General features: G+C 43.6%; 59 protein-coding genes and 4 tRNA genes (2 of these 63 cut by a window edge). 29 read left to right on the top strand and 34 right to left on the bottom strand.

Going from position 1 to position 54,371, the window contains the following annotated elements:
* The 15 genes from bioA to C7457_RS05950 all read right to left on the bottom strand — a co-directional run.
* A protein-coding gene (bioA, locus tag C7457_RS06020) for an adenosylmethionine--8-amino-7-oxononanoate transaminase (RefSeq protein ID WP_121171077.1) crosses the window boundary here: on the bottom strand, positions 1-1,136 show its 5' portion. 214 nt of this gene lie to the left of the window's left edge; only the first 1,136 of its 1,350 coding nucleotides appear in the window; its start codon is at positions 1,134-1,136; the stop codon falls past the left edge of the window.
* Positions 1,137-1,244: 108 nt separating this feature from the next.
* The gene (locus C7457_RS06015) at positions 1,245-1,871 is read right to left on the bottom strand and encodes a 2-oxoacid:acceptor oxidoreductase family protein (RefSeq protein ID WP_121171075.1); all 627 of its coding nucleotides are present in this window, start codon (positions 1,869-1,871) and stop codon (positions 1,245-1,247) included.
* On the bottom strand, positions 1,868-2,725 hold the full coding sequence (locus C7457_RS06010) for a 2-oxoacid:ferredoxin oxidoreductase subunit beta (RefSeq protein ID WP_121171073.1): 858 nt from the start codon (positions 2,723-2,725) through the stop codon (positions 1,868-1,870). The genes C7457_RS06015 and C7457_RS06010 overlap by 4 nt, the downstream gene beginning before the upstream one ends.
* Positions 2,725-3,876: a 2-oxoacid:acceptor oxidoreductase subunit alpha gene (locus C7457_RS06005; RefSeq protein WP_121171071.1), complete on the bottom strand. Its 1,152-nt coding sequence runs from the start codon at positions 3,874-3,876 to the stop codon at positions 2,725-2,727. The genes C7457_RS06010 and C7457_RS06005 overlap by 1 nt, the downstream gene beginning before the upstream one ends.
* 11 nt (positions 3,877-3,887) lie before the next feature.
* Positions 3,888-4,115, bottom strand: coding sequence for a 4Fe-4S binding protein (locus tag C7457_RS06000; protein WP_121171069.1), 228 nt, complete (start codon positions 4,113-4,115; stop codon positions 3,888-3,890).
* Positions 4,116-4,135: 20 nt separating this feature from the next.
* Positions 4,136-5,038: a succinate--CoA ligase subunit alpha gene (gene sucD, locus C7457_RS05995; protein ID WP_121171067.1), complete on the bottom strand. Its 903-nt coding sequence runs from the start codon at positions 5,036-5,038 to the stop codon at positions 4,136-4,138.
* A gap of 17 nt (positions 5,039-5,055) precedes the next feature.
* Positions 5,056-6,225 (bottom strand): ADP-forming succinate--CoA ligase subunit beta, encoded by a 1,170-nt coding sequence (sucC, locus tag C7457_RS05990; protein WP_121171065.1) that lies wholly within the window; start codon positions 6,223-6,225, stop codon positions 5,056-5,058.
* A gap of 55 nt (positions 6,226-6,280) precedes the next feature.
* On the bottom strand, positions 6,281-8,398 hold the full coding sequence (locus C7457_RS05985; RefSeq protein ID WP_121171063.1) for an HD domain-containing phosphohydrolase: 2,118 nt from the start codon (positions 8,396-8,398) through the stop codon (positions 6,281-6,283).
* Positions 8,395-8,913, bottom strand: coding sequence for a hypothetical protein (locus tag C7457_RS05980; RefSeq protein ID WP_121171061.1), 519 nt, complete (start codon positions 8,911-8,913; stop codon positions 8,395-8,397). The genes C7457_RS05985 and C7457_RS05980 overlap by 4 nt, the downstream gene beginning before the upstream one ends.
* Before the next feature lie 24 nt (positions 8,914-8,937).
* Positions 8,938-10,167, bottom strand: a complete 1,230-nt coding sequence (locus C7457_RS05975) for a (Fe-S)-binding protein (protein ID WP_121171059.1) — start codon at positions 10,165-10,167, stop codon at positions 8,938-8,940.
* A 79-nt stretch (positions 10,168-10,246) separates the two neighbouring features.
* Complete coding sequence (locus C7457_RS05970; protein ID WP_121171057.1) at positions 10,247-10,993, bottom strand: dihydroorotate dehydrogenase electron transfer subunit; 747 nt, start codon at positions 10,991-10,993, stop codon at positions 10,247-10,249.
* The gene (gene rpoZ, locus C7457_RS05965) at positions 10,994-11,203 is read right to left on the bottom strand and encodes a DNA-directed RNA polymerase subunit omega (protein ID WP_121171055.1); all 210 of its coding nucleotides are present in this window, start codon (positions 11,201-11,203) and stop codon (positions 10,994-10,996) included.
* Positions 11,169-11,849: a guanylate kinase gene (gene gmk, locus C7457_RS05960; RefSeq protein WP_121171053.1), complete on the bottom strand. Its 681-nt coding sequence runs from the start codon at positions 11,847-11,849 to the stop codon at positions 11,169-11,171. The genes rpoZ and gmk overlap by 35 nt, the downstream gene beginning before the upstream one ends.
* The gene (locus C7457_RS05955) at positions 11,839-12,711 is read right to left on the bottom strand and encodes a YicC/YloC family endoribonuclease (RefSeq protein ID WP_245939608.1); all 873 of its coding nucleotides are present in this window, start codon (positions 12,709-12,711) and stop codon (positions 11,839-11,841) included. Before C7457_RS05955 ends, gmk begins: the two co-directional genes overlap by 11 nt.
* 5 nt (positions 12,712-12,716) lie before the next feature.
* A complete protein-coding gene (locus C7457_RS05950; RefSeq protein WP_121171049.1) occupies positions 12,717-14,033 on the bottom strand; it encodes a peptidylprolyl isomerase in 1,317 nt (438 codons plus the stop codon).
* 72 nt (positions 14,034-14,105) lie between these two features.
* Here C7457_RS05950 and C7457_RS05945 point away from each other — a divergent pair, with 72 nt between their 5' ends.
* Positions 14,106-15,350, top strand: a complete 1,245-nt coding sequence (locus C7457_RS05945) for a tetratricopeptide repeat protein (RefSeq protein ID WP_121171047.1) — start codon at positions 14,106-14,108, stop codon at positions 15,348-15,350.
* Here the strand turns inward: C7457_RS05945 and hflX are convergent.
* Positions 15,347-16,423 carry a GTPase HflX gene (hflX, locus tag C7457_RS05940; protein WP_121171045.1) on the bottom strand — a complete coding sequence of 359 codons (1,077 nt, stop codon included), beginning with the start codon at positions 16,421-16,423 and terminating at the stop codon, positions 15,347-15,349. The two genes, C7457_RS05945 and hflX, sit on opposite strands and share 4 nt — an antisense overlap.
* A gap of 68 nt (positions 16,424-16,491) precedes the next feature.
* Here hflX and C7457_RS05935 point away from each other — a divergent pair, with 68 nt between their 5' ends.
* The 10 genes from C7457_RS05935 to C7457_RS09025 are packed head-to-tail and all read left to right on the top strand — an operon-like array spanning position 16,492 to position 23,262.
* Positions 16,492-16,818 (top strand): YbaB/EbfC family nucleoid-associated protein, encoded by a 327-nt coding sequence (locus tag C7457_RS05935; protein ID WP_121171043.1) that lies wholly within the window; start codon positions 16,492-16,494, stop codon positions 16,816-16,818.
* Entirely contained in the window at positions 16,815-17,423 is a 609-nt protein-coding gene (gene recR, locus C7457_RS05930) for a recombination mediator RecR (protein ID WP_121171041.1), read from the top strand. The genes C7457_RS05935 and recR overlap by 4 nt, the downstream gene beginning before the upstream one ends.
* Positions 17,423-17,989, top strand: a complete 567-nt coding sequence (locus C7457_RS05925) for a 2-oxoacid:acceptor oxidoreductase subunit gamma family protein (protein ID WP_121171039.1) — start codon at positions 17,423-17,425, stop codon at positions 17,987-17,989. The genes recR and C7457_RS05925 overlap by 1 nt, the downstream gene beginning before the upstream one ends.
* Entirely contained in the window at positions 17,986-18,282 is a 297-nt protein-coding gene (porD, locus tag C7457_RS05920; protein WP_121171037.1) for a pyruvate synthase subunit PorD, read from the top strand. Before C7457_RS05925 ends, porD begins: the two co-directional genes overlap by 4 nt.
* 2 nt (positions 18,283-18,284) lie before the next feature.
* Positions 18,285-19,493 carry a pyruvate ferredoxin oxidoreductase gene (porA, locus tag C7457_RS05915; RefSeq protein WP_121171035.1) on the top strand — a complete coding sequence of 403 codons (1,209 nt, stop codon included), beginning with the start codon at positions 18,285-18,287 and terminating at the stop codon, positions 19,491-19,493.
* An 11-nt stretch (positions 19,494-19,504) separates the two neighbouring features.
* Positions 19,505-20,485 carry a thiamine pyrophosphate-dependent enzyme gene (locus tag C7457_RS05910; protein ID WP_121171033.1) on the top strand — a complete coding sequence of 327 codons (981 nt, stop codon included), beginning with the start codon at positions 19,505-19,507 and terminating at the stop codon, positions 20,483-20,485.
* Entirely contained in the window at positions 20,485-20,958 is a 474-nt protein-coding gene (locus C7457_RS05905) for a roadblock/LC7 domain-containing protein (protein WP_121171032.1), read from the top strand. Before C7457_RS05910 ends, C7457_RS05905 begins: the two co-directional genes overlap by 1 nt.
* 8 nt (positions 20,959-20,966) lie before the next feature.
* On the top strand, positions 20,967-21,548 hold the full coding sequence (locus C7457_RS05900; RefSeq protein WP_121171030.1) for a GTP-binding protein: 582 nt from the start codon (positions 20,967-20,969) through the stop codon (positions 21,546-21,548).
* Complete coding sequence (gene bioB / locus C7457_RS05895) at positions 21,545-22,474, top strand: biotin synthase BioB (protein WP_121171028.1); 930 nt, start codon at positions 21,545-21,547, stop codon at positions 22,472-22,474. The genes C7457_RS05900 and bioB overlap by 4 nt, the downstream gene beginning before the upstream one ends.
* Positions 22,471-23,262: a YdcF family protein gene (locus tag C7457_RS09025; RefSeq protein ID WP_121171383.1), complete on the top strand. Its 792-nt coding sequence runs from the start codon at positions 22,471-22,473 to the stop codon at positions 23,260-23,262. The genes bioB and C7457_RS09025 overlap by 4 nt, the downstream gene beginning before the upstream one ends.
* Here the strand turns inward: C7457_RS09025 and C7457_RS05885 are convergent.
* Positions 23,221-23,297, bottom strand: a tRNA-Arg gene (locus C7457_RS05885). The two genes, C7457_RS09025 and C7457_RS05885, sit on opposite strands and share 42 nt — an antisense overlap.
* A 26-nt stretch (positions 23,298-23,323) precedes the next feature.
* Positions 23,324-23,401: transfer RNA gene (locus tag C7457_RS05880), tRNA-Pro, on the bottom strand.
* A gap of 58 nt (positions 23,402-23,459) precedes the next feature.
* On the opposite strand from C7457_RS05880, the gene C7457_RS05875 reads away from it, so the two are divergent.
* From C7457_RS05875 to C7457_RS05855, 5 genes are read left to right on the top strand one after another with little or no spacing between them, the layout of a single operon-like run.
* Positions 23,460-24,125 carry a PilZ domain-containing protein gene (locus tag C7457_RS05875; protein ID WP_121171025.1) on the top strand — a complete coding sequence of 222 codons (666 nt, stop codon included), beginning with the start codon at positions 23,460-23,462 and terminating at the stop codon, positions 24,123-24,125.
* A gap of 2 nt (positions 24,126-24,127) precedes the next feature.
* A complete protein-coding gene (locus C7457_RS05870) occupies positions 24,128-24,457 on the top strand; it encodes a hypothetical protein (protein WP_121171023.1) in 330 nt (109 codons plus the stop codon).
* Between the two features lie 50 nt (positions 24,458-24,507).
* A complete protein-coding gene (flgK, locus tag C7457_RS05865; RefSeq protein WP_121171021.1) occupies positions 24,508-25,854 on the top strand; it encodes a flagellar hook-associated protein FlgK in 1,347 nt (448 codons plus the stop codon).
* 2 nt (positions 25,855-25,856) lie between these two features.
* Positions 25,857-26,795 (top strand): flagellar hook-associated protein FlgL, encoded by a 939-nt coding sequence (gene flgL, locus C7457_RS05860; RefSeq protein ID WP_121171019.1) that lies wholly within the window; start codon positions 25,857-25,859, stop codon positions 26,793-26,795.
* Positions 26,795-27,577, top strand: a complete 783-nt coding sequence (locus C7457_RS05855) for a hypothetical protein (protein WP_121171017.1) — start codon at positions 26,795-26,797, stop codon at positions 27,575-27,577. The genes flgL and C7457_RS05855 overlap by 1 nt, the downstream gene beginning before the upstream one ends.
* On the opposite strand, the gene C7457_RS05850 is transcribed toward C7457_RS05855, so the two are convergent.
* From C7457_RS05850 to C7457_RS05800, 10 genes are all read right to left on the bottom strand, one after another.
* Positions 27,561-28,367: a thiamine pyrophosphate-dependent enzyme gene (locus tag C7457_RS05850; protein WP_121171015.1), complete on the bottom strand. Its 807-nt coding sequence runs from the start codon at positions 28,365-28,367 to the stop codon at positions 27,561-27,563. The two genes, C7457_RS05855 and C7457_RS05850, sit on opposite strands and share 17 nt — an antisense overlap.
* Positions 28,357-29,979 carry a 2-oxoacid:acceptor oxidoreductase subunit alpha gene (locus tag C7457_RS05845; RefSeq protein WP_121171013.1) on the bottom strand — a complete coding sequence of 541 codons (1,623 nt, stop codon included), beginning with the start codon at positions 29,977-29,979 and terminating at the stop codon, positions 28,357-28,359. Before C7457_RS05845 ends, C7457_RS05850 begins: the two co-directional genes overlap by 11 nt.
* Entirely contained in the window at positions 29,942-30,613 is a 672-nt protein-coding gene (locus tag C7457_RS05840) for a GGDEF domain-containing protein (protein WP_121171011.1), read from the bottom strand. The genes C7457_RS05845 and C7457_RS05840 overlap by 38 nt, the downstream gene beginning before the upstream one ends.
* Positions 30,613-31,194 (bottom strand): FIST C-terminal domain-containing protein, encoded by a 582-nt coding sequence (locus C7457_RS05835; protein ID WP_425480010.1) that lies wholly within the window; start codon positions 31,192-31,194, stop codon positions 30,613-30,615. The genes C7457_RS05840 and C7457_RS05835 overlap by 1 nt, the downstream gene beginning before the upstream one ends.
* Positions 31,191-31,712, bottom strand: a complete 522-nt coding sequence (locus C7457_RS05825; RefSeq protein ID WP_121171007.1) for a hypothetical protein — start codon at positions 31,710-31,712, stop codon at positions 31,191-31,193. Before C7457_RS05825 ends, C7457_RS05835 begins: the two co-directional genes overlap by 4 nt.
* A 69-nt stretch (positions 31,713-31,781) precedes the next feature.
* Positions 31,782-33,746, bottom strand: coding sequence for an acetate--CoA ligase family protein (locus tag C7457_RS05820; protein ID WP_121171005.1), 1,965 nt, complete (start codon positions 33,744-33,746; stop codon positions 31,782-31,784).
* The gene (locus C7457_RS05815) at positions 33,737-34,696 is read right to left on the bottom strand and encodes a magnesium transporter CorA family protein (RefSeq protein WP_121171003.1); all 960 of its coding nucleotides are present in this window, start codon (positions 34,694-34,696) and stop codon (positions 33,737-33,739) included. The genes C7457_RS05820 and C7457_RS05815 overlap by 10 nt, the downstream gene beginning before the upstream one ends.
* The gene (locus C7457_RS05810) at positions 34,696-35,217 is read right to left on the bottom strand and encodes a ferredoxin domain-containing protein (RefSeq protein ID WP_121171001.1); all 522 of its coding nucleotides are present in this window, start codon (positions 35,215-35,217) and stop codon (positions 34,696-34,698) included. Before C7457_RS05810 ends, C7457_RS05815 begins: the two co-directional genes overlap by 1 nt.
* The gene (locus C7457_RS05805) at positions 35,217-35,417 is read right to left on the bottom strand and encodes a hypothetical protein (RefSeq protein ID WP_121170999.1); all 201 of its coding nucleotides are present in this window, start codon (positions 35,415-35,417) and stop codon (positions 35,217-35,219) included. The genes C7457_RS05810 and C7457_RS05805 overlap by 1 nt, the downstream gene beginning before the upstream one ends.
* A 45-nt stretch (positions 35,418-35,462) precedes the next feature.
* Entirely contained in the window at positions 35,463-35,912 is a 450-nt protein-coding gene (locus C7457_RS05800; RefSeq protein ID WP_121170996.1) for a DUF1931 family protein, read from the bottom strand.
* A gap of 106 nt (positions 35,913-36,018) precedes the next feature.
* Here C7457_RS05800 and purL point away from each other — a divergent pair, with 106 nt between their 5' ends.
* From purL to C7457_RS05785, 3 genes are read left to right on the top strand one after another with little or no spacing between them, the layout of a single operon-like run.
* Positions 36,019-38,241, top strand: a complete 2,223-nt coding sequence (gene purL, locus C7457_RS05795) for a phosphoribosylformylglycinamidine synthase subunit PurL (RefSeq protein ID WP_121170994.1) — start codon at positions 36,019-36,021, stop codon at positions 38,239-38,241.
* Positions 38,234-39,424 (top strand): two-component system sensor histidine kinase NtrB, encoded by a 1,191-nt coding sequence (locus C7457_RS05790; protein WP_121170992.1) that lies wholly within the window; start codon positions 38,234-38,236, stop codon positions 39,422-39,424. Before purL ends, C7457_RS05790 begins: the two co-directional genes overlap by 8 nt.
* Entirely contained in the window at positions 39,405-40,745 is a 1,341-nt protein-coding gene (locus C7457_RS05785; RefSeq protein ID WP_121170990.1) for a sigma-54-dependent transcriptional regulator, read from the top strand. Before C7457_RS05790 ends, C7457_RS05785 begins: the two co-directional genes overlap by 20 nt.
* Before the next feature lies 1 nt (position 40,746).
* On the opposite strand, the gene tig is transcribed toward C7457_RS05785, so the two are convergent.
* Together tig and C7457_RS05775 are read right to left on the bottom strand one after the other, a co-directional pair.
* Positions 40,747-42,042, bottom strand: coding sequence for a trigger factor (gene tig, locus C7457_RS05780; protein WP_121170987.1), 1,296 nt, complete (start codon positions 42,040-42,042; stop codon positions 40,747-40,749).
* Positions 42,039-43,253, bottom strand: coding sequence for an argininosuccinate synthase (locus tag C7457_RS05775; RefSeq protein ID WP_121170985.1), 1,215 nt, complete (start codon positions 43,251-43,253; stop codon positions 42,039-42,041). The genes tig and C7457_RS05775 overlap by 4 nt, the downstream gene beginning before the upstream one ends.
* Positions 43,254-43,364: 111 nt before the next feature.
* Between C7457_RS05775 and C7457_RS05770 the strand changes: the two genes are divergently transcribed.
* The 10 genes from C7457_RS05770 (at position 43,365) to C7457_RS05725 (ending at position 50,370) form a co-directional block, all read left to right on the top strand.
* Positions 43,365-43,441 (top strand) — tRNA-Met (locus C7457_RS05770).
* A gap of 18 nt (positions 43,442-43,459) precedes the next feature.
* Complete coding sequence (tilS, locus tag C7457_RS05765) at positions 43,460-44,806, top strand: tRNA lysidine(34) synthetase TilS (RefSeq protein WP_121170983.1); 1,347 nt, start codon at positions 43,460-43,462, stop codon at positions 44,804-44,806.
* Complete coding sequence (gene hpt, locus C7457_RS05760; RefSeq protein WP_121170981.1) at positions 44,760-45,260, top strand: hypoxanthine phosphoribosyltransferase; 501 nt, start codon at positions 44,760-44,762, stop codon at positions 45,258-45,260. Before tilS ends, hpt begins: the two co-directional genes overlap by 47 nt.
* Positions 45,261-45,265: 5 nt before the next feature.
* Positions 45,266-47,149 (top strand): ATP-dependent zinc metalloprotease FtsH, encoded by a 1,884-nt coding sequence (gene ftsH / locus C7457_RS05755; RefSeq protein ID WP_121170979.1) that lies wholly within the window; start codon positions 45,266-45,268, stop codon positions 47,147-47,149.
* Positions 47,150-47,152: 3 nt separating this feature from the next.
* Positions 47,153-47,716, top strand: coding sequence for a GTP cyclohydrolase I FolE (folE, locus tag C7457_RS05750; protein WP_121170977.1), 564 nt, complete (start codon positions 47,153-47,155; stop codon positions 47,714-47,716).
* Entirely contained in the window at positions 47,713-48,528 is an 816-nt protein-coding gene (locus tag C7457_RS05745; RefSeq protein ID WP_121170975.1) for a tetratricopeptide repeat protein, read from the top strand. The genes folE and C7457_RS05745 overlap by 4 nt, the downstream gene beginning before the upstream one ends.
* Complete coding sequence (locus C7457_RS05740; protein ID WP_121170972.1) at positions 48,512-49,222, top strand: hypothetical protein; 711 nt, start codon at positions 48,512-48,514, stop codon at positions 49,220-49,222. The genes C7457_RS05745 and C7457_RS05740 overlap by 17 nt, the downstream gene beginning before the upstream one ends.
* On the top strand, positions 49,209-49,466 hold the full coding sequence (locus tag C7457_RS05735; protein ID WP_121170970.1) for a YgaP family membrane protein: 258 nt from the start codon (positions 49,209-49,211) through the stop codon (positions 49,464-49,466). The genes C7457_RS05740 and C7457_RS05735 overlap by 14 nt, the downstream gene beginning before the upstream one ends.
* 41 nt (positions 49,467-49,507) lie before the next feature.
* A tRNA-Thr gene (locus C7457_RS05730) sits at positions 49,508-49,583 on the top strand.
* Between the two features lie 13 nt (positions 49,584-49,596).
* Positions 49,597-50,370 (top strand): hypothetical protein, encoded by a 774-nt coding sequence (locus C7457_RS05725; protein WP_121170968.1) that lies wholly within the window; start codon positions 49,597-49,599, stop codon positions 50,368-50,370.
* On the opposite strand, the gene yedF is transcribed toward C7457_RS05725, so the two are convergent.
* The 4 genes in view from yedF to leuS are tightly spaced (at most 3 nt apart) and all read right to left on the bottom strand, a layout consistent with a single transcriptional unit that may run on beyond the window.
* On the bottom strand, positions 50,342-50,938 hold the full coding sequence (yedF, locus tag C7457_RS05720; RefSeq protein WP_121170966.1) for a sulfurtransferase-like selenium metabolism protein YedF: 597 nt from the start codon (positions 50,936-50,938) through the stop codon (positions 50,342-50,344). The two genes, C7457_RS05725 and yedF, sit on opposite strands and share 29 nt — an antisense overlap.
* The gene (locus tag C7457_RS05715) at positions 50,935-51,240 is read right to left on the bottom strand and encodes a hypothetical protein (protein WP_121170964.1); all 306 of its coding nucleotides are present in this window, start codon (positions 51,238-51,240) and stop codon (positions 50,935-50,937) included. The genes yedF and C7457_RS05715 overlap by 4 nt, the downstream gene beginning before the upstream one ends.
* Positions 51,215-51,727, bottom strand: coding sequence for an LPS assembly lipoprotein LptE (gene lptE, locus C7457_RS05710; RefSeq protein ID WP_121170962.1), 513 nt, complete (start codon positions 51,725-51,727; stop codon positions 51,215-51,217). Before lptE ends, C7457_RS05715 begins: the two co-directional genes overlap by 26 nt.
* Positions 51,728-51,730: 3 nt before the next feature.
* Positions 51,731-54,371: the 3' portion of a leucine--tRNA ligase gene (leuS, locus tag C7457_RS05705; protein WP_121170960.1), read on the bottom strand. Its footprint extends 104 nt past the window's final position; the window shows 2,641 of its 2,745 coding nt (coding positions 105-2,745); its start codon lies off the right edge, out of view; it ends in the stop codon at positions 51,731-51,733.

Below are 54,371 nucleotides of genomic sequence, written 5' to 3'. Positions count from 1 at the left end.
ATTCCAACCATAAAGCCCTTTCCCCTAATATCGCCTACGTGTTTTAGCTCTGAGAGCTCCTCTTTTAGTCTTTTCCAGAGGTAGTCTATTTTCCCTTTAAGCCCTTCGGGCCACCCCTTTCGTTTAAAGAGCTCTATGTTTTTCAGGGCAACTGCACATCCAAGCTGATTTCCAGTAAACGTGTGGCCGTGGAAGAAGGTCTTTCCGCTTCCGTAATCTCCTCCCCAGAATGCGTCGTAAACCTCGTCAGTTGCGAGGGTTATGGCTAAAGGCATGTAACCTGCAGTTAAACCTTTTGAAATTGCCATTATGTCGGGAGTGACCTTTTCGTGCTGACAGGCAAACCACTTGCCCGTTTTCCCAAAGCCGGTTGCAACTTCATCAAGGATTAAAAGAACTCCATATTTATCGCAGAGCTCCCTTACTCCCCTTAAAAATCCTTCTGGGTGGGCAATTATTCCGGCAGCTGCCTGAACTAGAGGTTCCATAACGACTGCGGCTATCTCGTCTCCTCTTTCTTTGAGAATTTCCTCAAGTTTACTTAGCGAGTAGTTTTTGCACTCTTCAGCTGTACCTTCAAAACGGTAAGGGTGGGGAGCCGGAATTTTAAAAGTTTCAAACATCAATTCTCTAAACATTGAGTGAAAGAGGTCAATCCCTCCTATACTTACCGAACCTATTGTATCCCCGTGGTAGGCCTCTTCAAGCTTTACAAACTTCGTCCTCCTTTTCTCTCCCTTTAACTGCCAGTACTGGTAGGCCATTTTAAGGGCCACTTCCATAGCAGTTGAGCCGTCATCTGAGTAAAAGACGTGGTTTAAACCTTCTGGGGCGATATCTACTACTTCCTTTGCAAGGAGAATTGAAGGGACGTTTGCAAGTCCAAGGAGGGTTGAGTGGGCAATTTTGTTAACCTGTTCTATTATGGCTTCGTTTAGTTCTTTTACGTTATGGCCGTGAACGTTGCACCAAACTGAGCCAACTGCATCAAGGTAACGTTTTCCATCTATATCTATAAGCCAGCACCCTTCTCCCCTTTCAATGACTATCGGTTCGTGTTTAACGTACTCAGCCATTTGAGTAAAGGGGTGCCAGACGTACTTCTTATCCCATTCTTTCAAGACCTTTTTCATCATTACCTCTTGAGAGCGTTAGCTAACTGATAAATTTAAGTGAAAGTACTGAATTTTAAAGGGAAATTTAGTATAGGATGGAGGGGAAGAGGGGAAAGCTCCCCTCTTATCTTAAGCCTTTTGGAGGGCGGCTTTACCTATCTTAACTCCTTCTATAAAGGCGTTCCTGTTGAGGTCAATGAAGCGGGAAGGAACGCTCTTTTCAATTGCCTTTAGGAATGACTCTTCAGAGATTAACGGCTTTCCGTCAAACTGGAGGGTAGTTGCTACCTGGAAAACTCCCAGGGCTACGATGTTCATAACTTGTCTTCTTCCGAGGACTTCAGCAGCAGTCCTTGCAATGGGGGCTGAAACTACTCTGTACATGTTGCAGTCAAGGTCGCACTGGACGAGGTCTTCATCAACGATAACGAGAGCTCCCGGCTTAACGTTTACAAGTATGTCTGCATCAGCCTCACTGCACTCAGGGTCAAGGCGAATAGGTTTTCCCTTTACCATATCGTCGTAGGCTTCTTGGGACTGGATTATTACTGCGTCAAGTTCGGTTGTTTTTGGGAAGTCAATAGGTCTATCTGAAATTACAACGTCTCCAAGTGAAACTCCGCTTCTCATTGCTGCACCGTAGGTGGCTGTTTGAGCAGCCCATAGACCTTCCTCAGCTGCAGCGCTGGCAAGAACGACTGCAGCCAGAATAGAACCTTGACCGGCAGAGCCTATAACTCTAACTTCGTACCTCATTTTTCACCTCCGGATAGCTCCTTTACCTTGTTCCAGTAGAGCTCTGTGTACTCTGGACGGGAATCATCGTGGTACAGAACTCCTCTAGGTATCTTTCCAGCTCTCTTCTCTTCAGGGAGTTTCTCCCACGCCTTAACAGGTATCGTGTTTTCCTTAAACCAGAAGTACATTTCCTCTATGCTCATTCTGTTCTTCCTACCGTAGACGATTGTACAGGGAGAGAGGACCTCAATCAGTGAAAAACCTTTATGTTTAATTCCGTCCATGATTAACTTCTTCAGTTCCATTGCGTGGTAAGCAGTTCCCCTTGCTACGTAGGTAGCACCGGCGGCAATTGCGAGTTTGGCGATATCAAACTGGGGTTCGTAGTTACCGTAGGGGGTTGTTGTTGCGTAAGAGCCAGTTGGAGTTGTAGGTGAAACCTGCCCACCGGTCATACCGTAAATCCAGTTGTTTATGAGGACTACTGTAAGGTCAATGTTCCTCCTGGCTGCGTGGATGAAGTGGTTTCCGCCGATTGCAAGGGCGTCGCCGTCTCCGGTAAAAACGATTGTCGTGAGCTCCGGCCTTGCGAGCTTAAGGCCAGTTGCGAAAGTTGGAGCCCTTCCGTGGGTAGTGTGGAGAGTAAAGCCGTCAAAGTATCCGGGAGTTCTTGAAGAGCACCCGATACCCGAAACCATTGCAACCTTGTCGTTGGGAATTCCCAGCTCGTCAAGTGCCATACAGGTGGCCCTGAAGGCCTGACCAATTCCGCAGCCCGGACACCAAATTGTGGGCATCTTGTTGAGACGGAGGTATTTAAAGTAAGGCTTTTTTTCTATGATTTTCTCCATAGGAATGTTAGGAGTACTCATTACTTACCTCCTTTAGCAATTTCCTCTATCTTTGCGAGGATTTCATGGGGATAGATAATCTTCCCGTTAGCCCTGTTGAGCCTGTAAACGGGAGCTTCCCCCTTGGCACACCTTTCAACCTCAAGGACGTACTGTCCCATGTTGAGCTCGGGAACGAGGATTGCTTTTACGCTCTTTGCGAGTTTATTGAGGGTCTCTTCTGGTGAAGGCCAAATTGTGATTACCCTTAAAAGGCCTACTTTGATTCCCTTTTCCCTTGCAAGGTCAACTGCGGTCTTTGCCGCCCTTGCGGTCGTTCCGAAGGTAACAATTGCAATTTCAGCGTCGTCAAGCTTGTACTCTTCGTTCTTCTCAAGCTCCGGCTGCCTGTTCTTAACCTTCCTAATCAATCTATCAATTAGTTCTTGACACGTCTCCGGGTCGGTTGTGGGAAAACCGGTGTAGTCGTGGTGAAGACCTGTAGCGTGGCCGCGATATCCGGGAGTTCCGTAAGGAGCTATAGCTGGAACGTCGTCCTCTCCAGGCTTATAAGGAAGGTACTCTTCAGGTGGAACGTCGGGCATTTTTCTATCCCAGATTTCCACCTTGTCAGAAGCAAACTGTTCCATATCAACGGTTTCCCTCATGTGGCCGAGAACTTCGTCAAGAAGAAGGACTACCGGGGTTCTGAGCCTCTCTGCCCAGTTGAAAGCCCTTATTGTCTCCTCCATAATTTCCTGAACGTTCCCCGGGTAGAAGACAGGAATGAGCTTATCTCCGTGTGTCCCCCAGAGAGACTGCATGATTTCCTGCTGACCTGGTTGGGTCGGAAGACCGGTTGAGGGACCGCCTCTTTGAACGTTTACAACTACGCAGGGAGCCTCAACCATGAAGGCGTATCCGAGGTTCTCCTGTTTAAGGGAGAATCCAGGTCCGGAAGTTGCCGTCATTGACTTGAGGCCTGCAAAGGAGCCTCCTACCGTTGCTCCCATTGCAGCGATTTCGTCTTCCATCTGGATAAAGACTCCTCCGTACTTAGGTAGGAGCTCCGCCATCTTCTCGGCAATTTCAGAAGAGGGTGTAATCGGGTAGCCTGCGTAGAACCTACAACCTGCAATTATTGCAGCCTCTGCACAGGCATGGTTTCCGTACTTTAACTCTAACTTTGCCATATCCTTCCTCCCTATGCGCTTACTATTTCTTCGTACTCCTCAGGTGTAAAGACGTAGATGCAGAAGTCGGGGCAAATCATCTCACACTGCTTGCACCCTATACACTTTTCGGGGTGGGCAACAGTCATAATTGCTTTAACCTTATCAAGCTTGAGAACCTGTGTGGGACAAACTGCAGCACAGATGTTGCACCCTTTACACCAGTCTTCCTTAACTATAACTATTCCCTTTGCTGCCATCTTTTCCTCCTTACTTTTCTTTAAAGAAGCCCTCTTTCTTTGAGGGCTTTCTCAACCATCTCTCCGATTTCTGCCGGGGTGTTGCACACATATACTCCCGCAGCTTTTAAAGCCTCCATCTTACTCTTTGCGTCTCCTTTACCGCCGGAGATAATTGCTCCTGCGTGTCCCATTCTCCTTCCCGGAGGTGCTGTAACTCCGGCGATGTAGGCTATAACAGGTTTGTCAACACATTCTTTAATGTACTCTGCCGCCTCTTCTTCCATAGTTCCGCCGATTTCACCGATTAGAACTATTGCGTCTGTTTCAGGGTCATTGTTAAACATCTCAACTGCTTCTTTATGGGTAGTTCCTGGAACGGGATCTCCTCCGATTCCTATAACTGTAGATTGGCCGATTCCTCTGCTTGTAAGCTGGTAGGCAGCTTCGTAAGTAAGTGTTCCCGAGCGGGAAACAATGCCGACCCTTCCCTTCTTAAAGATGTGGCCCGGCATTATTCCCATTTTACACTCTTCCGGGGTGATAACGCCTGGACAGTTCGGTCCAACGTATCTGACCTCGGTTCCTTCAAGGGCTCTCTTTACCTTTACCATATCGTTTACGGGGATTCCCTCTGTGATACAGACGATCAGCTTTATTCCTGCATCTGCCGCCTCCATAATTGCGTCTGCGGCAAAGGCAGGGGGAACGAAAATTAGAGAAGCGTTGGCTCCTGTTTCCTTAACGGCTTCCTCTACAGTATTAAAGACTGGAACTTGGTACTTCCCTTCATCATCGGTCCAGGTTAATCCACCTTTACCGGGAGTAACTCCGGCAACTATTTTCGTTCCATAATCAAGACACTGCTTTGCGTGAAAGGAACCCTCTTTACCGGTTAATCCTTGAACTACAACTTTTGTATTTTTATCTATTAAAACGCTCATCTCGTCCTCCCTTATCCTTAAAGTTCACCTTTAGCTGCTTTTACAGCCTTTTGAGCTCCATCTGCCATGTCTTTGGCTGGGATTATGTTGAGGCCGCTTTCCTCAAGCATCTTCCTGCCGATTTCAACGTTCGTTCCCTCTAAGCGGACGATTAAAGGTCTATCAAGCTCAACCTGTTTTGCAGCCTCAATAATTCCTCCGGCGATCCTGTCACACCTTACTATTCCGCCGAAGATGTTTACGAAAATTGCCTTTACCTTTGGGTCTGAAAGGAGGAGCTTAAAAGCAGCAGCAACCCTTTCTACAGTTGCAGTTCCGCCAACGTCAAGGAAGTTTGCAGGCTCTCCTCCAAAGAACTTAATTGTGTCCATAGTTGCCATTGCAAGGCCCGCACCGTTGACCATGCAGCCGATGTTGCCGTTAAGACGAACGTAGTTTAGGTCCCACTTTTTAGCTTCAAGCTCTAGAGGATCTATCTGGGTTGTATCCTCTAGCTCCTGAACATCAGGGTGACGGTAGAGGGCGTTGTCGTCAAAGTCAATTTTTGCGTCAAGACAGATAAAGTTATCCTCCTTTGTCTTTACGAGAGGGTTGATCTCTATGAGAGAAGCATCAAGTTCAAAGTACATTTTTGAAAGAGTTAAAAGGATTTTTACGAATTGATTTATAAGTTTCCTGTCACTTAATCCTATTTTAAAGGCAATTTTCCTTGCCTGGTAAGGGAGTAAACCTATAGCAGGGTCTATATGTTCCTTTATTATGAGTTCTGGATTGGTTTTGGCAATTTCCTCAATTTCCATTCCGCCGGCTGCAGAAACCATGAAAACAGGCCTAGAATTTTCCCTATCAAGGGTTAAGCCTACGTAGAACTCCTTGTCTATGTTAACTCCTTCCTCAACTAGAACGCAGTTAATTGGTAAGCCCTCGGGGTTTTGATAAGTCTTGAGTCGGCTTCCTATCATTTCTGCAGCAATTTTTCCTGCTTCTTCGGGGCTTTTGGCAAGTTTTACCCCTCCTGCCTTTCCCCTTCCTCCAGCATGAACCTGTGCCTTTACTACAACAACGGGGGTTCCAAGCTCTTTTGCGGCACACTCAGCTTCGTGAGCGTTATGGGCAACTATACCCCTTGGAATTGGCAGGCCATACTTTTTGAAGATTTCCTTTGCTTGGTACTCGTGTATTTTCATTTTTGCCTCCCACCTTTGAATTGATAAACATTTTAACAAAATTTTTACAGAATTTTTACATTGATGAGAGACTGCCCTCAAACTCCAGTTCTGTAAGCTCTCTTTGGAGTTTTTCAATATTATCTATTTTAGGTATTTCAACTACTCTGAGATTTATTGATGTTTCCTCTTCAATTTCTTTTATTACTCTTGCGGTTTCCTTAGCTTTTTCTCTAGGGGTAAAGAGTAAGAAGTTATCGCCTGAATACCTGACCATTGTAACGTCAGAGGTTCTTTTCTGGATTTCATTTACTACTTTTTTAAGGATTTCATCCCCCTTCTCCCAGCCCTCCTTTATATTGATCTCTCTTAGTTTAATGATGTCAACGACTATTCCGGAAAGTTCCTTAAACCTGTCTTTTGCTATTTGGTATGCAAGCTCTAAGGCATTTCTATTGAAAACTCCTGTTAGAGAATCCCTCAGGAAGTAGTCAAGCCTTCTTTCCTCAATTTCACTTATTATTTCTCCTTCCAGGTATTCTTCCTCCGGTTCTGGAGGTTCTTCTAGGAGTACAGGAAGGGCAGACCTTACTACCTCCGGGTCGTAAGACTTTCCGGAAAGTTCCCTTATTTCATTTATCGCTTTTTTTCTGTCTAAAGCTTCTCTATATATCCTTTTGCTCGTCATTGCATCGTAGGAGTCTGCTACTGCTATTATTCTTGCAGGTAGTGGTATCTCCTCTCCCTTTAGACCTTCTGGATAGCCACTTCCGTCCCACCTTTCGTGGTGATACTTGATTCCGTCAAGTGCATCTTTGAGGAAGTCAAGGTTCTTAAGGAGTTCGTAACTTAGAATTGGATGGAGTTTTATTATTTCGTACTCTCTGTCTGTCAGTTTTCCAGGCTTTAGAAGGATGCTATCAGGAATTCCTATTTTTCCGATGTCGTGAAGAAGTGCTGCAATGTAAATTTTATTGACCTCATCCTCTGGTAAACCCATTTCTTGAGCTATCCTTTTAGAAAAGAAGGCTACTCTTTCAGAGTGGCCTCTAGTGTAGGAGTCCCTTATTTCTATACCTCTTATGAGACTCTTAATGACTTTATCAAGGAATTCCTTTTCTCTTTTAAGCTGTTTCTGGAGGTTCTCTATAAGGTTTTTTATTTGGACAGAGATTGCAATTGATTTTGTAATATTCTTAATTAAATTTTTATTCTCCTCTGTAAGCTTTTTATCTGTTCTTCTAAAGAAAATTACGTATCCTAAAACGTTAGAGAAAACTGTAAGGGGTATTCCAAATACGTACTTTATGCCGAGTTTTTGCTCTTCTCTTGATAGAATACTTACTTTTGTAGTTTCGACTTCCCTTCCAAGTTCAAGTATATAAGGTTCTATTCCTTCTAATTTATTTAGTTCTTTCATTAACTCCTTGCTTTCCCCTTGAGTTATTAATTTAACCTTGATTCTATTGTTATCAAAATTCTTAATCCCAATTATTACTCCGTCGGTTTTAGTTAATTTTAATACTTTCCTCATTAATTCTATAAATTCGCCGTTAAATCCCTTACCGACTGTAAGAAGTTGTATAAATTGGGAGATTATTTCTGCTCTCTTATCCCTGTCCTTAATACTATCAATCATTCTGTTAATACTTTCCCTTATCTTTCCAAATTCATCCTTTCCTGAGAGGGGGATTTTTTCAAGGGTTCCTTTATAAATTCTGTCAATGTCCCTTTTAATCTTTGAAAGTGGTTCTAAGTATAGTTTCTTAATTGCCACTAAGTAAATGAAAAGGAAGAATCCTGTTAGTACACTTACTGCCGTTGATACATTCTTTGCAATGCTGGAAGCTCTCTTATTTAGCATTTCCTTATCAAGCTCTATTACGACGTTAAGTTTTCCATCTGGAAACAGAAACTCTTTCTTTAGCTCATAAGGTGAATTAGGGGAGCCATCTTTTATTTCTACCCTCTTTATGTAGGGAGCTCTTTCAAGGATTTCTTTGATTTCATCAGCTTTCTTTTTGCTACCTACAGAGACAGCACTTACTTCGGCGTAGTTAAGGGCGTTTTCTAGACTGGACTTTAAGAAGTACTCCTTAGAAAACTCATAAGTTAGAAAGTAACTGCCCAACCCTATTCCGAGAGTTATTAAAAGGGCTAAGAAGGTTAAAACCCAGTATTTGTTACTTTTCATTTACTACCTTGGCACTTTAGGAATTTTATTCCTTCTAACTTCTCTTTTCCAGTTAGGTAGTAAATAACTGCTCCGTCTTTCAGGAGGTCAACTCCGTAGTTCCATCCCTTTAGAATTTCAATTAGCTTTTCCTTTCTCTTAAGTAATCTACTTTTAACGATTAGTACAAATTTCTTTTTTGCTGTTGGCACTTCTCTATTAAACTTTAAAGCAACGGTGCAAATTTTCTTCCAGTTTTCCGATAGGGATTCTACTTTTTTCCCCGTTTCTTCGTCTGTTATTACAATAGTGTACTTACTTAAGTTAATGAATTTTATTAATTCTTTTGTATTTTTAGTTGAATCAATTTTGAATTTAATGCCTCTTTTTTTAAAATATCCAAAAAATCCACTTGCCTTGAAAGGAAGAGAAACTTGTTTATCGGATGTAATTGCGTAGAACGTCTCCTCGTGATGGCACCCCAAGAGAAAGATAGTAATTAACAATACAATAGTTAAATTAAGCTTAAGTTTCATAGTGGTAATATTTTACTTCAAAAACTATTTAATGCACTCTGCAAGAAGATCGCTTATGTGGAGGGATTTAACCTGAGAGTTAATTCTCTCTAGACCTTCAGCTATGTTCATAACACAGCCGGGGCATTCTGTAAGAACAAACTTTGCGTCGGTCTTGTCCGTATTCTTTGCCTTCTTTATCTGAATTTCCTTGGAGATTTCTGGATGTGAAAGCTTAAATGAACCTCCCATTCCGCAACAGTTATCAGCTTCCTCCATGGGAATAAACTCTACGTTTTGGAGAACTTTCAAAACGTCTATAGGGTAGCTTCTTGGAATCTTCTGTCCTCTTACTATGTGGCACGGGTGGTGCCAGGTTACTTTTACCCTCTCTGGGTACTTCCACTTACCAATCTCTTCAATGTTTTCAAAGAGAACCTCTACGAGCTCCCTTACTGGAAACAGGAGTTCCCCGTACTCCTTCTTTAGGACGTGACCGCAGGTTGCACAGGCTGTAACGCAGAAGTCAACTTTTAAGCTTGAGAGTCCTTTTAAGTTTTTCTCTTTCATTTTTTCAAAAGTTTCAAGGTCTCCAGCAAAGAAGGCTGGAGCTCCACAGCAGTACTGCTCCCTTGGTACTATTACAGTGTATCCCAGTATATTTAGGACCTTTACAGTGTTTTCAGCCGTTTCTGTGTAGAAGTTGTTAAACATACACCCTGTAAAGAAGAGGACCTTACCCTTTTCCTTTCCCCTAGCTGGAAAGATTTTGTCTTTACTGTTAAACGGCTTTGACTTGATCTCTGGAAGGAGAACCTTTCCAAGTTTTGGAACTTTAACGGGTAAGAGCCTATTACCGGGACTTCTTGATTTCTTAGTGAAGAGCTTGGTAAAGGGAGAGGCGATTTTCCCAGTAGTTTCAAGTAGCTTCCTGTTTGAGAAGAACTTTATGGCTAATTCCTTTTCGGGGTTTATTCCAACCTTTTTAGCAGCAAGAGCTCTTGCAGATATTATTATCTTTTCATAATCAACCATTACTGGACAAATCTCCGCACACCTTAAGCATGTTGTACACAGGTTAAAGAAGCCTGCAATCTCTTTATCTAGTTCCACCTTTCCCTTATTAACCATATCTGCTAAGAAGATCTTTCCCCTTGCTACGGAGGGCTCTTCGTGGGTAACATTAAAGACGGGGCAGACCTGTCTGCAGGAACCACACCTTACACACTTTTGAAGGAGTTCTTCACTTATTCCGGCTATTTCCCTTTTTTCCATTAACTACTCCTAAAGCGGATAGGTAGTTAAACCTATAACCCTTCAGGTTAACTGGCAAGAATTTGCAAGTGAAAAGAGATTAAAATAAAACCTCTTCTGCAGGGAAAATCGGCCCTTCAACGCAGCACCTTTTATAACCTTTAGTCGTCTTAACTGTACACCCGAGACAGGCTCCAACTCCGCAGGCCATTCTTCTATCAAGTGAGAGGAAGCACTCTACACCGTTCTCCTTAGCTATTTCCTTAACCGCCCTTAGCATGGGGGTTGGTCCGCAAGCTACCCATGTAAAATCTTTAAACAAGTGAAGTCCCTTTGTAACAAATCCTTCCTCTCCAAAGGAGCCGTCTTCAGTGTAGACCTTAAAGTTAATCCCGTACTCTTCAATGAACTCAAGGGCTGAGAGGGTCTTCTTAGACCTCTCCCCGTATAGGAGAAAAACGTTTTTACCCCTTTCTTTAAATTCCTTTGCAGCTAAGAAGAGGCCTCCTATTCCTATTCCACCGGCTATGAAGAGATAGTTATCCTTAGTGTCCGGGATCCAGTTTCCCAGGGGCATTAGTACTTCTATCTCTTCTCCCGGTTCAATCTGGCTTAGTAGTTTCGTTCCCCTTCCGTAAACCCTGTATATGAAGGAGACTTTGTCTTCTTCAACGTTAAAAATGCCTAAAGGCCTTCTCAGAAGGGGGTCAAACTGAAGTTTTGTTCTAACCTGGATCATTGCAAACTGGCCAGGTTTTATCCTCTTAACGGTTTCCCCGTCTGATTTGACCGTTAGTAAGTAGTCGTTCCCTTTAAGGTGTCTGTTTTCAACTACTTTAAGTCCCATTTACTTTTCTCTCTTTGGGCAGATTTTCCCATCTAGGATTTCAAGGAGAGCTATAACAGTTTTCTTGTGTTCCTCTCCTTTCTCATCAACTCCGAATGTGTAGGAGTCGGTTGTGTAGAGGTATCTTGCCCTCTTTGCAGCAACGTGAACTGTCTCGTAGTAGTTCCCGACCTTATTAACTATCGGCTCTAAAGGTATCCTCTTGGCCATTCTTTCCTCCTTTCAGCAGTTTAACTATTTCTTCATCCTTTATGTGGAACTCAAGGTTTTTAAGGAACCTCTTAGTTTTACACTTTTCAGCACTAATGATAGACTTTAACTTATTATAGGCAACTTCTAATACGTCATTTACAACTATGTAATCGTAAAACTTAGCTCTCTTAATCTCTTCCCTTGCTACCTTTAACCTTTTTTCTATGACCTCTTCCGGGTCTGTTCCCCTATTCCTAAGTCTCCTTTCAAGTTCCTCTAAGGATGGGGGAAGTATAAAGATTAAGACTGCTTCAGGGAAGTTTTTCTTAACTTGAAGGGCTCCCTGAGTATCTATGTCAAGGAGGACGTCCTTTCCCTCGTTTAGAGCCTTTAGAACCTGACTTTTGCTCGTCCCGTAGAGGTTTCCATAAACTTCAGCCCACTCAAGGAAGTCCCCTTCTTCTATCCTTTTTAAGAACTCCTCCCTTGAAATGAACCAGTAGTCCTTCCCGTTTACCTCTCCAGGCCTTGGCTTCCTCGTTGTAAATGAAATGGAGAACTCTATGTTCGGAAACTCTTTTAAAAGCATGCGAGTGAGGGTAGTTTTGCCCGTTCCAGAAGGGGCTGAGATTACTATCAAAAGTCCCCTTTCTCTACTCAACATTTTGGACCTGCTCCTTTATCTTTGCAATTTCAGACTTTATCTTTATAACCGGTTCTGTAACGTCAATCTCCTTAACTTTATTCCCGAGAGTGTTTATCTCCCTGTGCATCTCCTGGCAGAGGAAGTCAAGAGTCTTTCCTACAGGTTCGTCTTCAACTTTTAGGAGCTCCCTAAACCTCTTTATGTGGGCCTTTAGCCTTGATACCTCCTCTGATACGTCCTGCCTCTCTGCAAGGAACGCGACTTCAAGCTCAACTCTCTTTGTAAAGTCCTGACTTAACTCCTCACCTTCAAGTAACTTCTTTAGGTTTTCCTTTAACTTTTTAAAGAGCTTCTCCTTTATCTGGGGAAGTTCCCTTTCAATTTGACTCAGAGTTTCCTCAATGTTTTTAAGCCTCTCTTCAAAGTAGACCTTTAGTTTCTCTCCTTCGCTTCTCCTTGCTCTATCAAGTTCCTCTAGGGCTTCCCGGAGTGCTTTAAATAAGGTTTCCTTAAAGGGTTCAGGGTTTAGCTCGTCCTTTATTAGGACTTCTGGAAATGAAAGGACGTCCTTTAAGTTTACTGAAACTTTGGAGTTTGAGAGGGCAGAAAGCCTCCTTGCAACTTCTATAATCTTGATGGCTTCAGCGTAGTTTATCTCAATCGGAACCTGAAATCCGGGGGAAAAGCGGTAGCTTACGTTGAGGTCAACGTCTCCCCTCTTCAAAACCTTTTCTACCTCAGAGTTTATCTGGTTTATTAGAGGGTTAAAGAGCCTTGGGATGTTAAACCTGACTCTTAAATTCTTCCCGTTAACGCTTTTTATTTCAACGGTTATGCGTATTTTCTCATCTTCTGCTACTGCCCTTCCGAAGCCTGTCATACTCTTCACTGGACACTCCTAAAGAGGGATTGGTTAACTTTAATGGTTGCCTTCTGCCTAAGTAGGTTTAGTAGGTTCTGGTAGTCACTATCTCTCTTTACGTTGAGGACAAACTCCTTTAACCTCTTCAGTTTATCCTCTTCAAACTCATTGACTTCAGGCTCGGTAGTTGGAACTAAAACTGCAAATCCCCCTTCAACCGGAAGGATTAACTTCTTTCCTACCTTTGCATTAAGGAGCTCTTCAGGGTTTGTAGTTGGAAGGAGCTTTAACTTCTTAACGAGCTCTGATACGTCAACTTTCCCAGTTTCCTCATTTAACTCTCCTTTAAAAGTTTCTGCCTCCTTTTTTGCCATCTCAAGGGCTTTCTGCTCCCTTAGTGCCCTCTCTATTTCCCCTCTAACTTCGTTAAGGCTTTTATACTGTTCCTCCTTTAATTTAAAGGCCAGCTCCAGGCCATTTTCCTGTGAGCGAAAAGAGAATCCCTTTTCTTTAACTTTCTCTATGAGCTCCTTATCCTTGAGGGGCTGAGGTTTCATTTCCATTAGCTCCTTGAACTTGCCCTCTTTTGCCAATTTGTAGGCCTTTCTCGCCCTTTCCTCTCCTTCTTTAGTCTTTGGAAACTTTAAGACGTAGTAGCTTTCCCTCTCTCCTTTCTTAAAGATTTCCCTGTTGTTTTTGTAAAATTCCTCAATCTCCTTCTGGGAAACTTGCGGCTTAAAGTCCTTGCTCAAGAACAGTTTATACTTGAAGTTCCTCTTTCCAAATACTTTCCTGTAGAGCTCTTTAATCTCAAACTGGCTTACAGATGGAGCCCTATTAACGGCTGTAAGGACTTTCTGAATCAGTAAGTCCTCCCTAACCATATCCTCAAAGGTTTGAGGGGTCATACGTCTTGACTCTAAGAACTTCTTGTAGAGCTCAAGTGAGAACTTTCCATTTTCCTGGAACGCCGGGATTTCCTCAATGTACTTTGCAACAGCCCAGTCGCTAACTTTTAAACCTTCTTCCTCTGCAAGCTGGAGTAGGAGTTTCCTAGTGATAAGTCTGTTCAGTGTTATTTTCTTAATGTCGTCTTCCTTAACGAACTTCCTGAAGTTGTCTCCTAACTTCTTCTTAAGTGAGGTGACGGTGTTCTGGTATTCCCTGTTAAACTCGGTAAGTGTAATTCCTTCACCGTTAACCGTTGCAACTTCGTTACCTGAAGGGCCTGAAACAGACCCTTTTCCCCACACTAAGAAGATGGTTCCTATAAATGAGGCTGCTACAATCCACAGGGGAAAGCTAAAGGCCCTTAAGTTCTTCCTAATTTTTGAAAGCATTAACCCTCCGGTTGAAAATCGGTTGGCCAGATTTATACTTAAAATCAGGAATTATCTCAAGGGAGTTTCTAGGTGAAAAAAGGTTTTCAGGAGAGGAAAGAGGAGCTTAGAGACATTCTCAGGAAAGCTGAAAAATTGATTGAACTTAAAAGCTTTAAGAGGGCAGTTGAAGAGCTGGAGAGGGTTAAATTCAGGGATGTTGACTACTACCTTCTCCTTGCTCAGGCCTATGAGGGTTTAGGTAACCACGAGAAGGCTGAGAGTTACTTAGAGGAGGCCCGCTTCCTTGATACTGAACTCCGTTCTAGGGAGCTCCTTCAAAGGGGTATTACGCTGGCCTCCATGAGGAACTTTAAGGCTGCGGAGAAGGAGCTCCTTGAGAGCTTAAAGCTCAATCCTTTTGAGAAGGAAACCTATTTGGAGCTCTACCGCCTCTACAGGGAAACTAACAACCACAAGAAGATGGTAAAGACCCTTGAGGAGCTCATTACTTTAGAGCCTTACATGGCCTTCCCTTACCTTGAGCTTGCAAAGCACTACTTATTAAGGAGGCGCTTCAGTAAGGCGGCAGATGTTCTAAGGGAGGCCTCTGAGAGGATTGAAAGCCCAGAAATCCACTATGAGCTTGGGAAGGTCTATGCCGAGTGGGGTAAGACCGAGGAGGCCAAAGAGGAGCTCAGGAAGGCCTGCAGGCTTGACTTTAAGAACGTTGAGTACAGGCAGAAGTTGGCAGAAGTTTTGGTAAGTGAGGAGGAGTACGAAGAGGCTCTAGATGTAGTTCTTGGAACTTTGGAGCTCTACCCGGAGGCTGTTTACGTCCTTCAGAGTGCCGGAGCTCTCTACGATATGCTCGGAAATGAAGAGCTTGCAGAGTACTACTACAGGAAGGCTGTTTCGGTCTCTGAAGGTTTTATGAAGGAGGACGCTCAAAAGCTCCTTGCCGAGTTCTTTGTTGAGAAAGGAAGGTACGACCAGGCTGAGGAGATCCTCTGGGACCTCCTTAAGAATACCGATAACTTCTGGGTTCTCATGGATGCCTTCTCTGAGCTTGCAGTTATCCTAATTGAGCAGGAGAGGTATTCAGATATAGTTAGGGCAGGAAAGGAGGTCCTTGAAAACCCTGAGATTAGCGATGAGGAGTTTGGGGAAGTCGGAGAGATAGTTGCAGATGCTCTCTTTGAGGAAGGCAAAGTAGAGGAAGCTTTAGACTTTTACAACCAGGTCCTTGAAGTTTCAACTGACCAGAAACTCATTAAGAGGGTAAAAGAGAAGGTTGATGAGATTAAGGAGATAAAGGAGCTTGAGAAGCTCCTCTAAATCCTCCTTTTTATTTCCTCTTTGAGCTCTTTTAGCCCCCAGCCTTTAGTCGCTGAAACGAAGACGACGGGAGTATCTTCCGGAATTACGCCGGCAATTCTGTGGTAGAGTTCCTTTGCCTCTTGGGGGCTCCTTACGAGCTTATCAACCTTATTTGCCACGAAGATCTTGGGCTTATCCCAGCTCTTTAACTTCTTTAGGGTTTCTTCAACTGAACGGAGCTCTTCCTCAACTTTATCAGAGGATATATCAAAGACTATTAGTAGGAGGTCGGCTTCTCTTACTTCGCTTAAGGTAGCCCTAAAGGAGGCGACCAGCTCGTGGGGAAGGTTCTTTATAAAACCTACAGTGTCGGAGATTAAAACCTGCCTTCCGTCAAGGAAGAGGCTACCAGTTTTTACGTCAAGGGTTGCAAAGGGCATGTCCTTTATAAAGACGTCCTTTTTAGTAAGGGCTTTTACTAGCGTGGACTTTCCAACGTTTGTATAGCCTACAACTGCTATCGTCTTAAAACCTCTCTTCCTTCTGGAACCTCTCATTAAATCCTGTCTCTTTAAGACCTCGTTGAGCTCCTTCCTAAGCTTGTGGATCTTCCTCCTTATAGCCCTGGCTTCAACTTCACTCTTTGTCTCTCCTGGACCTCTCGTTCCAACTCCTCCTCCTAACCTTGAAAGTTCCTTACCGAACCCCCTAAGGTGGGAAAGCTGGTAGTAGCTCTTTGCTAGTTCAACCTGGAGCTTTGCCTCCTTTGTTTTTGCCCTCCTTGCAAATATTTCAAGGATTACCTCTGTCCTGTCTATTACCGGTAGGCCGGTTAGTTCCTCAATATTCCTCTTCTGTGAAGCACTTAGAGGGTGGTAGGCAACAAGGAGAGTTGCCTTTGAAAGGTCTGCCTCTTTAAGTTTTCCCTTCCCTATGTAAGTTGAAGGTGAAAAGGAAGCCCTCTTTTGAACTACCTCACCTACGACCTCTCCTCCCAGTGCTTCCACAAGTCCTTTTAGTTCCTCTAGGTCAATTTCTTCCTTTGGTCTCTTTACAGCTATTACTACAACTTTTTCTTTCTCTAGCTCCATCTCTTCCCCGTTGTGAACTTTTTACAATTTGTTTACAATTTAAGTTACCTATAAAGACTGGAGGTACTATGTTCAGAGGTGGAAATATAAACCAGCTCATGAAAATGGCTAAGCAGCTTCAACAGCAAGCTGCAAAACTGAAAGAGGAGATTGAGAGTAGGGAGTTTGTAGGAACTGCCGGCGGTGGAGCTGTAAAGGTTGTTGCAAAGGGTTCAGGAGAGATAGTCTCGGTTGAAATCTCTCCAGAGCTTTTAAACCCTGAAGAGAAGGAGATGGTTCAGGATTTAATAGTAGTTGCAGCCAATCAGGCCCTCAAAGAGGGTAGGGAGACTTTAGCTAAGGAGATGGAGAGGTTAACGGGTGGCCTTGGAATAGACCTTGGAGGTCTGTTTTGATATATCCTGAGAACCTTGAACTCTTAATTGAGTACCTTTCAGAGGTTCCGGGAATTAGTGAGAGGGCAGCTGAAAGGGTTGTTCTCCTACTTTCAAAACTTCCGGAGGAGAGAAAGAGGGTTGTTATAAATGCCCTGAGGGAGCTTGAAGAGGTTACACCTTGTCCAGAGTGTGGTCTTCCCTCTTCTTCAGGTCAACTTTGTAGGATCTGCACTGATGAGGAAAGGGATAGGAAAGTAGTTTGTGTAGTCGAACAGCCAAGGGATGCCCTTTCAATAGAGAAGTTAGGTGAGTTTAACGGACTTTACCACGTTTTGGGGGGGGTCATCTCCCCTTTAGAAGATGTATCTCCTGAAGACCTTAATATAGAAAAGCTCTTTTCAAGAATTAAGGAAAAGGGTATAGAAAGCGTAATAATTGCCCTTAATCCAACAGTTGAGGGGGAAGCAACTTCAAAGTTTCTCCTTGATAGGCTGTCAAAGATGGGTGTGAAGGTTTACAGGATAGGGTACGGAATCCCCTACGGAGGAACTATTGACGCTTCAGATGAGCTTACGCTCAGGAAAGCCTTTGAGGATAAGAAACTCATATCTGGAGGAGAGTAATGATAGAAATTAGATGGCACGCCCGTGGAGGTCAGGGTGCCGTTACGGCATCAAAGATGTTGGCTTCTGCTGTAATTAAGGAAGGTAAGTATGCCCAAAGTAACCCAGATTACGGAGCTGAGAGGAGTGGAGCTCCGCTGAGGGCCTACAACAGGGTTTCTGAAGAACCTATAACACTTCACTGTATGGTCATCAATCCGGATATAGTTGTAGTAGTTGACCCAACTCTCCTTAAGGCAGTTCCCTTCTTAGAAGGAACTGATGAGAGTGCGACTTTAATTATCAACACTGATAAGACGCCTAGCGAGATAAGGGAGAAGTACGGCATTCAGGGAAGGAAGATCTACACGGTAGATGCCACAAAGATCGCTATGGAGGAGCTTAAGAGACCTCTAATGAACGTTCCCATGCTTGGAGCTCTGGTTAAGGTTCTTGGCAGTATTGTAAAGGTTGAAACGGTTGAGGAGGAAATTAAAAAGACCTTTGGTAAGAAACTCTCTGAAAATGCCCTTAATGCAAACGTAAGGGCTCTATACAGAGCTTACGAGGAGGTACAGTCAGAATGAACGGGAAGAGCTGGAGAGAAATGCCAATAGGTGCAGTAATACCAGAACCTGGTTCAAGTGAGAAGTACAATACTGGAGAGTGGAGGGCCTGGAGGCCTGTATTTGAGGCTGAAAAGTGCGTTAACTGTATGATCTGCTGGGTGTTCTGTCCCGATTCGTGTATCTTAGTTAAAGAAGAAAAGATGGTAGGAGTTGATTACGACCACTGTAAAGGGTGCGGAATCTGTGCCCATGAGTGTCCTACAAATGCCCTTAAGATGAAACCAGAATACCTGTTCCGTGAGGAGGACTAACTATGAGGCCTGAGCTTATAAAAGAGGTTACCTACGTTCCCTATTCGGGAAACATGGCAGCTGCAGAGGCTATGAGGCAGATTAACCCTGACGTTGTAGCTGCCTACCCTATTACTCCCCAAACTGAGCTTATGCAGTTCTTTGCAGATTTCGTTGCAAACGGTCTCGTTGATACGGAGTACATTCCCGTTGAGAGTGAGCACTCTGCTATGTCTGCCTGTGTAGGTGCTGCTGCGGCCGGTAGCAGGGCTATGACGGCTACTGCAGGTCCTGGACTTGCCTACATGTGGGAAGTTCTAGGAATAGCTTCAGGAATGAGGTTGCCGATCGTTATGACGGTTGTTAATAGAGCTCTCTCTGCTCCCATTAACATTCACGGAGACCAGTCGGATATGATGGGAGCAAGGGATCAAGGTTGGATTATGCTCTTTTCAGAGAATGCAGAGGAGCAGTACGACAACTTAGTACAGGCCTTTAAGATTGCCGAGGATGAGAGAACCCGCCTTCCAGTTATGGTAGGAATGGACGGTTTCGTTATCTCCCATGCAATAGAGAGAGTTAGGCTCCTTCCAGATAAGGCAGTTGAGGAATTTGTGGGAGAGCCCAAGGTTATGTTCCCACTTCTTGACGTAGATAACCCTGTAACTCACGGCCCCGTTGCTATGACCGACTCTTACATGGAGTTTAAGCGTCAGCAGAGAGAAGCCATGATGGAGGCCTATAAGGTTATAAGGGAGGTAGGCCAGCAGTTTGAAGAGGCCTTTGGAAGGAAGTATGAACACATTGAGACCTACATGATTGATGATGCAGACTACGTTCTAATTATTATAGGTTCAACTGCTGGAACTGCTAAGTACGTGATTAAGAAGTTAAGAGAAGAGAAAGGAATAAAGGTAGGTTTAATCAAGATAAGAACTTATAGGCCGTTCCCTTACTACGACGTTATGGATGCACTGGAAGCCTCAAACGCTAAGGCTGTTGGTGTTTTTGATAGAGCGGAGACTTTCGGTGCAGTTGGAGGGCCTCTTTACAGTGACGTAGCAACAGCCATGTACTTGAGGGGTAAAACTTACCCTATCGTGAGCTTTATATACGGACTCGGTGGAAGGGATACAAACGTTCACCACATTGAAGAGGCCATTGATAAGGTAATGGCAAAGGCAGCTGGGAAAGAAGTTCCACTTATAAACTACCTTAACCTTAACGAGTAATGGAGGAAATAATGGCTCAAGTAAAACCTTCAGAGATAAAGCTTCCACCTTTAAAGAAGTTAACGAACTACCCTGAAAAGTTGGCTCCCGGTCACAGACTATGTGCAGGTTGTGGAGCTTCAATTATCATCAGACAGATGTACATGGTTGCAAATGCCCTGGGTTACGAGCTTGTCTGGGCAAATGCAACAGGCTGTGTTGAAGTTTGTACGACGATTTACCCCTACACTTCTTGGAAGTCCCCTTGGATACACAACGCTTTTGAGAACGCTGCAGCGACTATTTCAGGAGTGGAAGCAGCTTATAAAGCTTTAAAGAAAAAGGGCAGACTCCCTTCAGATAAGAAAGTTAAGTTTATAGCCCTTGGTGGAGATGGTGGAACCTACGACATAGGTTTTCAGTCCCTTTCTGGGGCCCTAGAGAGAGGGCATGACTTTGTTTACGTTTGCTACGACAACGAAGCTTACATGAACACTGGAATTCAGCGTTCTTCTGCTACTCCAAAGTACGCAAATACTACAACTCAGCCGGTAGGTTCAGAGAGTTTAGGTAAGCCACAGCATAAAAAGTGGCTTCCTGAAGTTGCTGCTGCCCATGGAATTCCTTACGTTGCTCAGGTTTCTCCTTCCCACTGGAAAGACCTTATGGATAAGTTTAAAAAGGCCCTTTTAACAGAAGGTCCTGCTTTCATTAACGCCTTTTCAGTCTGTCCAAGGGGTTGGAGGAGTAAAGAAGAGGAAGGAATAAAGATTTCAAAGCTTGCAGTTGAGACGAACTACTGGCCCCTTTTTGAAGTTGAGAACGGTAAGTGGAGAATAACCCATAAGCCTAAGAATCCTAAGCCTATTGAAGAGTACCTTAAGCTTCAAGGAAGGTTTAAGCATTTGTTTAAACCAGAAAATCAGGATAAAATTAGAGAGCTGCAGGAAGAAGTTAATAGGCGCTGGGAGTGGCTTAACAAGATGGAAGAACTCACTAATAGGGAAGGGTAATGTTAAGTTTAAGACCAGAAGAGAACGAGAGGTTAAAGGAACTCCTTACAAACCTTAATAATGAGAGTAAGGCTAAAATAGTTCTCCTCATTGATAAGTCTGGACAGTTAATAAGCCGGAGTGATTCTCCGGCTTTTTCTTCAGATGATGTGACTTTTGCCTCTTTAACCGCAGGGAACGTTGCTGCTTCAGAGGCCCTTTCAAAGCTCCTAGGAGATAAAAACTTAAGTCACATGTTTACTGAGACTGAGGAAGAAGGAATTTATATGATATTGATTGCTGATAAGTACATATTAGTTTCAATTTTTGATAAGAAGGTCTCTAACTTAGGTATTGTAAGAGTCAAGATAAAGAAGTATTATTCTGAGTTGGAGAGAATCCTGAGGGAGATAGAAAAGAGAGCTGAGGAGGAAAGTTCTATTCCTACGGAAATTGATGTGGAAGATATAGACCTAGATACTCTCTTTGAGTAGGAGCTTAGATGCCGTTTATAAATTTTGCTACTAAAGAAATTAACTGTAAGATAGTCTATTACGGTCCGGGACTGTCGGGAAAGACGACTAATATAAAATGGATTTACGATCACATAAAACCTGAAAATAAGGGTGAAATGATAACTCTTGCTACTGAAACAGAGAGAACTCTCTTCTTTGATTTCGTTCCCATTGAGGTTTCAAACGTTAGAGGATTTAAAGTAAGGTTTCATCTGTATACGACTCCAGGGCAGATTATCTATCAGGCAAGCAGGAAGTTGATTTTAAAGGGGGTTGACGGTATTGTTTTTGTTGCTGATTCTCAAGAAGAGAGACACGATGCAAATTTAGATACTCTTGATGATATGCTTGAAAACTTGAAGGATTATGAAATTAATATTGAAGAAATACCTCTTGTTTTCCAGTACAACAAGAGAGACCTTCCTAACGTTTTGTCTGTTGAAAAGCTGCGGGCAGACCTTAATAGATGGGGCAGACCTGACTTTGAAGCAATTGCTACAAAAGGGGTGGGTGTTCTTGAAACCTTTAAAGAAATAACAAGACAGGTTTTGAAGAAAATAAAGTCGTGAAAGAGGAAATCCTAAAAGTTCTAAGAAGTTCACTAAAAGAGTTTTACCCTTTACTTTTAAAATCTTTTAATTTAAAACTTCAAAACTTTGGAGATTCAATTGAGACCTGTGCAATTTTAAACGCAAAGAGCGGTAAGTGTCCTTCAGACTGTAAATTTTGCGCTCAGTCTTCAAAGTTTAAGATACCTATAAAGACCTATCCTCTTCTAGATGAAAAGGAACTCTACTCTAGAGCGAAAGAGGTTTTTAATCTTGGAATAAGCAGGTTTAGCTTTGTAATAAGCGGTATTTTTCCAACTAAAGAAGATTTAAGGATTTTAGGACGCGTTATTGAGAAATTAAAGGGAGAAAGTAGTAGCTTTAAGATATGTGCTTCCCTTGGCCAAATCGGTAAAGAGGAGTTGAGGTTCTTAAAAGAGTGTGGACTTGACCGTTATCACCACAACCTTGAAACGTCCCGAGAGTTCTATCCCAAAATATCTACGGTTCAGAGGTGGGAGGACAGGTTAAAAACGGTTCTAAGGGCAAAGGAAGTCGGACTTTCGGTTTGTTGTGGCGGGATTTTTGGTTTGGGAGAGGGAGAGGATGATGTCGTTTCTCTAATAGGGACTTTAAAAGACATCAACGTTGACTCTGTTCCTGTAAATTTCCTCCATCCGATTAAAGGGACTCCTCTAGAAAACGCTAATTACCTTACACCTTTAAAGTGTTTAAAGATTTTAGTTGCTTTAAGGTTTGCCCTTCCTAAAGCTCAAATAAGGGTTTGCGGTGGGAGGGAGTTTAACTTAAGGGAGCTCCAGTCTCTAGCCCTACTCGTTGTTGATTCTCTGATGGTAGGCAACTACCTTACAACGAAGGGAAGGAGTCTAAAAGACGATGCTCAGTTAATTAGGGATATGGGATTTAGGAGTACTTTAAGGTTATGATTTTCTTGTTAAAGAAAGTAATTGGGAACTTCCTAGTTATTCTAGGTCTCTTTATAATTTTTTCTGGTTTAATTTTCGTATTAATCGTAAAGAAACGTTATAGAGCTGCGAAGTTTTTTTTCCTTATTCTTTTTACTTCTCTTTACTTTTTCTCTACAGAACTCGGTAGAGATTTCCTACTAAGACCTCTTGAAAGTAAATACTCCTATCCGAACGTTAAAGAGGTTAACTGTTCTTACATTGTTGTCTTAGGTGGAGGGATTACAGAAAATTCCCCAAATGAAGGAGGTAACCCTTCTGTTAGGGAAGATACGTTATATCGGTTGTATGAAGCCTTTAAGGTTTGGAAGGAGAGGGGTTTTCCTATTGTAGTTACGGGAGGTAAGGTTACTTCCGAATTTGCTGAGGCTCCTGCAATGAAGAAAGTGTTAATCAATTTAGGGGTTCCAAGTTCTGAAATTTTAGTTGAGGACAGGAGTAGGACAACTTTTGAGAATGCCCTTTATACGGCAAAATTAATAGGTAGGGAGAAAATATGTCTTGTAACTTCTGTCTATCACATGCCCCGTAGTGTGGCTATTTTTAAATCCTTTGGGTTTAAAGTAATTCCTATTCCTACCGATTATAGGGTGAGAAATGAGGTTTACAGCTTTTTCTCGTTTTTACCCTTTCCGGAATTTATTAAAGACTCAATTACAGGCTTTAGGGAGTGGATCGGTATTGTCTTTTTTGAACTTTTTTCAAAGTGGCGGGCCCGGGAGGATTCGAACCTCCGACCTACGGATTAGAAGTCCGTTGCTCTATCCAGCTGAGCTACGGGCCCTTGGGAATTTTAGGAGGGATGTAAAATGGTCGGGGCAGCCCGATTTGAACGGGCGACCTCGTGCTCCCAAGGCACGCGCTCTAACCAAGCTGAGCTATGCCCCGAACCTGACGCTGAAAAATTTAGGACAATATTTGGAATTTGGCAAGGGGGAGGTAAAAATTGGAAGTAAAGAATAGGATTTTTAACTGGTTAAGCGAGCTTAAGGAAAAGGAAGTACCTGTGGAGGTTATAGGCTTTTACCAAGAGCTCCCAATAAGGGTAAAGACGAAACTCCTTGATTTTGATGAAAATTTCCTTCAGTGGGAATATAACCCTAAGCTTTACCTTACTGCTTCAGACGATGGGAAGTTCTTCTTTTACTTTAACGACCCTCTCTACAAGGAAAAGAGGCTTCTCGGTGCCGATGTTACTTACTATGGAAATTCCTTCATTGAGACCACTTTTCCTAAACCCTTTTCCGATCCTAGGTTTGGCAGACAGATTGTTAGAGTTACTACGTCTGAAAAGCTTCCGGTAAAGTTCTACCTCCTTTCTGAAAGCGGAGAAGAAATTGCTCTCCCGGTTAGGGATATTTCAGAGGAAGGAGTAGGAGTTGTTGGAGAAAAAGGCTTTTTAAAAGTAGGAGAGCCTATAAAATCGAAGTTGATTCTCCCTAGAGGAGAACTCCTTTTAGAGGGTAAAGTAGTTTCTTCAGAGCCGCTGGGAGATAAGAACAGGTTTGGTATAAAGTTTTCAATTAGAGAGAGGGAGAAGAAACTCTTGAGAGATTACGTTATGGCAAGGCAGAAGGAAATTTTAAGTAAAATAAGGGATTTAGTGGAGTAGTTATGGTTAAGGAAACTTTGGAGGAGTTAAAAAGAGTTTGCCAAAGAGAGAGGGAACTCCTAATAAAATTCCCTCAGGGAGATCCAGAGGAGTTCCTATCCCTTCAGGAGGAAAAGAGGAAACTTTTAACGAAACTTTCCCAGTACGATTTAGAGGAGATTAAACCTTTTGAGGAGATTGTTAGGGAGATTAAGGAGATTCAAGAGTCTGTGAAGGCTCTTTTACTTAGCAACATTACCTTTATAGAGGAGCTCTTTAAGGAACTTTTCCCTTCTTCGGGGGAAACTTACACTCCGTCAGGGAAGACTTCTTTCTTTAAGAGAAAAGTTTAAACTTAACAAGGTTATCTCCGATAATGGTTAAAAAGGTTTGAGAGGTGGTGATGTCTCTCTTTGGAGCTCTCTCAATAGCAAGCCAGGCCCTGCTATCAAACAGAATTGCCGTAAACTCTACGACGAAGAACATCAATAACTCCTACACTGAAGGTTACTCCAGGGAAGAACCTGTATTTGCCGATGTTCCCGGATCTGGAGTTTCAGTTGAGGAGCTCCGTAGGGTATTCAGCAGGGCTCTCTTTAAACAGTACGTAAGTGCTAATCAGGAAAGGGAGGCCTATTCTCAGGAAAGCACAATTCTCTCTCAAATAGAGTCTGTATTTAACGATGCAACTGGAAGTGGCTTTAGTGAAGCTTTAAACTATTTCTTCTCCTCCCTTCACGATGTGGCCCTTAACCCTGATGATATTGCAGCAAGGGAGAGTTTCTTAGGGGCTGCACGAACCTTGATAGGAAGAATAAGGCAGAGTTACAGTTCCTTGGAGGAGATAGGGGAAACTTACTACGGAAAACTCCTTAATAGCGTTGACAGGCTTAATCAGCTTTTAAAAGAACTATCTCAAGTTAACAAATTTATTCCTCTATCTAAAGGTTCTCCAACTTACAACCAGTACTTAGATCAGAGGGATAAGCTCATAGAGGAGATAAGCTCTTTTATAGAGACAAAGGTTACTTTTAACGAAGATGGAACTGTTAACCTCTATACCGCCAAAGGTTTTGCCCTCGTTCTGAAGGATAGGGCCTTTAAGGTTTCGGCTGATAGGGACAGTAGTGGAATTCACTTAAAGGTTAACGGTAGTGACATCTCTTCTTCCTTAAAAAAGGGCTCAATAGGTGGAATTCTCTCCGGAATCGGTTTGGTTGAGGAGTGGAAGAGTAGGCTGAATAAGTTTACCTCAGTATTTGCCGAAAAGGTAAACCAGCAGCATAAAGCAGGCTATGACCTTTACGCTAACAAAGGAGGTGATCTTTTTACCTCAGATAACGGTCAGCCTGTAGATGCTTCAAATATCGTTTTGGCCTTTGACGATCCAAAGAAGTTAGCCGCTGCATCCTCTACTTCAAACTTGAATGCCGATAACGAAAACGTTAAAGCCCTTATAGCGCTCGGGCAGGAGAAGTTTTCTGAGCTGAACGATTTGAGCTTTGGGGAGTTCTACGCAAGTGAAATAGTTTCAGCCCTCGGTTCTAAAGTTGCAAGTGTGAAAAATCTTTACGAAAACAGCACCTTGAGGTTTAATGCAGTTAAGGAGAAGGTAAAGGAGCTTTCTGGAGTCAACGTTGATGAAGAAATGATTAAACTTACTAAGTTTCAGAAGGCTTATCAGGCGGCAGCAAGGGTTGTAACGGTTTCCGATGAACTCCTTGAAACAGTCCTTGGAATGGTGAGGTAGTCATGAGGGTTTCAGGCGACCTGATCTATGACATCTTAGTTAAGTATGATAGGCAGAGGAATACTCAGCTTACGAGGAAGACGGAAGAGCTTTCCTCCGGAAAGTCCATACTAGCTCCCTCAGATAGCCCCGTTGACTTTGCACGCTCCTTAAGGTTAAAGCGCTTTTCAGAGAGACTTGATAGGCTGAATAAGAATATAGATATTATCTCCTCTTTCCTAGACTCTGCTGAGTCAACGGTAAACTCTGCAATTAACGTCCTTCAGGAGGCCAGAGTAAAGTTTATACAGCTTTTAAACACCGGTACTATTACTCAGGATGATGCAAAGACCCTTGCCGATTACTTTGAGAGTTTAAAGAATTACGTTATTAAACTTGGAAACGTTAAAGTCGGTGACTCTTACCTGTTTGGGGGAGTTAAAACTCAAACTCCTCCCTTTTCCTCTGATGGAACCTATCAAGGTTCAGCCCAGGAGACGACAGTTCCAATTGCCCCTGGGGTTGAGCAGAATACGAACTTTAACGGCGAGAATTACTTTGCAGTTAATAAGGTTTCAAATAGAGTTCTTGCAGTTGAGGTTCTGGATAAAGTCATTGAGATTATTCAGTCTGGCAATTTAAATGACCTCCATACTCAGGAGATATCGGTTGACCTCGGAGATGGAACTAAGAGTATGAAGCTCCTAGATGCTTTTGATGCTGCCCTATCAAGGATGATGGAGTACCGTTCAATTTTGGGAACTAAGCGAAGGGTTACCTCTGATCTAAAGGTTCAAAATGAATCAATGTCTTTAAGGTTGAGAGAGCTGAACTCAGAGTTAACAGATACAGACTACCCTAAAGCTATAGCAGAGTATGAAAAGGCTAAGACGGCATATCAAGCTCTCCTTGCGGCAATTTCAAACGTTCAGAACATCTCTATACTTAACTTTTTAAAGTAATGGCAATATTTAGCTGCTACGTTGACGTTGAGAGGTTTTTGGGGGAGCCCGTTAAGGAGCTTGCCCTCTTTTTAAGCTGTTTAAGGAGAGAGGATAGGCTCTCTGTAATATCCACAATTGCCCGCTTCTTTCAAGAGGTTGATCACTTAAGTGAGTTTTACAGGTTCAGAAAGGAGAGGAAGGAAGAGTTCCTTTCTTCCCTTCCAATTTCTTCAGGTGAGAGGAATGCTCTTTGGCACCTTATAGAGAACTTCTTCCTGAGGCAGTCTGAAAACTCCTCCGGAAAGCCTATTCCCCAGGATGACCTTATAGCCCTCAGGAAAGGTAGGTTGTTTGAAGAGCTCGTCTACCATCTGGGACCGGTTAGTAAAGAGAAAGTTGAGCTTACGTCTATGCACTGTCAACCTATGGTTAACAGGAAAAGGGTTGAGATTAGGTGCAAAAACAGGGTACTTTCAAATAAGAACCTTGACGTCGTATTCTGGGGAAAAGGTTACGTTGAAGGGTACGAGTGTAAGGGAAACGTCCAGTTCTTCCTTGAGCTTGGTTTAAGGGGTGGTGAGAGGGGGAGGAAGGTAAGGGAGAAGGTTATGTACCTTAATCAGCTTGGACGCTTCCTATCTTTCTTTTTCAGAGAGGTTAGAGTTTACCTTGCCAGCTTTGCTCCAGATGTGGACTTAAAAAGGTGCAGGGAGCTCGCCCTCCAGTACGTTCGTGAATGTGGAAGGAGGGAGCTCCACTTTGAAATCATTACTGTTGAAGACTTTATTCGCTATCTTTAATGTTTACTCTCTCCTCATAAGTTGGCTTTTGAACTTTGTAGAAAATCCCGATGGGAATCCTTACGTCTTCATCGTCCCTGTTGTAGTCCCACTCCCTTGCCTTTTCCATCGCCTTTTCAAAGTCTGTAAAGTCGTGTCCTTCATCTTCAAGCTTGTAGCAGTGTTTCCTGTAAAAGGGAAAAGTGTTAAAGAAGGAGACGCAGGGTTGAAGGACGTCTATGAAAGAGAAACCTCTGTGTTTTACGGCCTCTTTAAAGAGCCATTTAAGGTGCTGGATGTCTCCTGAAAATCCCCTTGCAACAAAAGTTGCTCCTGCTGAGAGCATTAGGGCTACTGGGTTCATGGGGTCTTCTGGCGGGCCCTCAGGCGTTGACTTCCCTTTGAAGCGGGAAGGGGAGGTGGGGGTAAACTGGCCGGTTGTAAGGCTGTAAGACCTGTTATCGTGGACCACTGCAGTTATATCTACGTTCCTCTTTGCTGCGAAGATAAGGTGGGAGATTCCCTCTGCGTAGATATCTCCATCTCCTACAAAGCCGACGCACACGAGTTTACCCTTTATAAGCTTTGCTCCCTCCAAATTACTTAGTGCCCTTCCGTGTATTGAGTAGAAGCTGTTTAGGTTTAGGTAGTCTGCTATTTTCCCGTGGCACCCTATTCCTGAGGCTACTACAAAGTTTTCAACCGGTATTTCGGAGGAGAGCTCCTTAACTGCCTCCTCAAAGGCCTTCAGTATTCCGAAGTTTCCACAGCCGGGACACCACGTATTCTCTGCGTAAGTTTTAAGCTCCATCTCTCCCTCCCAAGAACTCCTTTAGCTCTTCTTTAAATATGGGCCTTGTGTCGTACTTCCTGAACCTACTGTTTGCCTTTATTCCGTAAAGGTTAAGGAGTTTCTCAAACTGTCCCGATATTGAGAGCTCCACAACGGTTAGCTCTTTAGCCTTTCCTATTTCCTCCTTTAGCCTTTCAGAAGGGAAAGGTTCAAGGTAGTTTGGCTTTACGACCTTAAAGCCCAGCTCATCCCCAACTTCACAGCAAACTCCCCAGTTCTCCCCCCAAGTTAGTATGACCCTATCGGAACTTAAGTCTCCTCCTACCGATACAGACTCTTTGTCGTTCCTTACGAACTCTTCAACTGTTCTCCTCTTCCTCTCCCTCTTTTCCTTCATACGGTTAATTTCAACCGGTTCTTCCGTCGTTATTCCGAAGGGGTCGTGTTCGTAGCTGTTGAACTTAACAACTGCTCCCTTGGTTCCGGGAAACGCTAGGGGGGATACTCCATCGTCTGTTATTTCGTACCTCCTGTACTCTCCCTCTCCGTTCCACAGCTTTGGCTCCTCAACTAGCTTTTCCCTCTTTATCTCTTGAGTGAAGAAGCTCTCTGCAACGTTCTTACTTGAAAGAATTATCACGGGAGTTTGAAACTTCCACGCTAGGTTCATTGCCTTCCTTGAGAAGAGGTAGCTCTCCTTTGCATCTGAAGGGGCAAGGACTATCCTGGGGAAGTCTCCGTGGCCTGCAAAGAGGGCAAAGAGCAGGTCTGACTGTTCAGTGTAGGTTGGAACGCCTGTTGAGGGAGCTCCCCTCTGGGCCTCGTATATAACAACTGGAGTTTCGCTCATTCCTGCAAGGCTTAAGGTCTCTGTCATAAGGGCAAAACCTCCACCGGAAGTTCCTGTCATTGCCCTTCCTCCAGCGTAAGCTGCCCCTAGAACCATGTTTATTGCTCCTATTTCGTTCTCAGGTTGAACGACCTTTATTCCAAGTTCCCTTTTGTGAGAAGCTAAGAAGTGAAGAACGGGAGAGGCCGGCGTCATCGGGTAGGCTATGTAGATTTTTAACCCTCCGTCAACTGCCCCAAGGGCAATAGCTTCACTTCCAGATATGTAGTCTCCCTTTATCCCTTCAACTTCAACCAGCTCCTCTATTTCCTCTGCGATCTCGTACGCCTGAAGGAAGATCCTTTCGTTCTCCTGGTAGTCGGGAAGTTCCCTTAGGACGCTCAGCCCTTCTTCGTAAGGAATTTTGAAGGTCTTTAAGAGAGCTCCCAAGATGGCAGAGCTCCTCTTTACTCCTTTTGCCAGTTTCCTAAAGGGGACTTTAACGTTTCCCGGAAGTTCTGAATCAACTATCCACTTTGTATTTTCCTTAGCGTTTTCTCTGTGCTTTTCCAAGCTCTTTGAGTCAAGGGCTACAATGTAGTCAACTTTCTTAACGGGAGCAAATACGTCCTCGTTTGAAAACCTTACTATTGAGAAATTGTGTCCTCCCCTTATCAGTGAAGAGTAGTCGTGGTAGGTAAATACGCTGTAGCCTATGTTTGTTAAAACTCTTGAGAAAAGGTTAGCAGACTCTTTAACTCCTTCACCTGCTTCCCCCCCTATTAGAACTGAGAGCTCCATCTCTCCCTCCTGAAATTTTCTCTCTCCTTAAGAGCTTATCCTTATACATTCTATCATCGGCCAGTTTTATTAAGTATTTCTGGATGTCTGAGATGCTTTTATCTTCCCAATTTGGGAGTTCATCTGGAAATAAGGCAATTCCGTAGCTGAAGGAAACTTGATACTCTTTAAAGTAATCGTTGAACTTTTTCCTTATCCTCTCAAACCTTTCCTTTATGGACTCCTTAGTTATGTCAACTCCTTCAAAGAGAACTACAAACTCATCTCCCCCGAACCGGGCAATAATGTCTGATTTCCTTATCTCCCTTTTAAAGAACTCTGCTATCTCTTTCAGTAGGATATCTCCCTTTTCATGGCCGAAGAGGTCGTTAACCTGTTTGAAGTTGTCAATGTCAATAAAGACTAAGGCAATTTTTTTGCCAAACTCCTCCTCCCTCTGAATTCTTAAGATGGAGGCTTTCAGGAAATCAAAGAAGAAGTACCTGTTGTAAAGGGAAGTTAAAGGGTCTTTAGTGGCTAAGTTGAAGAATTCCTTTGCCTGCTTTTCTTTTAACTGGAGTAAAGAGTTGTACTTCTCAGTTATTTCTTCAAGTAAGTTCCTTAAAAGTTGAAGTAAAACTCTGTCTCTGGTCATCACTTCTCCTTGAGAGCAACAATTAACGACGTCTCGTTGTAAAGCTTTACCTTTTTGAGGCCTCTATCAGGCCCTATCTCCCCGTAGGTGAAAAATCCAAAGAGGTGGGAGTTTAAAGCGGAAGAGTAGATTTCCGGTTCCTTCTCGCTTTTATCGTCCAGGAGGAACTGGCGGGCCGTGCACGAAAAGTTAATTATTAAATCTACAATTCCTATTTTCCTCTTAACTTCCTTAGCAACTCGTTTAGATCCCTCTAGCAAATCCTCTGGGAAAGCAAAACTCAACTTAAACCTCGTTCCCTCTTTTACCTCCCCGTGAACTTCCAGGTATTCATCGGTTAACTTAGCCGGAGTTCTTATAGTGGCGACGTATCCTTCTTTGTCGTCAATGATATAGAGGGGAATAAACCAGAGGATTTTTTCTTTCTCCTCTATGCCCTTGAGGAGTTTTCTAAATAGGAGGGGTGCAGGCTTTTCGTCAATTTCGTAAATCCTTCTGTTTTTTGCTTTTGTGATTGTGTAGGTAACGCCGTAGGGCTTAAATCCTAAAGCTATGCCTATCTGGAATGAAAAGTTCTTCAGGGATAAAAAATTCCGCCCCTATCAATTATTCCGTTTTTTGTAAAGACCTTTGTTTTTTTCCCTGAGGCTAAACCGCCTATTACGTTATTTATTGGTCTGTACTTAAGTCCTTCAGAGAGGTGATTAACGAAGGAATCTACACTTTCATTGGTAGAACCTATAAACAGGTGAATCCAGTTCTTTTTCTCGTTTATGAGTAAAATAATATCGTTTAACGATTTTCTGTCCCCGTAGTCTCGAATTTCTTTTAGTGAAAAGTCCCCTGAGTTTGTAAAGTAGAGTGCACAGGCCGTTACTCCCTGAACTAATGAAGAGTCTTTAAAGGCATCTAGTGCGTTAAAAGCGATGAAATTTTCAGTTTTAAAAGTCCTTTCTACACTTGGAATGACGTACTCTTCAGGGTACTTATCTGATACGGCAAGTATTAGGAAATCTGGTTCCTTTTTTAGCTTTTCCCTAATTTCTTCAAGTGCTAGGATAAGAGTGGGAGAAGTGCTTGATACAACGGATGTCTTCAAAACTCCTCCATAATTAGACGTTTACAATAAACGATATATCCTAAATTTATTTTACTACATCGTGGGAACTTAACTGCCCTTTGATTTCCACAGGCTCTTTACGGCCCTTAAGGGTTCTTTAAATACCGGAACTGAATCACTTTTCAGTATTTCAATTCCCAGTTTTACAGAGTGGCCTCCCATCAGGCACGCAACTACTGGCCTTTTTGAAATTTCCCTAAACCTCACAATTTCGTGAGCTATCTGGGGGATGTCCGTCATTGACTGAGGGGTTACGATTACTAGGGAGAAATCCCAACCTTCATACTTTGATAGGACGTTAAAGGCTTTTCTGTACCTATCTGAAGTTGCATCTCCTATTAAGTCAACAGGATTTATTTTGCTCCAGTTTGGAGGGAGGAAGGCTGAGAGCTCCTCTTTAACAGGTTCAATATCTGCAAGCTCAATTCCGAAAGTTTCTGCGTAATCCGACGCAAGGGTTCCCGGTCCTCCGGCGTTTGTTACTATCAGCAGTCTATTTCCCTCTATTCTTCCGTAAACCCTTAACAGCTGGCATACGTCAAATGCCTCCTCAAGGCACTCTGCAACTATTCCTCCTTTACTCTCAACGCAGTCCTTAAAGAGCTTGTAGTCTCCAGCCAGAGAGCCTGTGTGGGATGATGCAGCCCTCTTTCCAGCCTCTCCCCTTCCTGCCTTTATGAATACTGACGGTTTCCTTTTTAGGAAGTTGAGGAGCTCCCTTCCCAGCTCTACCCCTTCAACGTAGGCAAGTATGACCTTTGTCTCCTCTTTCCTCGTTGCAAGTTCAAAGGTTTCTGTTATCTCAATGTCTGACTGGTTCCCAAGGCTTATAATCTCTGAAAAGCCTATTTTCTCCTCGTTTGCCCTGTCAATTACGGCGGTTATTAGAGCTCCGCTCTGGGATAGGAAGGAGATATCTCCCGGGGGAGGGGTTACTGAGGAGAAAGATGCGTTCAGCCCGAGGGATGGAACTATGAAGCCTAGAGTGTTGGGCCCTAAAATTCTCATTCTGAAATTCTTTGCCTTTTCTACCAGTTCCCTCTCAAGCTCTGCTCTTCCGGCCTCTTTAAAGCCTGCCGTTATAACTACAGAGAGTTTGACTCCTTTCTTTCCACACTCTTCAACCACTTTAAGGGTAACTTCCGGAGGAACTGCTATTAAGGCACACTCAACCGGCGATGGAACGTCAAGTATAGAGGGGTAGCACTTAAAACCTAAAACTTCCTCATACTTTGGGTTTACAGGGAAGACTTTTCCCCTAAACCTTTCAAGGTTCCTTAAAAGGGCGTAGCCCGCTTTCTTGGGGTTCTTTGAAGCTCCTATTACTGCAATAGAGCTCGGCCTAAAGAGGTTTTCCGGAAGTTCTCTAAACTCCTTCCTTTTAGGTAGTGGAGATAAAAATCCTTTAGCGTCTGCGGGAGCTACCCTATCTTCAGAGATAAAGACGGGGTTAAGATCAAGCTCCTCAATTTCGGGTTTTTTCCTGCAGAGCTCTTTAACCTTTTCTAAAAAATCAACGAAGAGTTCTAAGTTCCCTCTAAGTCCCCTAAATCCCCCTATCAGTTTTATAAGTTTTGTTTCCCTTAATTTCTTTAGAGTCTCTTCCCTATCGGCCGAGATAGGTATAAAGACGACGTCCTTAAAGAGCTCAACGAAGATTCCCCCGCTTCCCGCCCCTACAGTGTGGAGGAATGAAGGATCCCTTTTAACTCCAACGAAGGCTTCAATTCCTTTTAGCTCTTCAACTATTAAAAATCCCTCGGCCTGGGGGAACTTCCTTGAGAGCTCCTCAATCTTCCCATTTAATTCTTCCTTTGAGTAGACCTTTAAAACTCCTCCAACTTCGCTCTTATGGTAGATTCTGCTTGAAACTACCTTTAGGTAGGCTGGGAAAATCTCCCACTTTGGAGTTTCTCCCCTCTTTACGAAGAGGTACTTTGGGGTCGGAGCTCCAACCTCTTTAAGGAGTAAGTAGACCTCAGGCTCTGTAATGGGTTTTTTCTTTAAATCCACCTTTTCCTCTTAAAGTAGTAGATGAGGCTTACACTAATGAGGAACATAAATAAGGATATCACAGCTATTCCGTAGCTCTTTTGGGCAAGGGGCAGGTTCTCAACGTTCATTCCGTAGAAGGAGGATATGAACATTAGAGGCTCAAGGACGGCAACGAAAATCGTTAGGGTTTTCATAATTTCGTTAAGCTTAAAGGAGACTAGAGAGGAAAAGACGTTTAAGACGTTCTGGATGAACTCGTGAAGGGTTTCAGCCCTATCGTAGAGGATACTTATCTCGTCAAGTAGGTCTCTAAAGTAGTGGACGTTTTCCGGGCTTGAGAACTTTCCACAGTAGGACATTCCCAGCTTAAATGAATCCCTTATCTGCTTTAAAGCTCTCCTTAGAGTCAATATTTCGTATGAAAGGTCGGAAATGTCCTCAAGGAGCTCTGGGTTTTGCTCCTTAAAGACTTTGGCTTCAATGTCGTCTGCCTGCTCTTCAAGTATATCCGTTACCTGTTTGAACTTTTCCGTTATTATGGATGATATTATCCAGAGGACCTTTTCCGTTCCCTCTTTGAAGGGCTCGTCCTCTAGGGATAGTTCTTTCTTTGCCTCCTCAAATAGCCTCCTGCTGCCTATTGTTACTATAAAGTCCTTTCCCCAGAATATACAGAGCTTCTTCTGCCTGCTTATTCCTCCGTCATAGTATACCAGGAGGAAAAATATGTAACTGTCAAAGTTTTCAATCTTTGAGCGCTCCTCAGTCTTACAGTCCTCAATTGAGAGCTCATTAACTTTAAACTCTTTGCTTAGGAGCTCCTCAGCCTGCTCGTCAATCCTTCTAAGGTGTATCCAGATGGGTCTCTTCTTCAGGAAGGTGGGGTTTTCTATGAGGGCAGAAATGGGAGAGGTTACCGTTGTTAAGGTTTTGCCCGAAGGAACGACGAGCCAGGCTACGTTTTCCATTATAACTTCCTGTCAAAGAAAATGTTCTTTCCACTGATTGAGAGAGGTATTCCGTAACCCAGCTTTACCTTTTCAGGGACAAACCCTCCAAAGATTGCAGCTTTTCCGAAGGAGAACATAACTCTGTTGTCAATGTTGTTATCACTTGCAACTTTTACTGCTGAACCTATTGCAATTCCCAAATCTCCAACTGCGTATGAACAGTAAGCCCCTGCCTTAACTGACCTTTCACAGTCTTCAAAACCGCAGAAACCGCAAAAAGGAACTCCTCTAGGTTTAACTTCCGTTCCTATAAATACCACTAAGAGGGAGTCCCTAATGTTCCTTGCATCCCTTATGAAGAAGGGAATTTCCCTTTCTTTTCCAATCTTTTCCATTAAATCTGCAACCCTTTCCTTTTCCTCACCTTCAAAAATTTTCGTATATATGAGATTTACGCCTTTCCCCTTAGGTGCAGTTATGGCGCTACAGCACATAAGTTCTGCCACGTTCTTTACTGCCCCATAGTAAGGGAAGCTCATCACTCCTCCAGGGCCCTTTCAAGTTCTTTTATGGCTTTTTCAGGGTTAAGTCTGTGGGCTTTAAATACCTCTTCTAAGGGCTCGTCTTTGAAACCTTCACAGTAGACACACTCTTCTATTAGGCTGTAAAGCTTCTCTTTCAGTTGGGGGAACTTCTCCAGACACTCCCTAAGGGTCATCTGAAGGGTGGGCTTTTCCAACTTAACTACTCCTTGTGGTTTTAGGGGCCCAGGGGCCCCAGTTTTTTACATTGTGAGGTCAAGTATTCTTCCAGCCCTTTCAATGTCCTCACTTGAAGGCTTCCTTACGGCTGGGTCAACTTCCTTCATAATCCTAGCAAGGATGTAGAGGAGAGTTCCGACAATTTCAGGGAGTTTCTTCTCAAGCTCTGCCTCAAGTGGGTACTTTAGAGGAGGTTTTGTTGCGAGGAAGTCAAGGATGTCCTGGAGTGGGAGCTCCTCTTCAAGGGCCTTAAACTTCTGGATTGACTCAAGGAAGCCCTTTGTAAGTGGAACGTCACACTCCCAAATTACCTCTCTGCCGTTGAACTTTGCGTTTCTCTCTCCTATGAGGAGGAGGTCGTAGAGTTTCTTCTCTACGATGTCTGTAATTTCCTTGGCCTTGTTCTTATCAATATCAAGGCCTGCCGCTTTCCTCATAAGGGCTTCTAGTTTGGCAAATCCGACTACTGCCATCTTCTCCCTCCTTTGGGTATTTTTTTCTACTGCTTGAAATTTAAGTTTTCCAAAGCCTTATATCAACGCTATAATTTACCTACATTCTGAATTAAGAGGAGAAGCAATGGATAGAAAGGTTATAGAGAGCCACGTAACTTGGGAGGAGTACCAGAGGATAAAGGAGCTCCTTGGAAGGGAGCCAAACCTGGTTGAGCTTGGGATTTTCTCTGCAATGTGGTCTGAACACTGCTCTTATAAGTCTTCAAGGCCTCACTTAAAGAAGTTCCCGACTAAAGCTCCCTGGGTTGTTCAGGGTCCCGGTGAAAATGCCGGAATAATAATGGTTGACGAGGAGAAGGAGATATGTGCAGCCTTCAAGGTTGAGTCCCACAACCACCCCTCCTACATTGAGCCCTTCCACGGGGCTGCAACTGGAGTTGGGGGGATTTTGAGGGACGTCTTTACAATGGGAGCTCGTCCGGTTGCCTGTATGGACTCTCTGAGGTTTGGAGAGCTCCACGATCCGAAGATGCGCTACGTTGCCAAAGGGGTCGTTTCAGGAATAAGCCACTACGGAAACTGCGTTGGAGTTCCAACTGTTGGGGGAGAGGTTTACTTTGATTCCTGTTATCAGACAAACCCCCTCGTAAACGCCTTTGCCCTTGGAATAGTTAGGAAGGATAATATCTTCTACGCCAGGGCTGCAGGGGTTGGAAACCCTGTTATATACGTTGGAGCCAAGACGGGAAGGGATGGAATCCATGGGGCAACTATGGCCTCAGAGGAGTTTTCCTCTGAGGAGGAGGTTGAAAAGAAGGTAAACGTTCAGGTTGGCGACCCATTTATGGAGAAATTGTTGATAGAGGCCTGCCTTGAGGCTATGGAGAAGGAAGGTATAGTTGCTATTCAGGACATGGGAGCGGCTGGATTAACTTCCTCTTCCGTTGAGATGGCCTCCCGAGGCGGGGTTGGGGTGGAGCTCTGGCTTGATAGGGTTCCTACTAGGGAAGAGGGAATGACTCCCTACGAGATAATGCTTTCAGAGTCCCAGGAGAGGATGCTGGTAGTTTGTGAGAAGGGGAAAGAAGAGGAGATAATGGAGGTCTTCCGCAAGTGGGACCTTGATGCCGTCGTCATAGGGGAGGTTATTTCTGAGCCTGTTTTAAGGCTTTATTGGCACGGTGATAAAGTTGCAGAGCTCCCTATAAAGGCCTTAACAGACGAGGCCCCCGTTTACTACCGCCCCTTTAAAGTTCCTAAGTACATCCTTGAAAATGCCTCTTACGACCAGAGGGAGATTCCCGAGCCTGAAGATTACAACCAGGTGGTTAGGGAACTCCTATCCTCACCGACAATTGCAAGTAAGAGGTGGATTTGGGAGCAGTACGACCACATGGTTCAGATAAACACTGTTGTCTATCCGGGTTCAGACGCTGCCCTTTTAAGGGTTAAGGGTAGTAAGAAGGGAATAGCTATAAGCTCAGACTGTAACTCAAGGTACTGTTACCTGAACCCTTACGAAGGAGGGAAGATAGCAGTTGCCGAGGCAGCGAGGAACGTTGCCTGTACCGGTGCCGTTCCGAGAGCTATAACCGACTGTCTCAACTTTGGAAGTCCAGAGGACCCTGAGATTATGTGGCAGTTTGTAAAGGCTACAGATGGAATGGCCGATGCCTGTAAAGTCCTTGAAACTCCAGTTGTCAGTGGAAACGTTAGCTTCTACAACGAGACGAAAACTGAGGATGGAAAGAGGGCGGTATATCCAACTCCTACAGTAGTGTGCGTTGGCGTTATTGATGACGTTGAGAAGAGGATGACCTCAGATTTTAAAGATGAGGGAGACTACATAATCCTCCTTGGGGAGAATACTGGTAACGTTTCAGGTTCAGAGTATCAGAAGTTGAGAACTGGAGGTATTAAGGGTAGGGGACAGTCGGTAGATTTAAGGTTTGAAAAGACCCTTCAGGAAGCCTTGATAGAGGCTATAAAGGAGGGACTGATAAAACATGCCCACGACGTTAGTGAAGGCGGTATTGCTGTAAACCTCTTTGAGTCTGCTTTTCCACGGGAGCTCGGCTTTACCGTTGAGTTTGACGACGATTTAAGGAGCGACTTCCTCCTCTTCGGGGAGGAGCAGAGCAGAGTTGTTGTTTCAACCTCTCCCGAGAATTTAGAAGAAGTTCTTGATTTCTTCAAAAAGAGAACCGTTCCTGCAAAGGTTATAGGAAGGGTTGGTGGAGAGGAAGGAGTTATTAAGCATAAGGGTAAAGAGCTTGTAAGGTTAAGTATAAAAGAGGCAAAAGAGATTTATGAATCATCTTTAGAGAAGAAGTTATTAGGTGAGTGAGAGCTCTTTAGTCCCTGATAAGTTCTACTTAGTTTACAGGGTCGGGAGGCTGACATTCTCGGTTGGCCTCCTCTTCCTCCTCCTTTCAATTTCCTCCGTCTCAAAGGCCTTTTTTGATAATTATTCATTTGTCGTTCTCAGTATTTACTCTGTAGTTAGCGCTTTTATTTTCTTCTTCTCCAAGAGGCCCCATCTCTTTGAATTCTTACTTGATGAGCTCTTCCTATTCCTATTAGTATTTAAGGGAGCTTTTTCCTACACTTTCTTTTCCCTCTTCCTCTTCTTTCCCGTCTTCTTTTCAGAACTCTTTTTGGGCTTTCCCTACGGGTATACCGTTCTCTTTATCGGAGTTTTCCTTCAATTTCTCTACTTTCAGATAGTCTACGGGGGTTTTGACTTCCTCGTTCTCGTTCAGTTTATCTTAAGTAGCGGAGCTCTGATTTTGATGATGCTCGCTGCCAAGAGGCTTAAAAGCAGGTTTGAAGTTCAGGAAAAGTACATAAGGATGCTTGAGAGGGAAAGGAGAGAGGCCGAGTTCTACAAGAGGCTTTACGAGATAAGTGCAGACCTTGCCCACGAGCTTAAAAATCCCCTTGCTTCAATTAAAGGTTCTGTGGAGCTCATGCTTGAGGGTAAAAGGAGTGATAATTTGCTTAGGATCATAAAACGAGAAACTGAGAGGTTGGATTCAATAATAAAGGATTTCCTGGTTTTGGGTAAGCCTGCTTCTGAAGAAAGGATTCCTATCTCTCTTACTAAAGTAGTAAAGGATGTTATTGCATCTACTTTTCCTAAGGGAAAGGAAATGGATTTTGTTTGTAAGGAAGACCTTATGGTCCTTTCGGATCCTAGAGCTCTGCGCTCAGCAGTTGAGAACTTACTTATTAATGCTCTTCAGTGGTCTAAGACTAAGGTTAGGGTAACTCTTTCCCGTGAGGGAAACTGGGCTGTTTTGACAGTTGAAGATGACGGCCCCGGCGTTCAAGAAGAAGACAGGAGTAGAATTTTTGAGCCTTTCTTTTCAAAGAGGGATGGAGGTTCGGGTCTTGGCCTTGCAATAGTTAAGAAGTTTATCTTTGATATGGGCGGTTTTATTTTAGTTGATAGGAGCCTTCTGGGAGGAGCTAAGTTTAGTATGAAGTTACCAATTTACAGGGAGAGTGATGAGAGTTCTAATACTTGAGGATGAAGTTTCCTTAAGGGAGATACTTAGACTGATACTTGAAGACTTTAACTACCAGGTTGAAGAGACGGAAACTTTAGAGGAAGCAAGAAAGAAGTTAAAGGAAGGTGAGTTTGACCTTGTTCTTGTAGATTTGCGCCTTCCCGACGGTTCGGGGATGGAGGTTGTGAGGGAAATTAAGGAGAAGACCCCTGAAACCGAAGTGATAATAATTACTGCTTTTGCCTCAACTGAGACAGTTAAGGAGGCCTTTGAGCTTGGAGTTTACGACTACGTGGAAAAACCCTTTAATTTAGACGATTTAAAGCTCCTCATAAGGAACGTTTCAGACAAAATATTTCTAAAAAAGAGTTTTTCCTCTAGTGAGGTTCCCGGTCTTATAGGAAGGAGTAAGGTTATTGAGAGGTTAAAGGAAAAGATAAAGAAGATAGCTCCCTACGACGTTAACGTTCTTGTGCTGGGAGAAAGCGGTGTTGGTAAGGAGGTAGTTGCAAAGGCTATTCACAGCTTGAGCCCTCGGAAAGGAGCTCCTTTTGTTGCCATAAACTGTGCTGCCCTTCCTCCAGAACTTCTAGAGAGTGAGCTCTTCGGCTATAGGAGAGGAGCCTTTACAGGAGCAGTCTCCAATAAAAAGGGTCTTATAGAGAAAGCGGATGGAGGAACTCTTTTCCTTGACGAGATTGGAGATATGCCCCTTCCTCTCCAGGCTAAGCTCTTAAGGTTCCTTGAGACAAGACGGTTCATTCCCCTCGGTTCAACTGAGGAGAAAGAGGTAGACGTAAGAGTTATTGCTGCAACCAACAAGAACCTTAAGGAGGAGATAAGGAAGGGGAACTTTAGGGAAGATCTTTACTACAGGTTGGCAACTATAGTGATTGAGATTCCTCCTTTGAGGGAAAGGAGAGAGGATATTCCCCTTCTGGTTGAGTACTTTGCCAGGGAGTTTTCAAGGAAGTACGGAAAGGAGATTAAGAGGATTTCGTCGGGGTTTATCAACTACTTGATGGAGCTCCCCCTTGAGGGGAACGTGAGGGAACTTAAGAATATCGTTGAAAGGGAAGTTATCCTCCTTGAAGATGGGGTTTTAGGTGCTGGGTTTTCTGGAGGTAGGGAGCTCTGTGTCAATAGGGTAGAGATTCCGGAGGAGGGAGTTAATCTGAAGGAGGTACTCAGTAACGTTGAGAGGGATTACCTATTTGCCGCTTTAGAAAAAGCAGGAGGAGTTAAAACGAAAGCAGCTAAACTTCTTGGACTTACTTTAAGGGAGTTTAGGTACAGGCTGAGTAAATACCTCCCCCAGAAAGGGGAGGTAGAAAGGTAAACTACTTTTCCTCTTCCTCTTTAACTTCCTCTACTTCTGCAAGTTCAATTAACCTATCAAGGGCTTTCTGTCTCCTTACGTCCTCTTTAATTAAAGGTAATAGTCCCCTCTCCTGAAGGGACTGCCTTGCCTTAACGTAGTCTCCGCCGAAGAGGTTATTTGCAAGCTTTTGAATTTCCTCTTCAACCTCCTCATCTGTAACTTCAATTCCTTCTAGCTCTGCTACTTTCTCAAGGAGAAGTTTAACCTTTACTGTCTTCTCTGCTGTTGGCCTAACCATCTCAAAGATGGCCTGTGGTGAGAGCTGTTGAACGTTTACTCCCATCTGAGCAAGTCTCATTAGCTGGTTCTCGGCCTGAGCCCTTATTTCAAGGTCAAGCATTGAAGGTGGAACGGGGACGTTTACCTTCTTAAGGAGCTCTTCAATAATCTGGTCTTCTACTTCTTCCTGCTCCCTCGTCTTCTCAGCTATTTCAAGGTCCTCTCTTATCTTCTTCTTCATATCCTCAAGGCTTTCAAAGCCTAACTTCTTTGCAAACTCGTCGTTTACCTCGGGAAGTTCTTTCTCTTTAACTGCTTTCACTTTAAACTTTACCTTAACCTTCTTTCCTGCTACTTCACCGTAAACGTCCTTGTTGTCCTCTGCAGTAAATTCAACTTCACCTTCTTCTCCAGCCTTCTTCTCTAGTACTTCCTTTTCAACCTCAGGCCACAGCTGCTTTTGACCCAGAACTACTGAAACGGAACCTTTATGGGGCTCTTTTTCCCCTTCAACCTCCGTTTCGTACTCAATATCAACCAAGTCCCCTTCCTTTGCCTCTCTCTCTACCTCTTTCCACTGGGCAAGCTGGTTTCTAAGACCTTCTATAACCTTTTCTACGTCCTTATCTCCTAACTCCCTCTTTGTTTTCTTAACCTTAATTCCCGTGTAATCTTCTTTTGAGAGTTCAACTTCAGGTTTGACCTCAAGGACTAGAGAAATCTCAAAGGTGTCGTTCTTGAGATCAAACTTAAAGTCTTCAACTCCCGGCTCTGTAAGGAGTTTTAGCCCTTCCTTTTCAACAACCTCTCCAAGTTTCCTCGGAATGAAGGTTCTAAGGAGAGCGTCCCTGATTTCGTCTTGATAGTACTTCTTTATGATGGGAACGGGGGCTTTTCCGGGTCTAAAGCCGGGAACCTTAGCGTTCTTTCCAATCTCCTTTGCTATTAGGTTAACCTCCTTTCTAAGCTCTTCAGGTTCGGCGGTAATCTTTAGACCGTAGATTACGTCTCCCCTCTTTTCAAGTTCGTATTTCATTTCTCTCCTCCTTTTGCCTTTCTAACTCTTCCCATTACCTTAAGGGGTAAGCTCCATACCTTTGTAAAGGCTGCTCCAGCTTTATGGTCAAAGGTGTCTTTTGGACTGTAGGTAGCAAGGTCTTCAAAGTAAAGGGAGTTAGGAGACTTCCTTCCTACTACCTGTGCGCTTCCTTTATAGAGCTTAAACTTTACCTTTCCGCTGACTAAGGGAGCTATCTGGTTGTTGAACGCGTCAAGTGCTTCCCTTAGAGGAGTAAACCAAAGAGCCTCGTAGACTACTTCAGCGTAAGGGTGTTTTACGTGGCTCTGTTTATAGTGGTATGTAAACCTGTCAAGGACTAGACTTTCAAGCTCGTCGTAAGCCCTCATTAGAAGTAGGGCTGCAGGAGCTTCGTACACTTCCCTTGACTTAATTCCAACTAGCCTGTTTTCAACCATGTCAATTCTGCCAAAGCCATGCCTTCCAGCGATTTCGTTTAAATCCCAGATTAACTTCCAGAGCTCCTCATACCTCTTTCCGTTAATTGCAACTGGAAGGCCCCTTTCAAACTCAACTTCAACGTACTGGGGTTCGTCTGGAGCTTTTTCCGGGCTAACTGTAAGGACGAAGGCATCCTCAGGAGGTTCTACGTAAGGGTCCTCAAGGGGACCAGCTTCAATTGCAACTCCCCAAAGGTTTCTGTCGTAAGAGTAAGGTTTTTCCTTCGTTGCAACTACCGGAATTCCGTGTTTCTTTGCGTACTCAATCTCCTCATCCCTTGATTTAAACTCCCACTCCCTTACCGGAGCTAAAACCTCTATATCAGGGTCAAGGGCCCAAACTGAGGCCTCAAACCTTACCTGGTCGTTCCCCTTCCCGGTTGAACCGTGAGCTACAAAGTCTGCACCCTCTCTATGAGCGATTTCAACGAGTTTTTTGGCTATGAGGGGTCTTGATAGGGCCGAAATTAGAGGGTATTTACCCTCGTAGAGAGCTCCTGCCCTCATTAGGGGAATACAGTACTCCCTTGCAAACTCCTCTTTGATATCATCAACTATTGCCTCAACTGCGCCTGAGGCCTTTGCCTTTTGGGGAATCTCATCAAGCTCCTCTCCCTGTCCTACGTCTGCTGTATAGGTTATTACTTCAAAACCCTTATCAGCCAGCCACCGGACTATTACTGAAGTATCAAGCCCTCCGGAGTAAGCAAGAACTACTCTCTTTCCCACGGTTTCCTCCTTGCCTCTTTTAACTTGCGGAATTTTAGGAAAAATTTACCCGATATACAACGCCCTTTATTGACACTTTGGGAAGGTTGGTCTATATTTCCCTATGCAAGTGGCGACGTGGCTCAGGTGGTTAGAGCGGGCGGCTCATACCCGCCAGGTCGGTGGTTCGACTCCACCCGTCGCCACCAATTTTTTATACTTTCTCCATGATAAAGGAAAAAGTCCTTAAGACTATCCGTAAGTTCAGTCTAGTTCCCCCCGGTTCAAAGGTAATTGTTGCCCTTTCCGGAGGTCCCGATTCTGTAGCTCTCCTTTCAGTTCTCCTTGAACTAAAAAACGAACTTCAAATTGAAGTTGAGGCCGTTCACGTTAACCACATGCTAAGGGGAGAGGAGTCCTTTAGGGATGAGGAGTTCGTTAAGGAACTCTGCAGGCGCTTAAAAGTTCCCCTTACGGTTAAAAGAGTCAACGTTTTGGATGTTTCAAAGGGAAGGAACGTTGAGGCTGTTGCAAGGGAGCTCCGCTACAAAGCTCTTTATCAGGTCTTAAAGGAGAGGAAAGGGGACCTCGTTGCCCTTGGTCATACGGCTTCAGATCTTGTTGAAACCGTTCTTTTGAACTTGACAAAAGGAACGGGATTAAAGGGTTTGAGGGGCTTCCTTCCCAAGAGGGACGTTTTCATTAGACCTCTGTTTGAGGTCAAGAGGAGGGAAGTTGAGGAGTACCTCAAAGAAAGGGGAATTCCTTACGTAGTTGATAGTTCAAACTTAAAAACTGACTTTGAGAGGAACCTAGTTAGGCTGAAGGTTATCCCTCATCTGAGGGAAATTAACCCATCCCTTGAAGAGGCCTTTTTAAGGAGTTCTGAAATTTTGAGGGGAGTTGAGGATTTTGTTTCCTCGGAAGTTGAGAAATTACTAAAGAGGTTCTTTAAGGGTAATACTTTTAGAGTTCCAATTTCCGAGCTAAAGGAACTTCACCCTTACCTTTTAACGGAGCTCCTTTCTGAAGCCTACAGGAGGATTTCTGGAAGAGTTCTTTCTCATAGAAAAGTTAACGAAATAGTTTCATTAATTAAAAAGGAAGGGTTTAAGTCTTTTATTCCTGATAAGGGTTTTACCGTTTATAAGGAACAGGATTACCTTGTTATCTCTCCAGAAGACAAAAGAGGAGATTTTTACTACCAAGTTGAAACCATTCCCTCTGAAGTTAAAACTCCTTTGGGTATATTGAGATTTTCCCTAAACAGGGGAGAACCTGTTGTTTCCGAAGAGGGTTTTAAAAAAGCCGGTATAATTGTGAGAAGCCGGAAGCCGGGAGATAGACTTAAATTTAAGAACTTCTCAAAGAGCCTTAAGAAGTTCCTAATAGAGAAGAGAGTTCCTGCTACTAAGAGGTGGGAGCTCCCGATTGTTGAAGTGGAGGGGGAGATAGTCTATATTCCCAAACTTTATAAGAAAGACCTATCTTTAAGTGGAAACTTCGTAGGGGTTGAGTTTGAATCAGATGGTGGAAGTTCTGATTGCGCCTCAGGAGATAGAAAGGAGAGTTAAGGAGCTAGCAAAGGAAATAGAGGAAGCCCTTCCTTCCCCTTTTGTTGTTATTTCTCTTCTCAAGGGGGCTTTTATCTTTACGGCAGACCTCGTCAGGAACTTCAGGGATGTTGAGCTTGACTTTATGAAAGTTGAGAGTTATCGGGGTAGAGAGAAAGGTAAAACCAAGATGACCCTTGAGCCAAGGGTTCCCCTTGAAGGTAAGAGAGTTTTAATCGTTGACGATATCTTTGATACGGGTGAGAGCTTAGACTTTGCCTTTAGGTGGGTTAAGGCTAAGGGAGCTTTAGATGTGAAAACCTGCGTTTTACTTGATAAGGAGGTAGAGAAGAGGACCTCTTTAAAGCCCGACTTTGTCGGGTTTAGGGTTCCGGATTACTTTGTAGTTGGTTACGGATTAGATTTAGACGAGAAATTCCGTCAACTTCCCTATATAGGATATTTAAAGGAGTAAGAAGGATGGATAAGGTAAAGGAAATCTTTAAGAGTTTGGCCCTTTGGCTAGGTATAGCCTTGATGATTATCCTAGCCTTTAACTTTTTCAATTCTAATCAGGTAAGGACTCCTGTTGAACCTTTCTCAGTATTCGTTCAGCAGGTAGAGAAGGGAGAGGTAAAGAAGGTATTGATTCAAGGCCAAAAGGTCGTTGGAGTTACGAAAGACGGTAAGAGCTTTGAAACTTACCTTCCCCCCGGCTACAACGAGGTGATAAACAAGCTTACGAAGAAGGGAGTTGAGATTGAAGTTAAGCCTGAGGAAGGAAGTCCTTGGTACATAACCGTTTTGGTTTCGTGGCTTCCTATGATTTTTCTCATTCTCCTGTGGCTAAGTATGATGAGGCAGATGAGTGCAGGAAGTTCTAAGGCCCTCTCTTTTGCAAAGAGCAGGGCGAAGATCTTTATAGATAATAAGCCTAAAGTAACCTTTAAAGACGTTGCGGGAATAGACGAGGTTAAGGAAGAGGTTGCAGAGATAGTAGATTTCCTCAAGAACCCTAAGAAGTACCAGCAACTAGGGGGAAGGATTCCTAAAGGGGTTCTCCTTGCGGGAGCTCCAGGAACGGGTAAGACCCTACTTGCAAAGGCTATAGCTGGGGAGGCGAACGTTCCCTTCCTCTCAGTTAGCGGTTCAGAGTTTGTAGAGATGTTCGTTGGTGTAGGTGCAAGTAGGGTTCGTGACCTCTTTGAGCAGGCTAAAAAGCACGCTCCCTGTATAGTCTTTATTGACGAGATTGACGCTGTTGGAAGGAAGAGGGGAGTAGGCGTAAGTGGCGGCCATGATGAAAGGGAACAGACTTTGAACCAGCTTTTAGTTGAGATGGACGGTTTTGAGAGTAGCGACGGAATAATAGTTATTGCAGCGACAAACAGGCCGGATATCCTTGACCCGGCCCTTTTAAGGCCTGGAAGGTTTGACAGGCAGATCTTCGTTCCCCTTCCAGACGTTAGGGGGAGGTTGGAGATACTAAAAATCCATACAAGGAATAAGCCTCTAGCTGAAGATGTTGACCTTGAGGTAATAGCCCGTTCAACTCCAGGTTTTTCTGGAGCTGACCTTGCAAACATAGTAAACGAGGCAGCCCTGATAGCTGCAAGGAAGAACCATGGAAAAATTACTATGGAAGACTTTGAAGAGGCAAAGGATAAGGTTACTATGGGAATTGAGAGAAAGAGTATGGTCCTCTCTGAACAAGAGAAGATCACTACTGCCTATCATGAGGCTGGCCATACCCTAGTTGCGAAGCTCTTACCAAATGCAGATAAGGTTCACAAAGTTACGATAATTCCTAGAGGAAAGGCCCTTGGTCTAACCCAGCAGCTTCCTGAGGAGGATAAGTACACTTACACGAAGGAGTACCTCCTTGACAGAATTGCAGTCCTCTTTGGAGGGAGAGTTGCTGAAGAGATTGCCCTTGGAACTATTTCAACCGGGGCAGGGAACGACATAGAGAGGGCAACCGAGATTGCCAGAAAGATGGTTGCCGAGTGGGGAATGAGCGAGAAAATCGGGCCTATAGCGGTTAAAATAAAGGAGCAATTTGGGGAGCCTGTAGAGGTGGTTAGTGAAGAGCTCCGCCGCCTCATTGATAAAGAGGTAAAGAGAATCCTCAATGAAGCTTATCAGAGGACTAAAGAGCTCCTATCTCAGAATAGGGACAAGCTTGAAAACCTTGCAAGGGCCCTTTTAGAGAGGGAAACCTTAACTGGAGAGGAGATAGATAAGGCGATAAATGGGGAGCTCTCAAAGAGTGACAGCGAACCTCCAAAGCCGGGAAGTAGGGGAGGAAATGAAGAGAGGAAGGAGATGGGAGGTTTCGGATTCAATCCACAGCTGGAGGCTTAGAGGGTGGCTTTTGATAGTGAGAGGATAGAGAAGGCAGTAAGGGAGATTTTAATTGCCATAGGAGAAGATCCTGATAGGGAAGGTTTGAAGGATACTCCTAAGAGAGTTGCCAAATTGTACGAGGAGATCCTTTCGGGCTACAACGACAGTCCTGAAAATCACCTCGTTCTCTTCACTGAAAAGTACGATGAGATGATAATTGTAAAGGACATACCTTTTTACTCAATGTGCGAACACCACATGCTTCCCTTCTTTGGAAAGGCCCACGTTGCATACATCCCAGATAACAGTAAAGTTACCGGACTCTCAAAACTTGCAAGGATAGTTGACGTTTACGCAAAGAGGTTTCAGCTTCAGGAAAGGATGACTGAGCAGATAGCTGATGCTGTAATGGCAAAGCTTAACGCTAAAGGCGTTATGGTTGTAGTGGAGGCTCAGCACCTGTGTATGATTATGAGGGGCGTAAAGAAGCCCGGCTCTTACACTGTTACGAGTGCGGTAAAGGGGATTATGAGGGAAGAACCTACAAGGATGGAAGCCCTTTTCCTCCTAAAGGGGAGGTCATGAGGAGGTTCCTCTTCCTAGCTTTGGTCGTTCCATTTTTGACTTCCTGTTCTTCCCTTTGGGGAAATAAGAAGGAGGTAAAGAGGCCTCCTCAACCGCTGGTGGCTGAAGAGGTTAAAAAGCCCTCTCCTGAAGAAAAGGCAAAAGGTTACTACCAGATTGGAGTAGCCTACCTTCAAATGGGAGAGATTCCCCTTGCACTTAACTACCTCCTTAAGGCAAGGAAGTTATCCCCTAAAGATCCGAAAATTTATAATGCCATAGGCTTTGCATTTCTTAAGAGGGGAGATTATAAGAGGGCTGAGAGTTACTTAAAGAAGGCCCTTTCCCTTAAAAAGGACTTTTCTGAAGCCTGGTTGAACTTGGGAATTCTTTACGAGGAGAAGGGGGATTTAAAGGGAGCCGAGGAGTGCTATTTAAAGGCCTTAGAAAATCCACTTTACCTTACTCCTGAGGCTGCTTACTACCGTCTTGCTCTTTTAGAGCTGAAGAAGGGGAATAGGGGGAGGGCAAAGAGAAATCTTATTATGGCCATCAGGAACAATCAGGACTTTGCTCCGGCTTATATTGAACTTGCTAAACTTTTGGAAGATGAGGGAAAGCTGGAAGAGGCAAAGGACATTTACTTTAAGTTAATATCCCTCTACCCAAAAGTTCAAGAACTTTACTGTAGGTTGGGGGAGCTCTTTATAAAGAGTGGAGATACTTTGAATGGAAAGAAGTACTTAAAGAAGTGCATTTCTATAGATCCAAGTAGCAGCCTTGCAGCAAAGGCAAGAAGGAGGCTTGTGGAACTTGATGGACAAGCTCCTTAATTTCCTAATACTTCTCTTTTCCCTCATTATAGTAGTTTCCCTTGGAGTTATCTTTTTATTCTACAACCCATCTGTAGTTACCAATCACTTTGAAAAGGTTCCTCTGAGTATTACAAGGGAGATAGGTAGGGAGAAAAGAAAAGTTAAACACTCTCAACTTGAAGCCCAAGTAGAGGAAGAGAAAGTCCCTCAAGAAGTGAAAAAAAGAGTAAATGAGATTAAAGAAGTTATCAGCAATTACCTGGTCTACTTACAGTATGGAAGTGAAAGGAAACCTTCTTTGGTTCTTAAGGTAGAGCTTGGTAAGCTGTACCTTCTAACTTACTACCTTATGGCGTGGCCTTTCGTTAAGGTTGAACTAAACGGCTACGCTACTTTCACTCCTGATAAAGCCTATTTGTGTAGAGGTCTTATCGTTTTAGAGATTCCTGCTAGAGGTCTTTTACCTCCTGAGGTTTCAAGGGGTGTGGTTGAAGATTACGGAGCTCTCTTAACCTTTTCTGGTTCTGAAGTTAAAGCTGTTCCCTTTGTAAAGGGGGAGTGTAGGGAAAATGGGTTTGTCTTTAACCTTGCAGGTGAGTTTTCTGGGGTCTGCTTTGGGGGAGATTTTATAGATTCTAATCAGCTTTACAGAGAGGTTCCTCAAAACTGTAGAATTGTCTATCAAAAGGAGGTGGGAAATGGCGATTTATAGGGCTAAAACCGACAGCTGGTACGTTGAAAGGATAACCTCCTTTCTTGCCGGTTTTTTCGTCTTTGTAAGCGTTATTCTGGGCCTTTATACTGGTAATAAGTATTTCTTCTACTTTACTGCTTTTGTCGGCTTTATGCTAATGTTCTTCGCTGTTACGGGACTCTGCCCTTCCTCAATTCTGCTTCACAAGTTGGGAGTTCCTTCACTTCTTGAAAAGTACTGTGAAAAAGAAAAGGGTAAGTAATTGACACTTTGGGGGTAATTTACCAAATTATCACTTTGTAAGCTGGCGTAGCTCAGTTGGCAGAGCGGGGCACTCGTAATGCCCAGGTCGGGGGTTCAAGTCCCCCCGCCAGCACCACTTAGGGGGAGGTTTGGAATTCCTGTCTTTAATTCTAGACTATTCGTTTCAATCGCTGGTTAAAAATTGGAAAGCAGTAGCGATTTATACTCTATTTCTAATATCCTTAACTCTTCTCTCTTTTTTTCATCCAGTATCAATTATTTCAAACTTTCTCCTTCAACTCCTTGGAATTCAGATTATGGTTTACTACGGAACTCCAATTTTGAAAGGGTTCTCAAAGGATGAGCTGTACTCTTTTATTGAGTCTTCCACGGTTAAAAAGGTCTTTACCGAGAGATTTGAGACATCTGCAGGAATATTTCTCTCCTCTTTCATTATGAATTCTCTTCTTGTTGTTTTTCTTCTGATTGTTATAGTTCTTTCGGGAATTCCGATAGGTAGTGTTGAAAACCTTTCAGAGATTCAGCTCGTTAACCTGCTACTCAAGCTCTTTTTTGTATTTATGCTTGTTATTCTGGTTATTTCATGGTATCTCTACCTCTATCCACTTGCCTTTGGTTATGCTATGAATAAAGAAAGTTTTGGTGAAGCCTTTTTATCGTTTTTCAAAATGCTCTCCCCTTCCCTCTGGAAGAGAACTCTCTCTCTTAAGTACTTTACCTTTATTGCTGTGTCTGGACTTCTCGGAACTATCTTTCTCCTAGTAGGTTTAGTCTTAACGGTTTCAATCGTCTTTATCCCCGTTGGAGCTCCTTTCCTCTACTTTGCTAACGTTTTCTTCGGGGGAGTGGCTGCCAAAGCTTACCTTATAGCCTTTAAAGGCGAATTACAGAATCAGAGTTAACTAGAGCCTGTACTACGTCGTAGGCGTTTGATGCCACTCCAACTTCAAGGTCCTCAAGGAGTTTAAAGTAATCAAGGCACGTTCCACAGCAGATGATTTCCACACCTTTGTTTGAGAGTTCCTTTAAAGCTTCAAGGATCTCCGGGTCTGCACCTCTGCAGGCAAGTTTAACTGCTGTGTTTATTAGGATTATTCTCTTAGGTATAGGTTGAGCATTAAGGAAAGTCTTTATAAAACCTTTAATTAGAATTTTCCCAAGCTCCTTATCCTCACCAACGTAACTTGAAGCAATTAAGATCGTTATTTCCTTTCCTCCTTCCTCTTTAACTTCTCGTTCCTTTTTCTCTTTGGAGCCCTCTCCCTTTAATATGTAGATGTGAAATTCTCCCTCCTTCTCTTCAACTTTTACCTGACATCCCATTTTCTGGGCAAACCTTTTTACGTTCTCCTTAGAGGCTTTGTTATCTACAATTACGACAATCTCTCCACTGTCCATACTCTCAAGGGCTTCCTTCGTCTTTAAAACGGGTATAGGACATGAGAGTCCCCTGCAGTTAACCTCTCTCATTCTCCTACCTCCTCTTTAAACCTTTCCAATCTCTCAAGGGTTAAACCTATCTCAGCTACTGAGCTCTTCCACTTTAGTACTTTAAGCTTAGGTATTAAAAGGAGTTCGCAAGGTAGGCAAAACTCAGGGTCTTTAAGGTGCTTTTCCCAAAGTTCATCTACCCTTTTAACTTCTCCACCCTCTATAACTCCTAAACTCTCACTCCCTTCCCTTTCATCCTTTAAGTATAGGAAGGTCTTCCCTTCCCATAGGGCTACTACGATTTTAAACCTATCGTCATTTAACTTCTTTAGAACCTTCAACTAGTAACCTCTCTCCAACTTCTCTGAATATCTGCCTTCCTATCCTGTCCATACACTCTTTTCTCTTCTCTTCAATTTCCGAAGCGGTTCCGTAGGTGTTGTAGAAGTCGTACCTCTCTATGGTAAATGTGTAGAGGGGCTTTTTAAAACCGTACTTAATGAGTTTAACTTGGGCCTTTATCGTCATCATGTACTGTCTGGCAACGTCATTTCTGTCGTATCCTACAGCCGTAGTTGATATTGAGAGAATAGTTGGTTTAACTATTAGTGTTCTATCGGGAATCGGCTTCAGGTCAACTTTAAACCTGGGGTCTGAGTAGAAGACCTCGTCGGCAACTCTGGAGAAGATAACGTCAAGCTCCTCCTCGGAGGTCTTGTTCGTTACTGGCTCAAGGTAAACGTGTTCAAGTACCTGAGGTTTTTGAACTTGCCCTGTAGTTGCACAACCTCCAAGGAGGAGAAAGAGTAAAAGTAAAAGTACTCTCAATACTTACCTCACAACAAGGTTAACTATTCTTCCTGGCCTGTAGATAAACTTAATTATTTCTTTACCCTCTATTGCCTTTTGAACTTTCGGCTCTTTTAGGACCATCTCCTTCACTTCCTCTTCTTTTGCTCCTGCAGGAACGGTGATCACTGCTCTAACCTTACCGTTTACCTGTACAGGGATTTCAACCTCTTCTTCCTTTAAAGCTTTTTCGTCAACGCTGGGCCATTGGGTTTTTGCTAGAAGTCTTTTGTGTCCCGTTAGTTCCCAGAGTTCCTCTGCCATGTGTGGAGCAAACGGGTAGAGCATTACTATTAACTTCTCAACTGCCTCTTTTAGGGCACCTTTATCACCTTCAGTTTCCGGTTTAAAGGAGGTAATCTGGTTAAAGAGCTCCATAATTGCTGCAATTGCCGTGTTGAACTTAAACCTCTCACTAAGCTCTTCTGTAACTTTCTTTAAGGTCTGGTGGGTCTTTCTCCTTAAATCCTTTCCTCCCTTTGATAAGTCTCCTTTAAAGTCCTCCTTTAATAGTTCAAGGTTGTCGGTTACGAACTGGAAAACTCTCCTTAAAAATCTGTAGGCTCCTTCAATTCCTTCCATTTTCCACTCAAATTCTGCCTCAGGAGGAGCGGCAAAGAGAACGTATAGCCTCGTTGAGTCTGCCCCGTACTTTTCAACCATTTCACTAGGGTTAACGATGTTTAGCTTGCTCTTGCTCATCTTTGAAACTTCGCCGAACTTCTCCTCGTAAGGCTTTAGAACCTCTTCAGGTTCTCCCTCAAGGAACTTCTTGGCTTCTTCGGTAGAGAGGAGAAGGACTGCGTTATCTCCAACCGTTATGTGGTATCTCCTCATTAAAGATCCTATGGTCTCATCGTATTTAAATTCTTTTCCTGTTAGAGCTTTGATTAGTTCTCCTACGGTGCACTCTTCTGTTAAGCAGAGGGCCTTCAGTAGGTTCTTAACGCTTATCCACCTCTTATTTACCATTCCTTGAGTTAGGAGGTTTTCAAAAGGTTCTCCCTTTTTAAAGAACTCCCTCTGGTGACCGTCCTCAGGCTCTTTAAAGAGACCTAGGTCTCTCAGTACTTTTGTAAAGAACCTTGAGTAGAGGAGGTGGAGGACTGCGTGTTCAATTCCTCCTATGTACTGGTCAACGACCATGTAGTAGGAGGCCTCTTCAGGTTTGAAGGGAAGGTTTTCTTCCTTTGGAGAGCAGTACCTTAAGAAGTACCATGAGGAGTCAAAGAAGGTATCCATAGTATCGGTTTCCCTCTTTGCAGGACTTCCACACTTGGGGCACTTAACTTCTACAAACTCTGGAACTCTCTCTAAGGGAGACTTTCCTTCTCCTGTTAGTGGAGCATTCTCTGGGAGCTCCACAGGTAACTGCTCTTCGGGAACCGGAACTATTCCGCACTTCGGACAGTAGATTACGGGAATTGGTGTTCCCCAGTAGCGCTGGCGAGAGATATTCCAGTCCCTAAGCCTGTACTGAACTGCTTTCCTGCCTTTACCTAGCTTTTCAAGCTCTTTCGTAATTTCCTCTTTTGCTTTTTCGCTTTTAAGTCCTGTAAACTTTCCGCTGTTAATTAAGACTCCCGGTTGGGTGTAGGCCTCTTCTAGCTCTTCCGGTTTAAGTTCTTGGCCTTCAGGAGTTATGACAACTTTAACTGGTAAGTTGTACTTCTTTGCAAACTCAAAATCCCTGGTGTCATGGGCGGGGACTGACATTACAGCTCCCGTTCCGTAGTCCATAAGGACGAAGTTTGCAGTGTAAACGGGAACCTTCTCACCTGTTAATGGGTGAACAGCGTAAACACCCAGGAAGACTCCCTCTTTTGGGAGCTCTCCCGTACTCCTCTTCCTCTTTTCAGTTCTCTTTACCTTCTCAACGAAAGTTCTAACCTCCTCTTCTTGAGGAGTCCCTTTTGATAGTTCTATCGTTAAAGGGTGCTCTGGAGCAAGGACTACGTAGGTTACTCCAAATAGGGTATCCGGTCGGGTTGTGAATACCTTAATTACTCTCCCTTTTTCAGGAACTTCAAACTCAACTTCGGCTCCTACGCTCTTGCCTATCCAGTTCTTCTGCATAGTTATTACAGGATCTGGCCAATGACCTTTAAGGAGTTCAAGGTCGTTAAGGAGTTCCTCAGCGTACTGGGTAATCCTTAAAAACCAGCTGTCAATTTCCCTAGTCTCTACTTCCGTTCCGCACCTCCAGCACCTTCCTTCCTCATCAACCTGTTCATTTGCAAGGACGGTTTGACAAGAAGGACACCAGTTTACCGGAGCCTTTGACTTGTAAGCTATTCCTTTTTCAAGCATCTTAAGGAAGATCCACTGATTCCACCTGTAGTACTCTGGCAGGCACGTTGCAATTTCCCTATTCCAGTCGTAAGAAAATCCCAGTCTCTTTAGTTCTTTCTTCATGTTCTCTATATTTGAGACTGTCCAGTCCCTCGGGTGAACCCCACTCTTTATTGCTGCATTTTCGGCTGGGAGTCCAAAGGCATCCCATCCCATTGGGTGGAGGACGTTGTATCCGTCCATTCTCTTAAACCTTGCTATTACGTCTCCTATTGAGTAGTTCCTTACGTGTCCCATGTGAATCTTTCCAGATGGGTAAGGAAACATTTCA

It is taken from the genome of Thermovibrio guaymasensis (assembly GCF_003633715.1).
Classification (GTDB): Bacteria; Aquificota; Aquificia; order Desulfurobacteriales; family Desulfurobacteriaceae; genus Thermovibrio; species Thermovibrio guaymasensis.
Note: the sequence above shows the minus strand (reverse complement) of the source record. Positions and strands in the feature narration are given on the sequence as shown.

Excerpts from the sequence above, each read along its gene's own strand:
- C7457_RS06015 (WP_121171075.1), bottom strand. The coding sequence starts at position 1,871 with ATGAGGTACGAAGTTAGAGTTATAGGCTCTGCCGGTCAAGGTTCTATT.
- C7457_RS06010 (WP_121171073.1), bottom strand. The coding sequence starts at position 2,725 with ATGAGTACTCCTAACATTCCTATGGAGAAAATCATAGAAAAAAAGCCT.
- C7457_RS06005 (WP_121171071.1), bottom strand. The coding sequence starts at position 3,876 with ATGGCAAAGTTAGAGTTAAAGTACGGAAACCATGCCTGTGCAGAGGCT.
- C7457_RS06000 (WP_121171069.1), bottom strand. The coding sequence starts at position 4,115 with ATGGCAGCAAAGGGAATAGTTATAGTTAAGGAAGACTGGTGTAAAGGG.
- sucD (WP_121171067.1), bottom strand. The coding sequence starts at position 5,038 with ATGAGCGTTTTAATAGATAAAAATACAAAAGTTGTAGTTCAAGGATTA.
- sucC (WP_121171065.1), bottom strand. The coding sequence starts at position 6,225 with ATGAAAATACACGAGTACCAAGCAAAGGAAATCTTCAAAAAGTATGGC.
- C7457_RS05985 (WP_121171063.1), bottom strand. The coding sequence starts at position 8,398 with ATGAAAAGTAACAAATACTGGGTTTTAACCTTCTTAGCCCTTTTAATA.
- C7457_RS05980 (WP_121171061.1), bottom strand. The coding sequence starts at position 8,913 with ATGAAACTTAAGCTTAATTTAACTATTGTATTGTTAATTACTATCTTT.
- C7457_RS05975 (WP_121171059.1), bottom strand. The coding sequence starts at position 10,167 with ATGGAAAAAAGGGAAATAGCCGGAATAAGTGAAGAACTCCTTCAAAAG.
- C7457_RS05970 (WP_121171057.1), bottom strand. The coding sequence starts at position 10,993 with ATGGGACTTAAAGTAGTTGAAAACAGACACCTTAAAGGGAACGACTAC.
- rpoZ (WP_121171055.1), bottom strand. The coding sequence starts at position 11,203 with ATGGCCAAGAGGATACCTTTAGAGCCGATAGTTAATAAGGTCGGGAAC.
- gmk (WP_121171053.1), bottom strand. The coding sequence starts at position 11,849 with ATGTTGAGTAGAGAAAGGGGACTTTTGATAGTAATCTCAGCCCCTTCT.
- C7457_RS05955 (WP_245939608.1), bottom strand. The coding sequence starts at position 12,711 with ATGACAGGCTTCGGAAGGGCAGTAGCAGAAGATGAGAAAATACGCATA.
- C7457_RS05950 (WP_121171049.1), bottom strand. The coding sequence starts at position 14,033 with ATGCTTTCAAAAATTAGGAAGAACTTAAGGGCCTTTAGCTTTCCCCTG.
- hflX (WP_121171045.1), bottom strand. The coding sequence starts at position 16,423 with ATGGAGCTAGAGAAAGAAAAAGTTGTAGTAATAGCTGTAAAGAGACCA.
- C7457_RS05935 (WP_121171043.1), top strand. The coding sequence starts at position 16,492 with ATGTTCAGAGGTGGAAATATAAACCAGCTCATGAAAATGGCTAAGCAG.
- C7457_RS05925 (WP_121171039.1), top strand. The coding sequence starts at position 17,423 with ATGATAGAAATTAGATGGCACGCCCGTGGAGGTCAGGGTGCCGTTACG.
- porD (WP_121171037.1), top strand. The coding sequence starts at position 17,986 with ATGAACGGGAAGAGCTGGAGAGAAATGCCAATAGGTGCAGTAATACCA.
- porA (WP_121171035.1), top strand. The coding sequence starts at position 18,285 with ATGAGGCCTGAGCTTATAAAAGAGGTTACCTACGTTCCCTATTCGGGA.
- C7457_RS05910 (WP_121171033.1), top strand. The coding sequence starts at position 19,505 with ATGGCTCAAGTAAAACCTTCAGAGATAAAGCTTCCACCTTTAAAGAAG.
- C7457_RS05905 (WP_121171032.1), top strand. The coding sequence starts at position 20,485 with ATGTTAAGTTTAAGACCAGAAGAGAACGAGAGGTTAAAGGAACTCCTT.
- C7457_RS05900 (WP_121171030.1), top strand. The coding sequence starts at position 20,967 with ATGCCGTTTATAAATTTTGCTACTAAAGAAATTAACTGTAAGATAGTC.
- C7457_RS09025 (WP_121171383.1), top strand. The coding sequence starts at position 22,471 with ATGATTTTCTTGTTAAAGAAAGTAATTGGGAACTTCCTAGTTATTCTA.
- C7457_RS05870 (WP_121171023.1), top strand. The coding sequence starts at position 24,128 with ATGGTTAAGGAAACTTTGGAGGAGTTAAAAAGAGTTTGCCAAAGAGAG.
- flgK (WP_121171021.1), top strand. The coding sequence starts at position 24,508 with ATGTCTCTCTTTGGAGCTCTCTCAATAGCAAGCCAGGCCCTGCTATCA.
- flgL (WP_121171019.1), top strand. The coding sequence starts at position 25,857 with ATGAGGGTTTCAGGCGACCTGATCTATGACATCTTAGTTAAGTATGAT.
- C7457_RS05855 (WP_121171017.1), top strand. The coding sequence starts at position 26,795 with ATGGCAATATTTAGCTGCTACGTTGACGTTGAGAGGTTTTTGGGGGAG.
- C7457_RS05850 (WP_121171015.1), bottom strand. The coding sequence starts at position 28,367 with ATGGAGCTTAAAACTTACGCAGAGAATACGTGGTGTCCCGGCTGTGGA.
- C7457_RS05845 (WP_121171013.1), bottom strand. The coding sequence starts at position 29,979 with ATGGAGCTCTCAGTTCTAATAGGGGGGGAAGCAGGTGAAGGAGTTAAA.
- C7457_RS05840 (WP_121171011.1), bottom strand. The coding sequence starts at position 30,613 with ATGACCAGAGACAGAGTTTTACTTCAACTTTTAAGGAACTTACTTGAA.
- C7457_RS05815 (WP_121171003.1), bottom strand. The coding sequence starts at position 34,696 with ATGGAAAACGTAGCCTGGCTCGTCGTTCCTTCGGGCAAAACCTTAACA.
- C7457_RS05810 (WP_121171001.1), bottom strand. The coding sequence starts at position 35,217 with ATGAGCTTCCCTTACTATGGGGCAGTAAAGAACGTGGCAGAACTTATG.
- C7457_RS05800 (WP_121170996.1), bottom strand. The coding sequence starts at position 35,912 with ATGGCAGTAGTCGGATTTGCCAAACTAGAAGCCCTTATGAGGAAAGCG.
- purL (WP_121170994.1), top strand. The coding sequence starts at position 36,019 with ATGGATAGAAAGGTTATAGAGAGCCACGTAACTTGGGAGGAGTACCAG.
- C7457_RS05785 (WP_121170990.1), top strand. The coding sequence starts at position 39,405 with ATGAGAGTTCTAATACTTGAGGATGAAGTTTCCTTAAGGGAGATACTT.
- tig (WP_121170987.1), bottom strand. The coding sequence starts at position 42,042 with ATGAAATACGAACTTGAAAAGAGGGGAGACGTAATCTACGGTCTAAAG.
- tilS (WP_121170983.1), top strand. The coding sequence starts at position 43,460 with ATGATAAAGGAAAAAGTCCTTAAGACTATCCGTAAGTTCAGTCTAGTT.
- hpt (WP_121170981.1), top strand. The coding sequence starts at position 44,760 with ATGGTGGAAGTTCTGATTGCGCCTCAGGAGATAGAAAGGAGAGTTAAG.
- ftsH (WP_121170979.1), top strand. The coding sequence starts at position 45,266 with ATGGATAAGGTAAAGGAAATCTTTAAGAGTTTGGCCCTTTGGCTAGGT.
- C7457_RS05745 (WP_121170975.1), top strand. The coding sequence starts at position 47,713 with ATGAGGAGGTTCCTCTTCCTAGCTTTGGTCGTTCCATTTTTGACTTCC.
- C7457_RS05740 (WP_121170972.1), top strand. The coding sequence starts at position 48,512 with ATGGACAAGCTCCTTAATTTCCTAATACTTCTCTTTTCCCTCATTATA.
- C7457_RS05735 (WP_121170970.1), top strand. The coding sequence starts at position 49,209 with ATGGCGATTTATAGGGCTAAAACCGACAGCTGGTACGTTGAAAGGATA.
- yedF (WP_121170966.1), bottom strand. The coding sequence starts at position 50,938 with ATGAGAGAGGTTAACTGCAGGGGACTCTCATGTCCTATACCCGTTTTA.